A 56,564-nucleotide genomic window follows, 5' to 3' on the forward strand; every position below is an offset into this window, starting at 1 on the left:
GGTCAGTGGACTATATAAAATAGAATGTTACATCTTCAAAGGAATTAATCGCTACTTTGATCAAAAAACATTAAACATCTTTTTCAGCAATATTACCCATATCGGTGGTGCAAGTTTTTCCATTGCACTTACCCTATTCTTTTTAATTTTCGCAACAGGGAATTTGCATCAAGCTGCAATTGCAACTGCTATTTCTTTGACAATTAGCCATATTCCTGTGCAAATATTAAAAAGATGGTATCCACGAAAACGCCCTTATTTAACAATTCAGGATGCGAAATATCCAGTTCATCCATTAAAAGATCATTCTTTTCCATCCGGACATACAACGGCTGTTTTCTCTGTCCTCATTCCATTTATTTGCTATAATCCAAACTTACTTGCTTTTCTATTACCGTTAGCATTATGCGTCGGTATTTCCCGTATTTATTTAGGGCTTCATTATCCGTCAGATGTATTTGTAGGCATGTGCCTTGGCACTTGCTCTGGCATCATCTCTTTTTATCAACTCATTCCACTCATGTAAAGGAGCGATATGATGAGAGTCGCCATATTTACCGATACATTTACACCACAAGTCAACGGTGTGGCGAAAACTTTGGAACGTTTAACTAAATATTTTCAAAAAGAAAACATCGCCTATTCTGTTTTCGCCCCTCAGCATACGGCAGAAGATAATTTCGTAGCGAATGTGAACAAAATGAGAAGTATCCCGTTAACAATATTATATCCAGAATGTCGCTTTGCCTTTCCTACTCCGCGCATTAAGCGGGAACTTCTTGCCTTTAAACCTGATATCATTCACATCGCCACGCCTTTCAATATGGGACTTTGTGGGTTATATTATGCCAAAAAGTTAAATATCCCAGTTGTCGGTTCTTATCATACTGATTTTGACGCCTATTTACGCTATTACAAAATCGAATTTCTCTCCAATATGCTATGGAACTATTTAAGGTGGTTTCATAGTCATATGCAAAAAAACTTTGTTCCTTCTCCTGAAACATTACATCAATTAAAGAAAAAAGGATTTCAACAGCTCTATATTTGGGGACGTGGTGTAGATTGTACTCTCTTTCATCCAACTTACAATAAAGACCTATTCCGAAAAAAATATAATATTACAGCGAAATATATTCTTTCCTACGTAGGGCGCCTTGCTCCTGAAAAAGATATCGATACTCTTCAAACACTTATTCAAACGACAAACAAAGAACGTGACGATATTCATTGGCTCATCGCTGGAGATGGTCCTCTCGCAAAGGACCTGCATGAAAATGTTCCAAAAACAAATGTGACTTTTACTGGATATTTACAGGGCGCGGATTTAGCTGAAGTCTACGCTTCCTCCGATCTAATGGTATTTCCATCTACTACTGAAACATTTGGGAACGTCGTACTGGAGTCACTCGCATGCGGTACACCTGTCATCGGAGCAAATAGTGGCGGGGTTAAAAATATTATTACAGATGGAAAAACGGGAATTCTTTGTCCACCAAAAGATACAGATTCCTTTCTATCCTCCATCAATTCTTTATTGCAAAATGAAGATCAACTTATGCAAATGGGTATAGCTGCTTCGTCTTATGCTAAATCAAAAAGCTGGGATGAGATCTTTCGTTGCTTACTTGACCAATATGAAGAAGTCCTTCAGCACACTGCATCAGAATTACTCGCTTAAACAGAAAAACTCCCTTCCAAAAAACGAAGGGAGTTTATTACACAGTTATAAATTTTAGTTTAATAAATGATACATAAGGTGAAATATCATTTTATTCCTATATTCATTATAACAAAAAGATACATAACTAAACAGACTTGTAATAAAAACCCATAAAAATTAATATATGGTTATACAGTATTTTTACTGTATGATGATTTTAAGAAATTCCCCTTAAAATCAACTTACTCACATACCTTTATACAGTAATTGTTCCCCAATTTCTGTATATCAAAAAAACCTTTCATTCATTTGAAAGGTCTTTTTGAGCCTGTGCATATTCTTCTTTCGTATTCACATTTATAAACCAATCCACATTCGCTTGTACATCTTCACCAGCAATATATTTCACATTACATTGTGATAAAAGCTGGCCCATACTTCTTTTTTCTTCCTGAAGCAAAGCATAAATCTTTTCTTTCACACGGTTATTATACGCTGCAAGTAACGGTTGTTTCCTTCCATTAATAATAGGGACAACTGCATCATATTCATTACTCGTTTGCTCTAGTAAAATGGTAAACCATTCATGCGAAACATTTGGCGCATCGCAAGGCATAATAGCGTACCAATCTGCTTCTACATATTCCATTCCTGATACAATTCCAGCAAGTGGTCCATTTCCTTTATAATGCGGAATATCTTCTATAACAGGAACTTGTACGAGTTTCTCTACTCGCTCTTTTATATCAGAATGACTAATGACTACAACTTCTTGCAAATTACTTGTCATCACTTTCACAATATGCTCAACAAAAGTAGTTCCCTTCCAAATCACTAATGCTTTCGGTTCTCCAAAACGACTAGACTGTCCGCCGGCTAATACAATTCCTGCAATTTTCATTGGCGATGTAGCTCAAATGTAATATGACCTAATTCCGGTAAAATTAATTTATTCATTGCAAGGCGAACTGCTCCGCTAGATCCTGGCATCGAAAAGACAACTTTCCTTCCAATAGTACCGCCAATTGCTCGACTTAACATCGCAGCGCTTCCGATATCTTCTAAATAACTAATCATACGGAACAACTCACCAAATCCAACAATTTCTTTATCTAATAACACTGATACTGCCTCAATCGTTACATCACGTTTCGTAATACCAGTTCCGCCATTCGTTAACACGACATCAACATCTTCCCTATGATAACCAGCTAACACAGCCTGCTGAATACTCTCTTTATCATCTTTCACAATTTCATAAGAGGTCACTTTATGTCCTGCTTCTATTAATAATTCATGTAATAGTTGTCCGCTCTTATCCGTCTCTTCCGTACGTGTATCGGAAATCGTCACGATCTTGCAACGCACTTCTTTTGGAGCTTGTTTTTTATGTTCAGTTACACTCATTTTTCATCTTTCCTTTCCTAAAGACTTTTCTTCATTTTATCATACATATCTTTACACAATTATGTATGAAGCCAATGATGCACCGTGATACAATATAAGTATATACGACCACAAAAAGGAAAATATACTTTCTTATACGCCTGGACTACACACCATTAACTCTTTAAATCCCCTTATATTTTCTACATAGTAGATTTCATTTTAAATTACAAAATAATTTGGAGGTTCACTCACTATGGAACTATACAAAAAATTAACAACAACATTCATTCTCTTATTTGTTGCTTCCATCACTGTCGGCTTTTCCTTAAAAGGCGCGATTCCATACGCTACATTAGTGAGTATTCTATTCGCAACGCTATTTTTACTGAGCAGTGCTTTTTGCGCAGGAAAAGCACGCCAACTGAAAGGGTGACCGTCTATGTTCCGTAAGAAACCAATCCTTTGTAAATCATGTGAAAAGGAAATACAAACGTATGAAAAAGCGTGGATTCATATGCCATTTCCGGCAAGTGGTATGACAAATATGAAGAAGTATATTGAGCTAGACGGGGAAGTTTATTGTAGTTCTTGCATTCAAGTAGTAAATAAAGTGAAACTTTAATCAGTGGGGATTTTGTTCTTCCCCACTGATTATTAGTTGAACCAATCGGGCTTTTACGAGCAGTTAGCCTCCTACCTAACTTTTTTGCTTTACAGCCGAATTTTGAGGTGGGAGGCTTACTGCCCGTTAATGCGGGATAAAACCAAATAAAAAAAGCTTTGCGACACGCGCAAAGCTTTTTTTTCATATATTATAGACCAGCTTGCTCTTTTAAAGTAGCTGCTTTGTCTGTACGTTCCCATGTAAGATCTACATCAGTACGTCCGAAGTGGCCGTAAGCTGCTGTTTGTTTGTAAATTGGGCGACGTAAGTCTAGCATTTTAATAATACCAGCTGGGCGAAGATCGAAGTTGTTACGAACTAGTTCTACTAGTACGTCTTCAGATGCTTTACCAGTGCCAAATGTATCAACTGAAATTGATACTGGTTGCGCTACGCCGATTGCGTATGCAAGTTGTACTTCTGCTTTGTCAGCAAGACCAGCTGCTACGATATTTTTCGCAACATAACGAGCTGCATATGCTGCAGAGCGGTCAACTTTTGTTGCATCTTTACCAGAGAATGCACCACCGCCATGGCGAGCGTATCCACCGTAAGTATCAACGATAATTTTACGTCCTGTTAAACCAGCATCACCTTGTGGTCCACCAATTACGAAGCGGCCAGTTGGGTTAATGAAGAATTTCGTTTCTCCATCCATTAATTCTGCTGGAACTACAGCTTTAATTACATGCTCTTTTAAATCGCGATCGATTTCTTCCCACGTAACATCTGGATGATGCTGTGTAGAAATTACGATTGTATCTACACGTACAGGTTTACCATTTTCATCATACTCAACTGTAACTTGCGTTTTTCCATCCGGACGTAAGTATGATAATGTGTCATCTTTACGTACTTCAGTTAAACGGCGAGCTAATTTGTGAGCAAGCGAGATTGGAAGTGGCATTAATTCTTGTGTTTCATTACATGCGAAGCCAAACATTAAACCTTGGTCTCCCGCACCAATTGCCTCAATCTCAGCGTCAGTCATTAGACCTTCGCGTGCTTCTAGTGCTTGGTCAACACCCATAGCGATGTCAGCAGATTGCTCATCGATAGATGTTAAAACTGCACAAGTTTCTGCATCGAATCCGTATTTTGCGCGTGTGTAACCAATGCCTTGAATTGTTTCACGAACGATTTTTGGAATATCTACGTAAGTAGAAGTCGTAATTTCCCCCGCTACCAATACTAAACCAGTTGTTACAGTTGTTTCACAAGCTACACGTGCATTTGCGTCCTTTGCTAAGATCGCATCTAAAATTGAATCAGAAATTTGGTCACAAATTTTATCTGGATGTCCTTCAGTTACAGACTCAGATGTGAACAGATGACGTTTTTTTGTCATGTGGTAAACCTCCCTACAGTAATTGTATATATTGTACGGAACTCATCCTTAATTTGCCACAAACTGCGACATACATTTATTCTCCCACACAAGCATACAGAAAAACCTTTCCTACTTAACATAGAGGAAAGGTTTAATTTGCTACTTGCATACTGCTTTTTGCCCTTTGCTCTTATCGTTCGAGACCGTTAGCCTCGCACAGGTTTTAGCACCTATTCACCTGTATTTACCACTACAAGTGAGGTTGCTGGGCTTCATCGGGCCTGTCCCTCCGCCAGCTCGGGATAAGAGAGTATCCGTCCCAACCTATACTAAAGAAATGATATTCATTTGTCAATTAATATTCACATTTTCCTGAAAGTTTTTCTCAATACCCATAGAATGAAATATTAATAGGGAAATGATACATTCACACAAACAAAAATAAATAAATAGTATACATTATTTATATAATTGTGTTATACTATTGATGGGGATTACGAGAAATATTTCATTAAATGAAAAGGATGGTATATAAATATGAGTACTGTGAATGTCCAAATTGGTTTACATGAATTATTGAACGGAAGCAATGCACAGATTCAATTAAGTGTTCCGCAATTAGTGGAAAAAGTATTAATGCGAAACGAAGGGAAATTAACTTCTACTGGTGCCGTTTCTGCTTCAACAGGAAAATACACAGGACGTTCTCCTAAAGATAAATTTATTGTGAAGGAAGCATCGGTTGCTGACAAAATTGCTTGGGGAGCCGTGAACCAACCGATCTCTGAAGAACATTTTAATAAATTATATATAAAAGTTTTAGAATACTTAAAAGAAAAAGAAGAGTTATTCATCTTCAAAGGATTTGCTGGCGCTGATCGCAACTATCGCCTACCAATTCAAGTTGTTAACGAATATGCATGGCATAATTTGTTCGTACATCAATTGTTTATTCGTCCAAATGAAGAAGAATTAGCAACTCACGAATCAGAGTTCACAATTGTTTCTGCACCAAACTTCAAAGCAGATCCAGCAATTGACGGTACAAATTCTGAAGCATTCATTATGGTTTCATTCGAAAAACGTATCGTACTAATCGGTGGTACAGAATATGCTGGAGAAATGAAAAAATCAATCTTCTCTATTATGAACTTCTTACTACCTGAACAAGACATTCTTTCTATGCACTGCTCTTCAAACGTAGGCGAAGAAGGCGACGTAGCACTATTCTTCGGTTTATCTGGAACAGGCAAAACAACATTATCTGCTGATCCAAACCGTAAATTAATCGGTGACGATGAGCACGGTTGGTCTGATAACGGCGTATTCAATATTGAAGGCGGTTGCTATGCAAAATGTGTAAACCTTTCTCATGAGAAAGAACCACAAATCTTCGATGCAATCAAATTTGGTTCAGTTTTAGAAAACGTTGTCATTGATGGTCAAACACGCATCGCTGACTATAACGATACTACTTTAACAGAAAATACACGTGCTGCATACCCTATGCATGCGATTGACAATATCGTACTGCCAAGTGTTGCAGGACATCCAAATACAATTATTTTCTTAACTGCTGATGCATCTGGCGTATTGCCTCCAATCAGTAAGTTATCAAAAGAGCAAGCTATGTACCATTTCTTAAGCGGTTACACTAGTAAGCTAGCAGGAACAGAGCGCGGTGTTACATCTCCGCAAGCTACATTCTCTACTTGCTTCGGTTCACCGTTCTTACCGCTTGATGCATCTCGTTATGCTGAAATGCTTGGTGAAAAAATCGAGAAACATGATGCGAAAGTATTCTTAGTAAACACTGGCTGGACTGGTGGCGAATACGGCGTTGGTAAACGTATGAACTTAGGTTACACTCGTGCAATGATTCAAGCAGCACTAAGCGGTGAACTTGCTAAAGCTGAAACTGCAAAACACGACATCTTTGGCCTTGAAGTACCTCGTCATGTTCCAGGTGTACCTGATGAAGTATTAATGCCTGAACAAACTTGGGCTGATAAAGATGCTTACAAAGCGAAAGCAATTGAGCTTGCAAACGAATTTAAAGAAAACTTCAAAAAATTCGATAGCGTTTCTGAAAATATTATTAACTTAGGCGGTCCAATCGCTTAATTACAAATTTTCTGTTGAAATAACCCTTTTACTCATATGAATAAGTGTCGTGTAACCGTAAAGTTCCGCGTACTCACCGACAAAACCCACTGCGGCTTAACGGTTACACACACTTACATAAAAAAGAAGCTTACGTTAAAAACGTAAGCTTCTTTCTATATCTTATATAAAGTGAAACTTTAATCTCTTCATCTATTGCATATCAACACTCATAAATTTACAGAAAATTCATTTTATAATCATTCATTTGTAGTTTCCTATGTTATATTTTACATATAAAGGAAAGGGTGAGGCCCATGAAAAATTTTTCTCGTACAGGAAAAGTTTTATTCAGTTATGGAGCGATTCAAATGTTTTGGGGACTTGTGATGCTTAACGTTAATTTATTTGAGCATACAAGTGAAACGATAAAATACATTATTCTAATTACCGGAATAGTTTGTTGTATTGTATCCAACTTTTTTAAAGAACCTAAGAGTCATACTACTAAGTGATTTCATATTAACTTATTGGAAGTGGAAACCTATATTTTATACAAAGTTACGCTTCCTGTTGTACTATCCACCGCCGGATCCCTTATTCCAGAGTAAGCCAATTTTCAATTTAAGTAACCAGATTTTCATTTATACAAATCACGGCTTCGAACATATAAACTATTATCCCACTCACTACATCCTTCTGGTTTCACACCGCATGGAAACAAAAAAGGCCCTAACCGCTTCTATCCACCGCTGGATCCTCTGTTCCAACTTAAAACTTCCCAAGCCCAATTTTCAATTTACATACATACAAACCATGGCTTCGAACACACAAACTATTTCCCCACTCACTACATCCTTCTGGTTTCACACCGCATGGGACTAAAAAAGGATCTGACCGCTTCTATCCATCGCCAGATCCTCTGTTCCATCTAAAAAAACTCCAAACCTAATTTTCAATTGATATACTCGGATTTTCACACATACAAATCAAGGCTTTGAAAATATAAAGAGATCTCTCGCTCACTTGCTCCTTCTGGTTTCACACCGCATGTGGCTAAAAAAGGCCCTAACCGCTTCTATCCGTCGCTGGATCCTCTATTCCATCTAAAAAGAGGCTCTTTTAGCTCTTTTAACCCTTTGTTAATTCTTCTTCATCCTTCATACTATAATAACCTAAATTAATAACGATTAAGAAATAACCACCCAGAATACCTACTGCAAATGCCCACATTACCATATGATGCTCAATTTCGTACATAATAATAGCACCCAAAATTGCAGCTGCAAAGCGATTAAACATACCAAGCGTCGGCGCTTTCGTCTTCTTTACTATACTATCTCCAAGCTTTTCGATACGCCTTCCTAAAATCCAAACACAATACATGCTTACAATAAGTCCAATTCCTGCACCTAGAAAATGTGCTGAAAACGGTGTTAACATCCAGCCTAATAACAGAATACCTAGTAGATAATACGATTGAATTTTAAACGACCTTAATGACATACTAATCATATTGTACTCCCCTTCAATAGTTTTTATCTATCTAACCAAAGCTATATAACTCATTTCTTCCGAGTCCATACTACTAAAAATTCATTTCACTCAAATTTTAAAAACATAAACAGTATGTTTATGTTTTTAAAATGCTTTTAGGAAATAATATTATACAAGATTTCTAATATAGAATCCCTCATAAATGTGACGTTTTTCAAAACATTTTCGTCCAATTATGAAAAAATTGATATCAATCTATGAACATACGGATATGATGTAATAAGCACATAAATAAAGGGGGCGTCTAATGATTTATTTTTTAATGGCTCTCATTCATCTCATTGTTCCTGCACTTATTGGACTTTCATTATATTGGTACATGAAAAAACATAGTATTTTCTATGCTGTCCTCGGTGTTCTTCTTCCAGGTATTATTCTTATTACACTCTTCCGTATTCCTTTTCTTAATTTAATCCCACTTATTACTGCCATTTTATTCCTCGTATTTTTACCAAAAATAAAAAAATAGGAAAGCAGATCATAGGTGATCTGTTTTCCTATTTTGATATAGGTTCTTGCACGATAGAATTAGCTTCTACTTTCTCAGATTTCACAAACCATAAACCGAAGAAAATGATGATTCCACCGATTATTTGTTGAAACGATACATATTCATTTGCCCATACAGCTGCAAATAAAACAGCTACAAGCGGCGTAATATACATATATACCATCGTATGTGACGCACCAATTTTTTGAACACCAACATACCACATGACTAAACCGAATACTGTTACAAAGAAAACAGAATATAGTAAAGCAAATAGTGTCATTCCGTGTGTAATGTGAAATGGCATGACAAATACATGTGGACCACTTAACAATAAAAGCGGAATCGCTCCAACTAATGTCGACCATGCAGTAACACGTAATGCTGAGTATTTTTTAATAAGCGGCCCTGCTAAAACGGGATAAAGTCCCCAACATATTGATGTAATAAGTCCAATCCCATTTCCGTAGAAAGAACTAGCGAGTGAATGCCCCGCTACTAAAACTAATGTAGCACCAATAAAGGCAATCATGGAACCAACTAACTTTCGAGAGGAGAATTTTTCTTGTTTCAAGAAAATCGCAAATAAAGTTGTAAAAATAGGTGAAATAGATATGAGTAAAGAAGCATTTGTAGCGGATGTGTATTTTACAGTTTCCATAAATAACGTTTGATACAGTACAATACCTACAACGCTAACGATGATTAATCTTGGTATATCTTTTCGCTCCATATAAAGTGACTTTTCGATAAAGAACGTAAGTAATAACAGTAGTGGTGCTGCTGTCATCATTCGAACTGCAGTAAACTCAATTGCTGTAAATTCTAAAAGTCCATATTTCGCAATCGTATAGTTAATCCCCCAAATAATAACGACACTTAAAATTAATAACTCAATTCCCCATCTTTTCATGCGCAACCCCCTCCGCAAAGAGAATTATACAGAAAATTCAACTATATGTACATTTCATTATGTGAAAAAATCCATAAGAAAAAGGAGCATATTATATACTCCTTCTCTCTTCATTATACTCGAACATGTAACTTCATATTCGGATTATAAAACTGGCTTGGGCTCTTCAGCTGGAAAGTCCCTCCAACTTCATGCCAATCAACTGTTAATTTATCATCCATAAATACAAGCTTTGTGCGATCTGCAATAAAGTTTAGTACGCTTGATTCGATATCTACATCGCGCTCATCTTTCTCTGAAACGGCTACTAAATCAATAATCCCGCTCATAACACAACCGCAACCTTCATTATCATAAAATAACTTTATATATTTCGTTTCACTTGGAATCGTATCCATAATCTTTTTATATGCTGCTTCTGTTACAGTAACGTACATGTGTTAACCTACATCCTCTCTTCTCGTATCATTTATATATTGTACCACCATTTTTCTTGAATCTTATATGCAGAAAATTAAGACTACTATAAAATATATGTGATAAAGTGAAACTTTAATCAGGGAGGTATCCATCCCCCTCTGATTATTAGCCCTCGCCAATCAGGATTTTACGGGCAGTTACTGCGTGATAAAGGAGGTTGTATCACTGATGTTCAAACTACAGCGATATCTCATTTTCTTATGTCTATTAGGTAGCTTTTTTATTTCTAGCGGAATGATATTACAACATATACTTCCCTATTCTCCTTCTATTGGCTGGATTCTAGGTTTTATTTGTTTCCTATCCGCTTCTTATTTTTCCATAAAAAAACAAAAACAACTAACAAAGTAAGAACTATCTTAAGGAGGATTACCAAATATGCGAGCCTTAAAAGAAATAGAACAATAACTTAATCATTTATTACAGGAGAAATCCATTGCCATATCGACAATGATTATGGTAGGCATAAATACTCACTCATTATGGATTATGCGAAAGAAACAAATATGTCACTCATCGGTGTGTCACACTCTGCCTCTGAATATTTAGTGAAAGAGACATTGATGTATGATTGGTTTAAAGAGAATTTTGATGTAGATGTTACTTTGATTCCGCAGGAGACCTGGTGGTTATAAAACTAATAACACCTCCCCTATTTTTAAAATCTATATACACAATACGATCGACCACACAAAAATATAGAATCTACAATATATATATAGTAGTTCTACTTTTAAAACTATATTTTCAAAAATATAGAAAGGAGATAATATATGTACCAACGCAATTGCTTTAGTTGTGACGGTAGACGCAACAGCGGTTCTATCGGCAGTACTGGACCTACTGGCGCTACTGGACCCACTGGTGCTACTGGTGCTACTGGACCTACTGGCAATGCCGGGTCCGGTTTGCAAAGTACTACCGCTTTTAGTCTAGCAGCCGCTCCTAACTATAAAACGGGACAAGTTGTCACTTACACGAGTAGCGGCTATGTTGTAAAAAAAGATGCACCTCAAGGATTTCCGAATGTGTCTCAAGATTATATCTTATTGGTAGAAGGTGGTCCTACCGGATCTACTGGTCCTACCGGGGCTACTGGCTCTACCGGGGCTACTGGGTCTACCGGGGCTACCGGACCTACCGGGGCTACTGGCTCTACCGGGGCTACTGGCTCTACTGGTTCTACTGGTTCTACTGGTTCTACTGGTTCTACTGGTTCTACTGGTTCTACTGGTTCTACTGGTTCTACTGGTTCTACTGGTTCTACTGGTCCTACTGGTCCTACTGGGTCTACCGGAAACACCGGGCCTACTGGCAGCATTGGACCCACTGGTATTACTGGACCTACCGGAATCACCGGGCACACCGGTAGCAGTTCAGCAAAAAGCATCCTTTTCCAAGGAACTAACGCTGAGTTTCAACGTATAGCAGGTGCTCCAGCAGTTGATTCCAATATTATTCCTTATGTAATTGCTGGATCTGGAAATATAGCTGGTTTTTCTGCATCTATAAATGTAAATAATTTACCTATAGAAGTTTATACAATTCAAATCTGCACTAATGTCCCAACAAACCTTTCCGCCCCTACCTCTGATCACGTTATATCTACTATTACTTTTACCACTACGGCTAAAATCACTGGAACAATCACATTTACTATTACTCCTTCAGACGTTGGATCACAGCTAGTTCAAGTGTATGACCCTACCCCTTTACCAGGACCTGCCACTGTTATTTGGACTAGTACAACAACTGGAAATCCGGTTTCAAGAGGAGACGCATTATGCCTTTATATTAGCCCTGGGATTACTGACAGTGCTATATACTCTATTTTTCTAATTACCTCTATTTAAACTGTACTCTATAGAAAAAGCTTTAATCAGTAGGGGGATCCCTTCCCTACTGATTATTGGTTGAACCAATTGGATCTTAACGCAAGATAAATTAAAAAACATCACTTTTGATTAAGTGATGTTTTCTATTTATCTCTTACACTATCATTAAATCGGCAACATAATCTCAACAGTCGTTCCAACTCCAACTTCACTTTCAAAGTTCAATTTACCGTGGTGATCTTTAATAATTTTTTCCGTAACTACTAATCCTAAGCCTGTTCCAGTTTCTTTCGTTGTGTAAAAGGCTTCATTTAGCTTCGGAATTTTATCTTTCGGAATGCCGCATCCCTCATCTATAATTTGAACAATGATCACATCTTCCACTATAACTTTTACAGTAATAGTTCCGCCAACTGACATTGCTTCAATCGCATTTTTTATTAAATTAAAAAATACTTGTTTCAATCGTTTTTCATCACATGTAATTGAAGGTATATCTTTACTATAAATAGCATGCATTTTTATCCCTTGTTCTAAAGCTGGCTTTTCCATAACCCTGATAACATAAGAGATGATTTCTTTAATATTATGCGTTTCAGATTCTACCGATTTAGATTTCTCAAACCCATTTAGTTCTGTAGCAATTGTATGAATTCGCTCTACTTCCTGTCTCATAATTTCACTATAAATTTTATCTTCTGGATATTTTTTCGCTTGCTTATTCACAAGTTTTTTCAATTTTTCTAACGGTCTTCTAATCTTATCGCCAATTACTGTCGCCATTTTCCCAACCATTGCTAATTTTTCTACATTTCGTATTTCTTTATCCATCATTTCAAGTGTACGAACGTAAGATTGGAATCTTAAAAATATAATCCAACATATAATAACAAACACGCTATATAATGCTATTGGGATAAGAACGATAAAGGATTGAACAACGAATCCCATAAGTGCATATTTCCCAACAATAGTTCCGGCAACTAACCAAAAGTACCTCTTATTCACAAATATCGGTGCAAATAAAATAAAGAATCCTTCTACTATATTCCCGCCATCAAATTCCGCATCACTTCCGTAATAAATAATGAAGTTATTAATAAAATCCAATATATTATAGCCAATTAAAATAATATACTTCACAATATACGGATTTTTCCATTTCATAAAATAAAGTCCTATAAAGAATAATCCAACCATCAAACTATATAGCCATAAACCCAATCCTTCTCCAAAAGCATCTGCTAGTTTTTGATTTTTATCTGATAAAAGGACAATAGCTTTTTCAGCAAAATCATACGCAAAAAATATAACGAAGAATAAGCTTAAAAATATTATTAATGCCTTTATCTCTTCTTTTTCAAATATATTGCCTTTTTCCATATGATAACTCCTTTAACAACACCTCTTAATCTTGTGTCACATTGCGCTCACATTTTTTCGGGAGCAGTATTTCTACTCTCGTTCCTTTCTTTACTTCACTAGAAATGTGTAATTCTCCAAGATGCTCTGTCACAATTCGCTCTACTACCGTAAGACCTAATCCAATTCTATCTTGCTTCGTTGTATAAAAAGCATCCTTAACTCGTCCTAAATTATCCTTTTTTATCCCAAAACCACTATCTACTATACTTACTATTACATAATCTCTTTTTTTATTTTCAACTTGTATTTTTAATGTTCCGCCATGTTCCATTGCCTCTAAAGCATTTTTAATAACATACAAAAATACTCCTTTTAATTTGCGTTTATCACATTCAATTTCACTTCTATTTTGCTCTTCATTAAAGGTGCAATTTATATTTAACTCGTTCATTTTTCCGCGCATGTTTTCTACCGCTTGTACTAAAACATCACTTACAATGTGTTTTTCATAAACAGAAGGTTTACATGTAGCAACCTCCATTAATTCACTAATCATATTATTCATATTTTCGATTTCAAGAATCATTTGTTCATATGTTGCATCTTTTTCGTGTTTCTCTTTTTGTAATTGCGTAAACCCTTTTAATGAAGCAAGTGGGTTTTTAATTTCATGTCCGACTGTCGCTGCCATTTTTCCGATAACCGCCAATTTTTGTGACTGACTTGCCTCTGCAATACGTCCCTTTACTGCTGAAAGATATTGTAAAAATCGATTTAAAATAATAAATGACACGAAAAGTAACACCATATTTATAACAAGAGACATAAACAGGTTAAGTTCTCCAAATACAAATAGGTATATCATATATTTCCCTATAAGGAATGGCGCTAGGACAAATAAATATCTTTTACTCAAAAAGATCGGTACGAAGAAAATGAAAATATATTCAATTACATTCCCTTCATCAAATGCTATTGTATTATGAAAAGCATACCATCCAATATTAAAAGTCTCTGCGATCATGTATGCAAATAAATATGTATATTTAACTAAATATGCTTTTTCTCTCTCAAATAAGTAAACACTAATACCTAATATAGCCATAATATATGCAAGCTTCCATATCCCTTTATGCCAATTTCCTAAAGGCATTGTATCTTCTAATATAATCGCGTATGCAACCTCGTATACAATTAAAATAACATGTATTACCCATAAGAAAATCTTAGCGTTTTTCTTTTCTTCTTTAGCTGATAGAAAACTCTCTTCCACTTCAACACCCCTTCAAAAGAATACCATTTATTATAATAAATGATTTTCATAGACAAACAAAGATAAATTGAACAAATGAGGAAAATCAATCCATAGATAATATACTTCCCCACACCATATGTAAGCATAAAAACCATGAACAATAATACGTATAATATGGGAGGTGCTTTATATGGACGGTCGTGAAAATAAGAAGATAGAACAGTTACAATCCTTTACGAAAAACAATGAAGGAAAAGAGATGACAACGAATACGGGTGTCAAAATTTCAAATGATGAAAACTCTTTAACCGCCGGCGATCGTGGTCCTACACTTTTAGAAGATTTCCTGATGCGAGAAAAACTCGCTCATTTTGACCGTGAACGAATTCCTGAAAGAGTCGTTCATGCCCGCGGTTACGGAGCACATGGTGTTTTTGAGCTATATGATTCTTTAGAAGACTTAACAATGGCTCATTTTTTACAAGACCCATCTAAAAAGACACCTATTTTTATTCGTTTTTCTGAAGTTGCTGGATCAAAAGGTGCAAATGAAACGAACCGAGATGTACGAGGATTCGCTGTTAAGTTTTATACAGAGGAAGGAAATTTCGATTTAGTGGGTAATAACATTCCGATTTTCTTCATTCAAGATGGTATTAAATTTCCGGATCTTATTCATGCCCTTAAACCAGAGCCACATAATGAGATTCCCCAAGGACAAACAGCACACGATACTTTTTGGGACTTTATCGCCAATAATCAAGAATCAGCTGCGATGATGATGTGGATTATGTCGGATCGCGCAATTCCGAGAAGTTTTCGAATGATGCAAGGGTTCGGCGTTCATACATTTCGTTTAGTTAATAAACACGGAAAGTCACGATTCGTAAAATTCCACTGGAAGCCAAAGCTTGGCGTTCACTCGTTAATTTGGGATGAAGCTCAAAAACTAGGCGGCGCTGATCCAGATTATCATCGCCGTGATTTATGGGAAAATATTAATGCTGGAAACTACCCTGAGTACGAACTTGGCGTTCAAATTTTAGAAGAAGAGGACGAATTTAAATACGATTTCGATATATTAGATGCAACGAAAATTTGGCCGGAAGAAGACTTCCCTGTTAAAATCATCGGAAAAATGACGTTAAATCGGAACGTTGATAACGTATTTGCGGAAACAGAACAAGTCGCACTGCACCCTGGAAGCATCGTCCGCGGTATCGATTTTACAAATGATCCTCTCTTACAAGGTAGACTATTTTCTTATACAGATACACAATTAGCACGCGTCGGTACAAACTATCAAGAGTTACCGATTAATCGTCCAGTATGTCCTTTTCATAACAATCAAAGAGATGGTGCGTCTAAATATATAATTGATAAAGGAAAAGTCGCTTACCATAATAACTCTTTAGCTAATAACTCTCCCTTTACTGTACCTGGTACGAAAGGCGGTTTCGTTACATATCCTTCTACTGTTTCTGGACATAAAACAAGAGAAACAGCCGCTAGTTTTAAAGACCATTTCTCACAAGCCCGTTTATTTTGGAATAGTATGAGCCACGTCGAAAAAATCCATATTATGCAGGCCTTTTCCTTTGAATTAGGAAAAGTAAAAAGTAAATCAGTTCGCCAACAAGTCGTAGGTATGATTGGTCATATAAGTACAGAATTAGCTACTTTAGTAGCTGAAGCAGTCGGGGCAACAGTGCCAAATGTTCAAGAATCAAATGTTACAAAATCCTCACCAGCACTAAGTATGAAACATACAACATTCAGCCCAAATACATTACGAGTAGGCGTCATTGTCGCAAACGGATATGACGGTCAAAACGCACAATATATTATAAATCAATTCAAACAAGCCGGTCTTCAGCCCGTTATTATTTCCGAACGATTAGGTTTTGTGCAAGGCTCTCAAAATGGACAGTGGGAAGTGAATGATACTTTCTTAACAGGGTCACCACTTCTTTATGATGGGCTACTTCTTATTGGCGGAAATATTAATGATCATTTTCTTAACAAGGCAAGTTCATTCGTCGTAGAATCGTATAATCACTTTAAGCCAATTGGCGCTTTCCAAAATGGAACTACTATTGTTCAATCTTTAAACATCGAAGGAAAACCTGGCGTTATAACAGAACAAAACCCTACCTTACTTGCAAATGAATTTATTCAGGCCATGACAAAACAGCGATTTTGGGAAAGAGCCTATTAAAATGCATGAGGAGGATACATCATGTTCGTTACAGTTGAAAAAGATGTACACATTTTTGTTGAGGATATTAACCCAGGCCCTGGAAGTAAACCTGTCTTCTTCATTCATGGCTGGCCTTTAAATCATCAAATGTACCAATATCAATTTAATATCTTACCACAACATGGTTTCCGCTGCATCGCCATGGATATACGAGGAAACGGACAGTCTGATAAACCATGGACTGGTTACACTTATGATCGTTTAGCTGATGATATCGCAATTGTATTAGAAGCACTTCAAATAGAAAATGCTACGTTAGTCGGCTTCTCAGTCGGTGGCGCTCTCTCTATTCGGTATATGTCACGATATGATGGGCGTCGTATTTCCAAACTTGCATTAGTGGATGCTGTCTCTCCTTCTTTCGTGAAAAACCAAGAATCCCCTTACGGCGTACCGAAAGAACAAGCAGATGCTCTTATTAATCAAATGTATGTAAATTTACCTAAGTTTCTAAGTGATGTATCTTTATCATTTTTTAATAGAAACTTAGGAGCGGCTACACTAGAATGGTTTTCTTATCTCGGTATGCAGTCCGCTTCTTATGCTCTCATCAAAATTTTGCAAGCAGCCGCGACCGAAGACGTAACGAAAGACTTAAGTAAAATTAACGTTCCAACAAAAATATTCCACGGTGTTCACGACCAACTCATCCCTTATAAAAGTGCTGAGCTAACAAAAGAGCGAATTAAAAATTCTGAACTATATCCTCTTACAAATAGTGGCCACGGCTCTCCAATCGATCAAGCGGATGAGTTAAATAAAGAACTGATAAAATTTTTAAATTCATAGTTCCTTTACGGCAAATTCTTTTTTCTTAACTACCTTTTGCACGAGCAAATTCCACATATGGCTTATTCTTCTCTTCCATTAAAAATAAAACGATAATGCGGAAAAAATGAAGAGTTGGAACAATCGTCATACAAAGAATCGGTAAGACATATGCACGTTCATCATTAAACGCATAAATGGTAACGAAGCGATATCCTGTCTGTTTATAAATCCATACAACAAATAATTGCAAACTAAAAATTAATAACAAATCTGGAACTGATTCTATTAAAATTAAACAAATTGTCCAATTATATACTAGATGAAAAATTCACACACTTCTCACAAATCAATTATTAAAACGACTCTATTTTAATTTATACTAAATGTACAAGTAATACTCCCTAAACCTAGCTTGTCTGGTTATCCCGTTAAATACTATGAAAAAAGAACTTGTATCGTATACAAGTTCTTTTTTGTCGCCTATTTAAATAATATATCCTTACTATATTGCTTTCCGATGAGTAAGTCATATTGAATAAACTCATATTGCTTTAACATTTCTTTTTGTTTTTCTGTTAAACTTTTTATTGCTTCTCCGTCTTTTCCTATCTTCAATTCATCACGAAGTACGGGAATTTCTCCATATAACTTCGATAAAAATTGATAGAACGGTACCTTATTTAATCCAGCATAATCAAAGACAAGATTTGAAAAATAGATTGGACTTACTAAACCTAAATTGTCATTTGGCATATCAAAATTTGCATACATTAATAACGGCGTTTGCGCCATCGCTAATCGTTCACTTGGTGTTTTTTCATTCGTTATATAACCAGTCTCTTTATAAAGAGATTTATTCGTTCCTAGTGATGGGAGATGGTCCCCAAAGAATACTAATAATGTAGGTCTATCTAAATTATCTAGCTCCTCTATTAAATATTGAAGAGCTTCATCTGAACGTCTTAAACCTTCTGTATAAGTCTCTAATTCAGCCTTCGATTCTTCATTCTCTAAACCACTAATCTCTATTTGATTTTCGCCAAATCTTCCTTCTGTAAATGGAAAATGATTTTGCATTGTAACCGCATGAATAAAAGTAGGTTTCTTTTGCTTCTCTAATTCAGCTATTATCTCTTTACTCATAGATAAATCGCTAATATAATCTCCATCAACTTCTACATTTTCCATCGTATCTTGTGCATTAAACTTATCAAACCCTAACACTTTATATACGTCATCCCGTTTAAAGAATGAGCGACCGAACGAATGAATTGCACTTGTATAATACCCTTCTTTTTTCAAAGCTCGAGGAATTGATGGAATTTCTTTCTTATTTGTAACAACTTGCTGATACGGTATAGATCCTGGTTTTAACAAACTCATTGAATAACTCGTTAATACCTCAAATTCAACGTTCGCAGTATTTCCTCCAAATGCAGGAGAAATAGTTTGTCCACCAGGAAAACTTTCTATATAATGATGCAAATTAGGTAAAGGATCTTCACTAAAGGACAGGTTCGTTAACTTCGTTGGATCCCAAAACGATTCACTCATTACAAAAATAATATTCGGTTTCTCTTTTTGCTTCTGTGTCCCTATATTGCTACTATATTGTTTCTTTATATCGTTTGCTATTTGAAGCATATTTTCTTTTGAATACTCTTTCGGCTTTTCAATAACTGTTGTATCTAGATTACTTATAAAGCCTAACACAAAACCGTTCGAAGCATAATTTTCATTTTGATTCCACAAAACGAACTCTATACCTGACTTTTGAAACCATTTATTCATAAACGTATTCGTAAAATTACCATACACATATAAAATAAAAACGGATCCTATTATAAATAGTACTCGTACGCCTGCATGAACTTTTACATTTTGAATATACTTCCTCACATACATACCCGCCAAAATACAGACAATAACACTTACAATAACGAGAAGAATATAACCCCAACTAAAATAATCCATCACCATTGGTATAACAGATTGCATATGTCCAATCTGTGTAAAATCAGAAGGATATAGTGGATCTCCCCTAAAAACAATTTTGAAGTGATTTACAATAGCCAAAATGATTAGCAAAATGCTTGTCAAAATAGTACTCAAAAAAACTTTCCCAAGTACGTTATACACTAAAACATATATCGCATAAATTACAATTAAACTAAATATAAACTGTGCGTTATAATTGTAAATCCAATTCAGTGTATTTACGAGATTCATATTATTTTGTGTGAAAATAAAAAGCAAAGTAACCACATGCGCTACTAAAAACATTCTAATATAAATCCTAATAATCCGTTTAAATTTATTAACAATATCTTTATTCAAATGCGCAACATACAATAGTACAATCCACATCAAAATTGTCATTATACTTAAGACAATTTTTTGATTTAACATATCTTTCATCGTATCTAAACTAAAATATTTTAAAATCAAGAAAAGTGTGGGTATTACATATAGGGTTACTAGGCCACTTAACATCGCTGAAATTAATATACTTCTTCTTGGCTGATGAAATGAAAAATTACACCTCAATTCATTCCCTCTTTTCTGTTTATTAATTTCACCCCGCACCGTAATAAAATATTACTTATATAAACATAACATATTATGTACACAACGTCTTCTCATGTACACCCTCCGTATAATGTCATCTGTTACCTCTTGTACATACCGAATAGAAAAGAACCTGTCATGTGACAGGTTCTTCTCGTTATTTATTAGGATACGATGATTAGCATGTTTACTATACAAGAGGAAGCATCCATATTTTCCATATGATACTTACGATTACTATAAGTACAAAATCAAACAAATCTAATCTCGGACCCTTTTTCATAGTCATGTCTAGCCACATATGAATCCATTTCATTTCCTTATATTTATGAATATTTTTCTTTGCGAATCGGTAAGTGAGCACTTGCATGATGTAAATTCCAATTACGCAAATAAGCAATAAGATGAGAAATTCAAACACAAAATTCCTCCCTATTTTTGAAGCGTTCTTTCTACTATATGGTTCTTCAAAATCCATTCCTCAAACTGAGCACTTCCAAACTCCCAGCTCAAATCACGAGCATGTACAGAAAAAACGTAATAACCAGCATATTCGTCCATAAACCGACCTGTCTCTATCTCCTCTTTCTGAAGACCGTATACTCCAAAATTAAAATACACATCCCACACGTCTTCATGCTTCCTCTTATAAGCAATCGATTCCATATCACATTCAGTTCCGAAATAATCAAGATGTAAATGTACGCTATCATCGTATTCGTAATCCATTTTATCACCCCTTATATTTGTACTTCTTTACTACCCAAAAAATTCCTGCTATATATACTCACATATGGGCACTTACCTACATATTATGCTTGTAGATTGACTTCTAGGAGGTGTCATATAGTGAAAAAATTAATAACCGTTTTTTGCATCATGTTACTAGCTGTTTTCACATTCGCTGCTTGTAGTAGTACAAAGGAAAGTACGAAAGAACAAGCTCAAAAAATTCGCGTTGGCGAAGTTACACACTCTCTTTTCTACGCACCATTATATGTTGGAATGGAAAAAGGATTTTTTAAAGATGAAGGCTTAAATATTGACTTACAAACAACAGCTGGCGGAGATAAAACGATGACCACCCTTTTATCTGGCGGAATTGATATTGCTCTCGTTGGTTCAGAAACGTCTATTTATGTTCATCAACAAGGAGCAAAAGATCCTGTCATTAATTTTGCGCAGCTTACACAAACAGATGGCACATTTTTAGTTTCCCGTAAAAAATTAGACTCTTTTAATTGGAACGACGTAAAAGGCGTTACGTTTTTAGGACAGCGTAAAGGCGGCATGCCGCAAATGGTTGGTGAATACGTTTTAAAGAAAAATGGTATTGACCCTCGCAAAGATACGAACTTAATTCAAAATATCGAGTTTGCTAATATTGCAAATGCCTTTGCATCTGGTACGGGAGAATTTGTACAGCTCTTTGAACCGACTGCAAGTATACTTGAAAAAGAAGGAAAAGGTTATATCGTCGCGTCTTTCGGGGCTGAATCTGGTACTGTCCCTTATACAACGTTTATGGCAAAAGAAAGTTTCTTAAAGAAAGATAAAGCTGCTGCAGAAAAATTCACGCGCGCACTATATAAAGCGCAGCAATGGGTTGATACACATAGTCCAGAAGAGATTGCCGATGCCGTTTCACCACTATTTAAAGACACTTCAAAAGACATTTCAGTAAAAGTAATTGAGCGCTACAAAAAACAACATTCTTATGCGACAAATCCATTATTAGATGATGCAGAATGGAAACAACTCCAAACGATTATGAAAGAATCTGGTGAATTACAAAAAGAAGTTCCACATGAAGCGCTCGTCAATACAAAAATTGCCGAAAGCGTTATTAAGAAATAGAGGCGAAGTGTATGAGCTTTTTACAAATACGTAACGTTTCTCACTGCTTTTTTGCAAAAGAAAATGCCAAACTTATTCTTGAAGATATGAGTTTGCAAGTAGACGAAGGCGAATTTATTTCAATCCTTGGTCCAAGTGGTTGCGGAAAAACAACGCTCCTCTCCATCATCGCAGGTCTACTCGATCCAATTGAAGGTATCGTATTTTTAGATGGTGAACCGATTACAACTAAGACCCCCTCTATGGGCTATATGCTCCAGCAAGATTACTTGTTTCCGTGGAAAACAATTGAAGAAAATATTATGCTCGGACTTCATATTCGGAAGGTTTATGATGAAAATACGAAAGAACATACATTAAAGCTTTTAAAACAAGTCGGCCTATATGATATAGAACAGCAATACCCTCGTGAACTATCCGGTGGTATGCGCCAACGTGCTGCACTCGTTCGAACATTAGCGACCGACCCAAAAATTTTATTGTTAGATGAACCATTTTCCGCTCTTGATTATCAAACAAAATTAAAACTAGAAGATCTCGTCTTCACATTACTACGTAACTATAAGAAAACATCCCTACTTGTGACACATGATATTGAAGAAGCAATTGCGATGAGTGATCGTATTTATTTGCTGCAGGCGAACCCTGGAAAAATTGCAAAAACATTCATCGTCCCAGAAAGTATCCGTTCCTTATCGCCGTTAGAAGCACGCCACCACCATGACTTCCCATCCCTCTTCCAAGAAATATGGAAGGAGCTGGAACGACTTGGATAATATAAAACAACTACATGAACAGTTTCGAAAAAAAGAAAGACAACATGCATGGTTAGCTCGCTCTTTACAACTTGTACTTCTTGTTCTTTTCTTTGCACTATGGGAAATAGCTAGTAAAAAAGAATGGATTGATCCTTTACTCTTTAGCTCTCCTTCAAGTATTTGGGATCTCTTTTTAACGAAATGGATTGACGGTTCACTTTGGGTCCACATATGGACGACATTACTTGAAACAGGAGTAGGCTTCATTCTCGGAACTATACTCGGAGCTATTATTGCTACTCTCCTTTGGTGGATGCCACTTTTGGCCCGCGTACTTGATCCTTATCTCGTCGTCCTAAATGCAATGCCAAAAGTTGCACTCGGTCCAATCATCATTGTTATTTTCGGTCCAAATATTTCATCCTCTATCGCAATGGGGGTAATCATCTCCATCATCATTACCATTCTCGTTATTTACAGCGCATTTCAAGAAGTCGATTCCAACTATATTAAGGTCATGGACACATTTGGCGCAAATAAATGGCAATGCTATAAGCACGTTATTCTCCCTTCATCTTTCCCTGCAATTATTTCAACGTTAAAAGTGAATGTTGGCTTATCATGGGTCGGTGTTATTTTCGGGGAACTCCTCGTTTCTAAACAAGGGCTTGGCTATTTAATTAGCTACGGATTCCAAGTCTTTAACTTCACACTCGTCTTACTCAGTGTATTGCTCACTTGTGTCCTCGCAACTCTTATGTATGTATTTGTCGAGGCATTTGAAAAACTCCTTATTGGAAAACGAAAAAAAAGCTGACTTAGAGCGATACGCTAGAGTCAGCTTCTTTCTTCTACCTTTTATCACACATTTTCGAATCATCTGTAACATTCCCATTAGCAACCGTAACTGTATGGAAACAATCTTTCACACGCACCGTAACGACATTATCTTTTCGATCAATAATATGATAATCATTAAACTCTTTATTTAATGCACTACGAATTTGCTCCCCTTCAAAAATCGGAAAACCGTGAGACATTACCCAAATGAGACCAGCAACAGCAAGAATCGTTTTCATACGTTTCATTACCTCCTCGAGAGTAAACTTATAGCCCCTATACTATGCGCATTATAATTGTGTCTAATTTGTGACGTTTTTATACTAATTCTATTTTAATGATTCAGTTCCTTCTTCTTTTTTAAAAAAGACAGAATTTTCAATTTTATCAACATAAAGAAACGCAAAGAACTACAATTCTTCACGTTTTCCCTTGGCTAAAATATATCGAACACATAATTCGCATTAATGTCCACTTGGTTTTTCTATCGTTTTCGAAACATCATATAATCCCGCTAACACTTCTGCTCTCATTTTTACAAGCTCGGAGAATTGATAGAAGAAGGCAATTTTTTTATATTTTAATTCTGTTCCTTCTTTCACCTTTTTTGAATCTTGTAAAATAAACGCTGTAAATGTATCTGCGATATCTTCCGCTACATTTGTCGTTCCATACAGTGAAACAAACTCACCATGCTTTTCCTTAAAAAATTCAATTTGAGCTTCTTCGCTTTCTTCCACTTTCTTTTCTGTCCACTCCTGGTCAATTGGTTTCCAGAAAGAATTATAAAATTGATTTATATAAGAGCTCTCCTTCGCACATCCTTCTTGTAAGAAAAGAGATTTACATTTATTTTGGTATGATGAAATATCTTTATCTTCTTCAAAAGCCTTTAAGTACTTTTCATTTACTGGTATTTGTTTATGTCCCAGTGTCAATACGTGAGCCGTCTCATGTATTAATGTTTTCATCACTTGATCGATATTTACTGCAGAATCAAGCGTATCTAAACTAATAGTCCACTCTTTCGGATACTCCATACTCGGCATAACATGAGCCACAATTCCATCGTATCCATCTGTTACCATATCAAACTCTTTTATGTCAGTGCGATACTTAGCAGGAATAAGCGTGCTATACATCTCCCATAACGATTCATGATAATCCCTATCTTGACGTTGCTTTAATACTTCTTCTTTCGCGTCCTTATCCTCCGCAAAAGCCTTATTCAATCGTTTGCGATCTAGTTTATCAAAATAAGGATCTACAATTTCATCACCATCAATATAATAAGAAGCTAAAAAGAAATAATTTTCATCATCCTTTTTTTTCATTTCTGCTTCTTTCATATCGTTACTTGAATGTCCTTCTAAATCATAATCCTCTAGTACTTCAAGTTCTGAAAGTCCATCTATCTTTTTATATACTTTTTGAAGTGTTTTATCACCTATTTGTGTGCATTCTTCTGTCGTTTCGCACACATCTTTTTTCTCTCTTTTCGAAGTTTGCTCCGACATATCACATCCAGCTACTAAGCCCGTTGAAATCATAAAACACACTAACTTGCCATAAAGTTTCTTCATACGCACCTCCATTATTCCATTCTACAAAAATATCATAATCATTTTTTAACGAATATGCGATAATTAATTATAAAAACTGTATGGAGGTTTCCCATGATTCGAGCAATCTTATTTGACTTAGATGGAACACTATTAGATCGTCGTCAATCTTTAGAGCAATTTATTCGTGATCAATATAATCGCTTCGCCTTTCATTTGATAAACATAGAAAAATTCGAGTATTGCTCTCGTTTTCTCGAACTCGACAATAATGGTTACACATGGAAAGATAAGGTATATTCCACTCTCCTTTGCGAATACAACATTACCACTTTAACGCAAGAGCAACTGCTGCACGACTACATTACAAACTTCCAACATCATTGTATTCCTTTCCCAAACATGCATGAATTACTTCAACAACTAACTCAGCAAAACATTAAAATCGGTATTATTACAAACGGCTTTACTGATTTTCAAATGAACAACCTTCGAGCACTAAACATACATACGTATACAAACACGATTCTTGTTTCAGAAGCGGAAGGAATTAAAAAGCCTCACCCTGAGATTTTCGAACGTGCTTTACAAAAGCTAAACGTAAAAGCAGAAGAATGCCTTTACGTTGGAGACCATCCAGAAAATGATGTGCTTGGTTCTGAACAAGTAGGGATTCTTGGCGTTTGGAAGAGAGATTTATTTTGGGGTGACTTTGAACATTCACGTGTGGTGGATGATTTGTTAGAAGTGCTTTCGTTTTTAGAGGTGGAAATAAAAAAAACATAAAGCAGTCCAAAGAACCACTCTACGGAAGAGAGGTTCTTTGGACTGCTTTACTCATAAACTGTAAACTGCGGTTTACTCGGATGATCTTTAACTAGCGCATCATCTGGAAACTTTGAAACTTTTTTATATAAAGCAATGTCACCGATACAACCTGCTGTTAGTAGAATCCCTAAAAATGAGAGTGGCTCCAGATTCATAGCTAATCCCAATACAATTGGTAAAATTCCAGTTGGTAAAAACGGAAGCATTAACACTGTCTTCATTTGCTTTACTGTAATCACCTGTTTAGAATGAGCATATGCAGCACCTAATTTCCAATTGACGCCCCATTTTAGTTCACTCCACGGAACACCTCCGATATAGCGAAATCCAATTAAATGTATTGCCTCATGAATACAAACGAGAATAATCATTCCAATAATCAAAAGAAACATAATCGGCAATGTAATTTCAATTTGAAACTCGCCTGAAAAAAGCGCATGTAAAAAACTAATTCCAAATGCCAAAACAAATATTATAAGAAATGCATAGAAATTTAATTTAACCATCGAAACCGCAACAGTCGTTTCTTTTCTTTTATCCATCTTTTCCCCTCCTAAAACGTAAATACACCTTTACAAAATTGTATAATATACCCAAAATAAATGTAAAGATATATTTACATTTATTTTGAACACAAAAAAAGAAACCGGCCACTTTACTTCGTAAAACAGCCGATTTCTTCTATATGTTTCATCGTACGCGCTAATACATCATCGCGCATAATAAAGCTAAATTTTCTATCAGTTTTAATATTATCAGGAATGTCTTTTAATAACACAGACCCTTTCGTTTCTTCGTAATGCGTATGTTGCTCTACCGCACTAATTGTTGCAAAATAAATGTTTTTAATGATTATTTTGTCTTTTCCGGATACTTTGTATTGCCCTAAGTAAGTTAAATCAGAAACTATGCCGCCGGTTTCCTCATGAACTTCTCGAACTGCCGCTTCTTCCGGTGTTTCCCCGAGTTCTACTTTACCACCTGGAAATTCAAGACCACGGCGTAAATGATGCGTTAATAACCATTGATCCCCGTACCGGCATACAACCCAAACATGCTTTGGCTCAGGAGAAAATGGGTAACGTTCAAACGATAATTGTACAGTGTTGTGGTAATAATCTTTAAATTTGTACATGCCATTACTCCCCTATTGATGATTACAAGTTTTTCCTACCACAAATTGTAGCATATTCTCGCTTTTCTGCATAATATTATCCAATTACAATCCATTGATTATTCCCATTTGTGCGACTAATCCTTTCGTTTCATGATTCCCTAGATCATAAATCATTTTATATGCTTTTTGTAGTTGTTCATCATATCGATCATTATTCGAATCGTGATGATACTCAACGAATGGAACGTGGGAGCGTACATACGAACCTAAGTCCTCTTCATACGCTTGATCAAAATACTCTCTTAACTCCGTAATCTCTTCGTCATTTGCATAAATTTCAAAATTATACGTATCCGCCGTCTTCACTTGCGAAATTTGACCATTTCCAACTGATATATAATATGTTTTTTTATTCTCCATGTAACACCCTTCTTTCATCCTTTTAATTTCTATTGTTTTCATCAATTACAAAATTATGTAAAATAAAGAAAAGGAGGGATTTCATGCTCAAAATATTAATTATCGGCATTATAGTACTGATCGTATTAGTACTCTCCGTCATGACGATTAATAAAGGCTATGCATATAAAGTGAAACTATAATCAGTGGGGGTTTTGTTCATCCCCCACTGATTATTAGCCTTCACCAATCGGGCGTTTACGGGCAGTTGATCTCCCACCTAACTTCTTTGCTCCATCCGAATTTTGAGGTGGGAGTTTTACTGCCCGTTAATGCGGGATAAACATTCTGTTGATAAGCCCCAAGATAACCCTTATCCGAAAAATAATAAGGAGGAATCATAGTATGCTTCGTATACTTCGCATCGCAATCGCACTCACTGTGATAATTATGTCGGCAATTGGGCTCTATACAGGTCAAAATAACTTTCTACCACTTTCACAATTTCTATTAGGAGCTTTAATGTTTCTCATCGCAATTGAGCAAATAAAAAAGAAGGATTCAGGAACCGGATTTATTTGCATTGTTGCTGGAGCTTTCATTTGGATTGTTCTTATCATTACCTACATAAAGTAGAAGGAGGGTCCTTGATGTTAAAAGGAGTTCGAATTACTTTTTCACTTATCGCTTTATTTATAGCAATCTATGGTTTTATCAGCGGCAACAGAGACATTATGCCTTACATGTTCATTTCCTTAGGCTTGATGGCTTTCACTATGGGTCTAGAAGAAATAAAGAAACAGAGACAATCTAGTGGCACACTTGCTTTCATAGCTGGCGCTGCTGCTTTATTTCTTGGCTTCTCAGAAACATTTCGTTAAATAGTCTCTTTAAAGGAGGAATTCGATGCTAACTGGAATACGCTATTTTTTCATGCTTCTCACAATCTCTCTTTGCACTTATTCTCTTGCTACCGATAATTTCACACTTCTCCCATACATGCAATTTGCTCTCAGTTGTTTCTTTATTCTTCTAGGAATTAATGAACTGAAATCCGGAAGAAAATCAATGGGTATCTCGCATTTTTTCGTTTCTATTCTTATGCTCTTCATTGTAATATCGAACTACCTTCGTTACATGTAGAATGAAACTTTAAATACCAACTACGAACTGTTATTACATTGAAGACTAATTTAAAACTACAAGAAGATAGGTGGTAGTATGCTAAAAACATTTCGCATCATATCCGCTCTTATTGTCATCTCTCTCGCTCTATATGGAATATCTACAAACCCGCTTGTTACGATGCCCTATATGCTTATTGCCTTATCTATTATGACTTTCATCATGAGCGCAGAAGAAAAACAGAAAGGAAAGAAAGTACATAGTACACTCTCCTTCTTTTCTGGCGTATTTACTTTAATCGTCGCTATTATAATTATTATCTCCAGGTAACTAACTCTTTCTACTTAAAAGGGGCTAAAATGCACATAAAACAAATACAACTAATCATCGTTTTTATTACTTTGATTCTATGTTTATACAGTACATTTACAATGAACTTTCAAATCTTTTCACCTACCATTTGTATGGCATTTTAGTAGGAATTGAGATGATTCAAAAGCAGTAAAAGCAAATTGGAGCTATTAGCATCGGTTTAAGTATGTTTACCATTATTTTTGTCATTCCATTTATACTGTTCTTCTAAAGGAGGATTTCATGTTAAAAAACATTCGAATTATAATAGCGACTATCGCTCTTATTCTCGCCCTATTTAGCCTCTTTTCAAACTTCTCTATGCTTTTACCATTCGTATTTATCCTTTTAAGTATTATGTTTATCCTTTTTGGAATTGATGAAATAAAAGAGCAGCAAAAAGCAAAAGCATTTGTTTATTTTCTCGGTTCTGCCTTTATTTTATATGTTGGGGTGTCTAGTCTACTTTCATAAAAAAGAAGAGCAGATTTTGCTCTTCTTTAACTCACCACTTTCAATCCAATAATCGTCCCCATAATTCCAACGATACAAATAATCCGAAAAGCATTTTTCGGCTCTTTAAAAAATAAAATACCGACAACCGCTGCACCGAGCGTCCCAATTCCAGTCCAAACTGCATATGCAATTGATAACTGAATTTCTTGGAGCGCCATCGTTAAAAATTGAAAACTAATAATAAATCCACCTATTAAAATAATATTATTCGTCCAATTATTATCTTTTGCTACTTTCTTTATCCCAATTACACCGACAATTTCAAAAAGCCCAGCTATAATTAAATACATCCACGCCATTTTATTTCACCTCTTCCTTGTCGCCACTAAATTTCAATCCGATAATAAATAGTGCTAATAAACAAACAAGGAAAATTTTAATAAACGAAAATGGCTCTTTAAAATATAAAATATCTACTACTATCGTTCCCACTGTCCCAATTCCAGTAAATACTGCATATGCCGTTCCAATTGGGATTCTTTTAGTTGCTTCAATTAATAGATGAAAACTAACTAAAATTGCAATAAGTGTCAAAATACTCATCGAATTTGTTTTTAATCCTGTTGCCCAATATATTTCAATTAAGCCTCCAAATACTAAATACAGCCACGCCCTATTTGTACTAATCTCCTTTTTCTTTTTCACTTCTTCTTTTACCTCTTGTCGTGTTTCTTGCTTTAGCGAACTACGTTTCTTTTTCGGAAAAAAGATATACGACATCGCCCAAATAAAATGAATAATGAGCACCGATGTCCAAACACTGATAATGGTATTAACAGTTGTATTTTTATAAAAGCCTATTTGTTTATTCAAAATCCATTCTTTCATATGAAGAATATAAGATCCACTTGGTAACTCTTGAGCTGGTACAAGCCCTATTACAAAAATAAATAAAAGCTGCGCAAGAATGAAAATGCCCACATGTTTATAAAAGTATTGCCGCTCTAATCGTGCGTGCTCCTTTCCATATAGCTTCTCTTTTTGCATAGCTGTCATTTATCTTCCTCCTTTTTCAAATAATACTCTACCATTTCATCTATATACTTCATTGTTTCCGAATCAAGTCCATATACTTTTGCAATCTCCCCCTCTTCAGGTCTAATTAATTCCCAATACTTATTTATTAATTGTTCATCTTCTTGAAATATATGCATGGAAAAAGCCACTACTTTCTCCGCCAATTGTTGAACTTCTGGTGAATCTACTGGTTCATTTATACGCTCGCGAATTTCTCTTAATACTTGCAGCCACTCTTTCGTTCTTTTATCGTTTTCTTCAAATGTTGGTAAGCCCTGAATAATCTGCTGCTCTTCCTCATTAAAATATCTTTTCCAAAATTTCTCCCTCTGATCAATTCCCTGTACTGATTTTATAAATAACATTAAATCTTTTGTTCTAAGCTCTCCTGTTAATTCAATGGAATGAAATGTTGTATATAGTAGCTTTTCTAAATCCTGTAATCTTTTTACTTCCCCTTGTATTGTTTGAATTTCATTTTGAATCGCATTTTTCCATCTTCCTTCTTCTGAAATCCCCTCTTCTTCTTTTAATACTTCTTTTATTTCTGAAAGCTTAAAACCAAGCTTTTTAAAAGTTGTGATTTGCTGCAATGTAATTACATCATCTTTTGAATAGTAACGATATCCTGAATCAGCAACATAAGACGGTCTTAACAATCCAATTTCCTCATAATATCTAAGTGTTCTCGTCGTTACATTCGTTTCTTTTGAAATTTCGCCAATGCTATACTTATCCATCAGTTCCTCCCTTTACTTACTTTATTTATCCCTACTATAAACTTTGACGTATACGTTAAAGTCAATACTCTTCATAACATACATTTCTACAAATAAAAAAACTGCCCTTTCACAGGCAGTTTTTTTATTTGTAGGCAATAAGACTCTCACCCACTGATTAAAGTATCACTTTATCCAAACACTTTCTCAAGTTCATCTTTATCTTGGCTTAACCAGAAGTTCATTAAGCGTTGTGCTCCTTCTAAGTCGTGAAGCTTCGCTTGGCCACATTGTGTTTCATTTGCAGCTGGAATTTCTGTAATTTGAACCGCATCTTTTAATGTTAGTTCTAATAAATCAATGATTTCTCGAACCGTCGGTGTTCCGCTTACTACAAGATAATATCCTGTTTGGCAACCCATTGGTGAAATATCGATAATATCAAAATGCGGATAACGATCAATATATTTACGTAAATTAAATGCTAATAAATGCTCTAACGTATGAATAACATCTGGTTTCATTGCTTGTTTATTTGGTTGGCAAAAACGAATATCAAATTTATTTACAATACCGTCACTACCTACATTGTGGACTCCGCAATGTCTTACATAAGGCGCCTTTACAATTGTATGATCTAATTCAAAGCTTTCTACTGATGGCATATAACATCTCTCCCGCTTTTAATTTAATTCCGTTATATCCAATATGATATAACGGAAATCGACATTAGTAAAGAATTATGTACGGTCGTGCTATAATACTTTAAGACTATGCTGAAAAGGAGACCATTATGAAACAGATTTTTATCGGTATTATACGCTTTTATCAAAAGTTCATTTCTCCGATGACACCGCCAACGTGCCGCTTTCATCCAACTTGCTCTCATTATGGATTAGAAGCGTTTCAAAAACACGGTGCCTTCAAAGGATTTTGGCTTACATGTAAGCGTATATTAAAATGTCACCCTTTCCATCCAGGAGGATTTGATCCTGTCCCAGATAAAAAGGATGACAAAGTAAATTCTTAATTTTCGTAACCATTTACAACTAAATCTAATTTTCCTGTGTCAGGATCTATAACAAGACCGTGAACAGGTACTTCTTCCGGAAGTAACGGATGGTTGCGAAGTATTGACACACTATGTTCTACACTTTCTTCTACACTAGAGAACCCTTGTAGGAATCTTTCTAAATCGATTCCAGAATAACGAAGTGTATCTAATTTCTCTTCTGTTACGCCGCGCTCTTTCATTTTCTCAATTGTACTGCTTGCTTGAATTTTTGCCATACCACAATCATGATGACCGACAACACATACTTCGTCAGCTCCAAGCTCATATACAGCGACTAAAATACTACGCATAATACTTCCAAACGGATGTGAAATAACAGCGCCTGCTACTTTAATAATTTTCACATCACCGTTACGCATATTCATTGCTTTCGGTAATAATTCAACAAGACGAGTATCCATACAAGAGATAATTACCATCTTTTTGTTTGGAAATTTCCCTGTTTCATACTCTTCGTATTTTTTCTCTTCAACAAATTTTTCATTGTATTGTAAAATCTCTTCTAATGACTTCATAGTAAAGAACCCTCTTTTCTCTCATTTACACTACATATATAGTGTACCAAAATTTGAAAAACTCAAAAAGGATATTGCTTTATAGTAAAAATAGGATATTTTCAGATAATCGACATAATTCTTTCAAAATATACACACACCTTTGTAACAAGTCTCACATACTTTAAACGTTTTTTCACTATAAACTGATTGTAGATAATGTAAAAAAGGAGTGAATATTTATTATGTCCGACGTTCTGTTACTAAGTCGTTTTCAATTTGCAATTACTATTTTTTATCACTTTTTATTTGTACCTTTGACAATCGGACTTGTTATTTTAGTAGCATGTATGGAAACTCAATACGCCCGCACATTGAATCCAACATACCGTAAAATGGCAAATTTCTGGGGAAAACTTTTTACAATTAACTTCGTAATGGGGATTATAACCGGAATTACGATGGAATTCCAATTTGGAACAAACTGGTCTGAGTACTCCAAATATATGGGGGATATTTTCGGATCACCTCTCGCAATCGAAGCACTCGTTGCCTTCTTCTTAGAATCTACTTTCATGGGAATATGGTTATTCGGTAAAGACAAAATCTCACCAAAGTTCCGTGCTTTCTGTATGTGGATGGTTGCACTTGGAACAAATATTTCTGCCCTTTGGATTATTACAGCAAACGGCTTTATGCAAAACCCCGTTGGCTATGTAGTACGTAATGGCCGCGCTGAATTAAATGACTTCTGGGCTCTTGTTACAAATCCATATGCATGGAATATGTTCTTCCATACTGTAATTGGTTGTTATATTGTCGGTGCTTTCTTCGTTATGGCAATTAGTGCATATCACTTACTACGTAAAAACGAAGTGGAATTCTTCAAAAAATCATTTAAATTTGGTTTAATGTTAGGTTTATTCGCCGCAACAATTACACCATTTATGGGCCATCAATCCGGTGTATCAGCTGCTAAATATCAACCAGCAAAAGGAGCTGCGATGGAAGCTGTTTGGGAAACTGGAAAAGGACAAGGCTTCTCAATCATTCAAATTCCTGATGTGAAAAATGAAAAGAACTTTGAATTCCTTACTATTCCCAAACTCGGAAGTTTCTTCTATACAAACTCATTTGATGGAGAAATTGTTGGTTTAAAAGATATTCCGAAAGAAGATCGTCCAAACGTTAACCTCGTGTACTATAGCTTCCGCTTAATGGTTGCACTTGGTATGTTCTTTATGGCATTAACTTGGTATGGATTCTATTTAAACCGAAAAGGAAAACTAGAAAACTCAAAACGTTATTTAAAAATTACAATGTGGTCTGTCTTACTTCCATACATTGCGATTAATGCTGGCTGGATTGTTGCTGAAGTAGGTCGTCAACCGTGGACAGTTTATAAACTAATGCGTACAGCAGAATCCGTGTCACCTATATCAGTTCCACAAATTTGGTTCTCATTAATTAGTTTAATATTGTTCTACACTTTACTCTTAATTGCAGATGTATACTTAATGCTGAAGTTCGCGAAAAAAGGACCCGCTGCATTAGAAGAACCTGCTACTGAAGGAGGTACAGCTCATGTCTCATGATATGCTTGCAATTATCTGGTTCGGTTTATGGGGCGTAATTTGGACAGTTTACTTCATTCTTGATGGCTACGCACTCGGTAACGGGATGATTTTCCCATTCGTTGCGAAAGACCGACAAGAACGAAATCAATTACAAGAAGCAATTGGTCCATTCTGGGGTGGTAATGAAGTATGGTTAATTACAGCTGGTGGTGCAACATTTGCTGCCTTCCCAATCACATATGCAAATATGTTTAGTTACCTATATACACCACTGTTTTTAGTATTACTTGCACTATTTGCTCGTGCCGCTGGACTTGAATTTATGCATAAAGACGATTCACCAATTTGGCAAAAAACTTGTAAATGGGCATTTACAATTGGTAGTTTCCTAATCGCCTTCTTATTCGGTGTTACATTCGCTAACCTGTATTACGGGCTGCAAATCGGAAAAAATGGTTATGAAGGAACTTTACTTAGCTTATTAAACCATTATGGTATTTTAGGTGGTCTTTTCTTCACTGCTATATTCGTCGTATCTGGTGCCCTTTGGATTATGATTAAAACAACTGGCGAAGTATCTGATCGTGCTTATAAAATCGCAAGACCATTTTCAATGGCAGCTGCTATCATTTTAGCTATTTTCTATGTCGCAACTGCAAATCGTACAAATTTATTCCAAAACTTCACGGAATATCCTGTACTATTCATTCTTCCAGTACTTGCAATGTTAATGAGTGTACTCACACTTATTATGGTGTACAAACATAAAATCGGCCTTGCATTCACATTCGTTTGCTTAACAATCGCAATGTTTATGACAACTGGTTTTGCAGGTATGTTCCCAAGAATGTTACCATCTCGTATTAACGACGCTTATAGTACAACGTTATACAACGCAGCTGGTAGTCAATTAAACTTAAAAATTATGTTCTTCGTTGCAATCGTCATGGTACCAATCGTTATTGGATATCAGCTTTGGAGCTACAGCATATTTAAAAATAAAATTCATAAAGACTCTGCTAAAGGATATCACTAAAATAAAAAAGACACTTCGAGCGAAGTGTCTTTTTTATTTTACGTATGATTTTCGATAAGATGTTACATTTCTAATCTAACAACTATGATAAAGAAGAATCACTAACAGCTCACAACTAAATTGTATCACAGGGCAAGCACATCATTTTATGCAATTTTACATATAAAAATTATAACGTAGATTGAATTACTTGGTCATACACATCGTTATCCGTTACATCTGCCGTACTAATACCACTGAATGTCCTCACATTTAATCCGGTATTTGAAGATCCCGATCCATTATAAGCTTTCGTTTTTTCAATCGGATGCACATTATATTTATCACCTAAATTAATTGTTCCGTTACAGTTTTCAATAATAACACCTTCAACGACTGCCGGCATTTTTTCACCTACTTTCATTTCGTTACTTTTATTTTATGAACATCGCCTAAAAAAATAGCATGTTTGAATAAGAAAAAGCACTCAAATTGAGTGCTTTTTCTCTAAGCATTAATGGCAAGTTTGGAGACAGTTGACTTCTTCAAAATTTTATTAGGGGTAATATTTTGAAAAAGAAAGCCTTTCATATGTAGCTTAACACCACTGGAATATATAGTAAATTGATAATGTTTATACGGAAGATTGCTAATGTTTAGTATAGATAGTTTGCACTACGTTAATAGTGGAAATTATCTATACTAAGAAACAAAAAGACGCCTTTCAAGAAGACGTCCTTTCCCCTGTTTATATATACCCCATCCCGCTTTTTGTAAACACACACTAGAAAACAGAATCATGAATTGTTACAAGATTGTTAGGTACAAAAAGAGTAGAGATAAATATTAATATAAAATTCTGCTTTATAGCGTGTATCCACAACTTATATTTTAATCCTCTTCCCTTGAAAATAAACATAATATGCATAATTACATACCAAAAAGAAAAAGACACTCCACAGAGTGCCTCTTCAACCATTTTACTTTTAATATATCGCTTTGAATACATTTTACCATATTTAACTATATCGTTTGTTGAGAAAATTCGAAATCGTTATTTTTTTATCAACATCTTCAAAATCATGTAATATTAAGGATGCAATAAAACATTATACAAATTGAGGTGTACTATATTTATGTATTTCGGAATTATTCCTCTTATATTGTTTATTACTTTTCTTATTTCTTACTTAAAAGATCCACGGAAAATAATAAACGGTTTTTTATTCAATGCCTTTTTCTGTTCTTTCCTTATTTTTTGTACTATTACATCCTATGATTCAGGCAATACTACCCTGCATTCAATTATATTGCTACCTATTTTAGCACTTATCATTATGATTCCTTTTGGTATTATCGCTTTAATGTTTGGGTTATTTCTGAATGCTAGAATTTTAATGAAACGAGAAGGAAGACGTTTCACTAACTGTTTAACACTCATTGCTGCTTTAGGTATTTTATTCTTTATGTTACTCCCTATTATAAATCCAGCAAGTTTGTTCTCATCACATTTCCAGCCTATTTTCGCTGGTATTTCTCTTATAACTGTATATTTCTTTATACACTTATCTAACTTCTTAACTGCTTATTTTTTATACCAATTCAACAGACCAAAGCGTAATCAAGATTTCATCATCGTTCTTGGTAGTGGCTTAATTAATGACAAAGTGCCACCTTTACTTGCAAGTCGTATTAATAAAGCGATCGACTTCTATTGGAAACAAGCCGCTGTGAATACACCACCAACAATCATTTTCTCTGGTGGACAAGGTCCAGATGAAGGGCTTCCGGAAGCAGAAGCGATGCAAAATTACGCTGTTGAAAAAGGAATTTCTCTTGAACATACAGTGCAAGAAAATCGCTCTGTAAACACATATCAAAATATGTCGTTCTCTAAAGAAATTATGGATTCTTTAAAGCCTGAAGGTAAATATAGAAGTATTTTTACAACGAACAATTTTCACCTTTTCCGCGCTGGCATATATGCAAGACAAGCTGGCCTTAATAGCCAAGGAATCGGATCAAAAACAGCCTTTTATTACTGGCCTAATGCAATGATTCGCGAATATGTCGCAATTGTCGTTATGGGGCGTAAGCGCCATATGAAAATATGTGGAACTATTTTAGGTTTCGCTTTATTCCTAACAGTCGTTAGTTTTATACTTTCTTAACAACATCCCATCCTTTAAAAGGATGGGATTTCTTATACGAATTTCAAAAATATTTTAATGGTAATATGGTGATAATATCCCCTGCATACATCCATTAAAGGAGAATTTTTTCAAATTAAATGTTAAAATGGAGTTTAGGTGTGAATTACGTAACAAATAAGAAACTAGTTTGAAACGAGGAAATTATATGAAAAAAATGATCAAGAGTAAGCCCAATAAGCTAAAAATTGCTTCAAAAGCTTTAATGATTATTATTGGGGCATTTATCACAGCATACGGATTAGAAGCGGTATTAATTCCAAATAACGTATCAGACGGTGGTGTGACTGGTTTAAGTATCGTTAGTTCAAGATTATTTGGATTGCCATTAGGAGCTCTAATCGCAGTTATTAACATTCCTTTCGTTTGGTTAGGATATAAACAAATCGGTAAAAGCTTTGCAATTTATTCCATCATCGGGATTGCTTCATTAGCAATAGGTACCGTTGTCATGCACGGAATCCCAACAATTATTGAAGGCGACACGCTTTTAATTACTGTTGTTGGTGGTATTATTATCGGTTTCGGTATGGGACTAGCACTACGTAACGGCGGCGCATTAGATGGAATCGATATGCTAGCTGTATTACTTTCTCGTAAGTTACCTTTTGGAACAAGTGACCTTATTTTATTCTTAAATATGTTTGTCTTTATTTTTGTTTCAACAGTATTTGGTCTTCAAGGGGCTATCCTTTCGGCAATTGCTTACTTTATCGCTTCGAAAGTGATTCATATCGTTGAAGTTGGTTTAAGTGGTTCGAAAACATTTAAAATCATCACGAAAGAGCCTGAATTAATGGTAGAAACAATTCGCGATCGTTTAGGCCGAAGCGCAACATACAATGAAGTTTATGGTGGTTATTCAAGAGAGAAATTTAAAGAAATATCTTGTGTAATTAACCGTTTAGAAGAAAGTAAAATGAAGGACCTGATTAATGAAATCGATCCTAATGCCTTTATTACAGTTTATGACGTAGCTGAAGTAAAAGGCGGTAGCTTTAAGAAACGTGATATTCATTAATCATTATGAAAAAAGAGGGTGTGCCAAAATATTGGCACACCCTCTTTTTATTATGAAGTTGGTAAATCAATATTCCTTTTCGAATCGTTGATATATTTTGAGTTACGATAGATATAATCGAAAAACCGTTGATATATTTTACTCCCCCCATCTTCCTCCGCTTTTAATCCAATCGACGTACTTTTGAAAGGCGTTCACTTCATGTTGAAAGCGAAGCGGAATATATAGAAAGAGAGTACATGTACATAGTATCCATAGAATGCCAACTACAAAGTGAAATTTCATCGTTGTACTAATAAACAAACTGAGGAATAATACGAGGAACATGATTAAACTAAATCTTTTATACATAGTCATAATATTCCCTCCTTATTCATTAATTGTACCAGCTACAAGGAATTAATTCCCATAATAAAAAGACCGAAAAGCAAATTCCACTTTTCGGTCTCTATACTATCTTCTCTTCATAATTTTCCCTGAACCGCCAACCCTTGTTTTCGGGGGAGACGTATTCTTTGGTGGGGTTTTAATGGATGATTTCGGCTTCACATCAGATCCGCTCGAGCCACCTGGGTTTTTCGTGATTTTCCCTTTGCTTCCGGTAGAAGGCGGTGGCGTCTTGTCACTTCCTTTTTCCGTAATACTTCCTTTATCACCTACAGATGATTTCGGATCTACATTATCGCCTCGCTTAATAATAGATCCTTTCCCTTCCTTCGTAATTGGAGGCGGGGTTTTCTTTTCTTCTTTCGTAGGTGGTCTTTCCGGGATAACCGGTTTATGATTTTGTCTGTCATTATATCCGCGATAATCACCGTATGATGATTTTCGTGAACCGAATATATCGTTTAATATACTCCCCATAATATATCCTTGTAAGAAGGATGGTTGGTAATTCTGACGGACAAATTCTTCATTACTTATTTCAATTAACGTATCAGATGGTTTCTCTTTATCCTTTTGTAAATTATACATTTTATCAGAATAAACGAGGAACATTTGATTTTCGTCTTCTTTAGATGCTTGCTTCGGTTTCCTTTCGGCTATAAGCTCCTTTGCAACTTCAGGAACTGACCGATTGGCGGCCCTATACACGTAAGATTCTTGTTTACCATCCTTTGCGACAGACTCTAGTGGGTAACGGTCCTGAATTGACTTCGCCTGACCACTTTGACAGCCCGATAAAGCATAACCGGCAATAACAAGTAATGTAACGATAGCAAGTATAGGGATCACGAACGATTTAATCATGGTAAACAATCGGTTTGACATGATTACGCCCCCCTTATGTTGCTCTTATGATTTGTACATCAGCAGGAATAATTACTTCTCCCTCATACATCATTGTGCGACCATTTTGCCATTCAACACGTAATAATTTGCGGTTGTCCGACTGGAATTCCCATACGTACTGTTCTTCTGAAGCAGCGAATGGTGTTTTCCCCATAACAACAACACGTCCATTATATTGTTCTTCCATATGATACTCTATATCATCCATTTCAATCGTCGTCGGAATTTCATCGATTGAATCTAAACGACCATCAATCGGTGTATACAATTTGTAATACGTATTTTCACGGTCTTCAATTTTCAAATAACGAATATCTTTCCCGTCCTGCAAAGTTAAAACAATCTCTTTGCGAGAATGCATGCTCGTTTTCCCAGTTAATTCGTACATGACTAACGAGACTTCAATCATATCGCCAGGAGCCAACGTTAAAAGACTCTTTTCTGGCTTCGGCGGCTCCGGACTCTTCATTATATTTTTAATACGTTTAAATAAACTCACAATCTACCCCTCCTTTTCTCTTTATAAACAAGCACCTAAAATAAGTGCACCAACGATATGTAATGAACCAGCTAACAACGCATGTGCTACGCTGCCTTCTTTCGTTCCTTCTTCTAAATCTAAACCAGACATTTTCTTTAACACAAACTCAATGAACATTTCTACAATTAATAAAATAACGAATGAAACTGCTGAGGCAAGAAGCGCTTGCCATAAATCATTCGCTTTCGTAATCGATTGGGATAAAATATAACCTTGCGCAAATAATTTCATAACGAAACGAGTTGTTACAGCTGTATTCCCGTTTTTTATTTCTTTTAAATCATTGTATTTTGTAAAAATCGAATCAACCCACATAATTGCAAATAAAAGTACCGCACTCGCTCCAGTCCATACAAGCATGGCTAAAACATTCGTCCACGTCATTGCAAAACCTCCTCTAAAAGGTAATAGAAAACCGACATGAATTCTCTTCAGACATGTCGGTTTCTTTGTCTATTCTATATTATTTCTCATACTGCTTCATAATACGAGCTAATTCATCGTCAACAACAGAATTTTTGTTTAAGCTTGCGAATTCATCATCTAACGACTTTTCTTTCTTGTAAATTTCACCGCTTGCTTCTGCTTCAGCCTCTAATTGAAGTGCTTTCTCTTCCATACGGCTTAAACCAGCTTTTGCTGAATTTGAATCAAATCCAGACATCGCCTGATTAATATTCTTTTGTGCTTTCGCTGCATTTACACGTGCAACAAGTGTTTCACGTTTATTTTTCAGCTCTGTTAATTGCTTACGCATTTCTTCTAGCTTAAGACGAAGGTTATCAGCAGCTGCTTTGTTTTGCTCATAGCTCGCTTTATACTCATTCATCTTTTGCTCTGCATTTTGTTTTTCTTCTAAAGCACGGCGCGCAAGATCTAAGTTGCTAGCTTGAACAGCCATATGAGCTTGCTCTTCACGTTTTTTCACAAGTGCTTCTTGCTCTTCAAATAATATTTTGAATTTCTTCTCAAGTGCGATTTGAGCTGCTACACTTTTCTCAGCTTCTTGTACATCCGCTTGCATATCGCGTAAATATTGATCCGTCATCTTAACTGGATCTTCAGCTTTTTCAATTAATGAATACACATTCGACATTGTTAAATCTCTTAATCGTTTAAATACAGACATCCAAATTCCTCCTATGATATACCTCATATTTCAAATTCACTACTTGGAAAATTAAAAATCTCCCTTTTCAGTAAGAATATTCATTTTTACAACCTATGTGTTTATTATAACAAAACTAAGATGTCCTTACATGTTATTTCCAAAATACAGCCAATATAATATGACATTCCAGATATAATATTGTATTCCTACTATATCCTTATTATTTCTGCCTCCAAAATTAACTTATTTTTGCGCGATTTCACTAAATTACATAATTGTAATGTTACTGTAAGCTAACTCGATAGTTACATCTCCATATTTCTTATACACTAATACCAGAAGCAACGGAATAACAAAAAAGCTTCTCATAATTTCAGGACTAATACAAAAACTGTATTTACTATAAAACATATAAAAAGGAGAAATCATCATGAAAAAATTAGTAGGAATCGGGTTAGCAGCAGCAATTTCATTCGGAGCATTATCAGGTTGTTCTTTATTAGGAGAAAAGGCGAACGGCTTAGTATTATACGGAACGGAAGATCAAGTTCAGCAAATCGCAGATAAAAACAAAAAAGATGTAAAAGAAAAAGATGTATATAAAATGAAAGTTGCAACACTTGAAGGTAAAAAAGTACTTGTAATGGATAAGAAAACTGGTGAAGAACTCGTTAAGAAAGAACTACTTAAAAAAGTCGATAAAAATGATGACACAAAAGCAATTGATAAGTTACCAGCTGTAACAGCAGAGCAAGGTGTATTATTTGCAAAAGAGAAAGTTGAAAATGCTACACTTGATGGAGCGAAATTAAAATATGAAGGTAACACAATTATCGGTGACGGCCGTTCTTATGGAGATATGTTTGCCATCGTTGATGACGCAGCATATGGAAATGTAAAAGGTGAAGAAAAATCTGTAGGTATTCTAAAATTTGATAAAGACCCTAGCAAAGAATTACCTGGAGCAAATGGAGTAGAAGCATCACAACTTGTAAAAATTAAAAAGTAAACAAAAAAGCTTTGCGAATTTCGCAAAGCTTTTTTCTATTTCTGAGCAATTTGCTCCATATCTGGACTACAAGTTTGCGATTGACATGACTTACTTAAAGAGCATGCTGCGCATTTGCCTTTTTTACTTCTCTTTACAAAATTAACTAACGTATATGCTGCATAACCAAAAATGATAGCTCCAATTATAATATTGACCATCACCGCGATACATCTCCTTCTAGAATCCGAGTAAGGACCCAACTTGGTATATAATGAGCGTTAATACATAAGCAATAACGAGCGGATAAACGACAGAGAAAACTGTCCATTTCATCGATCCAGTTTCACGTTTAATAACAGCTACTGTCGCTAAGCACGGAACATATAATAAAATAAAGAACATAAATGCATAGGCTGATAGCGCAGTATAATGTGCTCCCATTACATTTCCTAGCACATCTTCTTTAACCGCATAAATAATTGCCATCGTAGAAACGACAACTTCTTTCGCTAAAAATCCTGTTAAAAGGGATGCCGCAGCTTGCCACGTTCCAAAACCGAGCGGTGCAAAAAGTGGTGCGATAAATCCACCAATCATCGCTAAGAAACTGTCTCCCATATCAACACCAAATCCTGATGGACCTGCATAGTTTAATAACCAAATGACAACAGAACCACCGAAGATGAATGTACCCGCTTTACGAACAAATCCTTTACCTTTCTCCCACGTGCTGAGCCATAACGTTTTCGCTTGCGGCACACGGTAAGGTGGTAGTTCAATTACAAAAATAGATTTTTCTGTTTTTAAAATAGTAAGAGACATAATCTTTGTAACGAGTAATGCAAGAACAATCCCTGCGATATATAAAGAGAACACAACAGTCGCCTGACTATTAGGGAAGAAAACTCCCGCAAATAGTGCATATACAGGTAAACGTGCCGAACAAGACATAAACGGTGTTACAAGAACTGTAAGTAACCTTTCTTTTTCTTGTTCAATCGTTCTCGCTGCCATAATACCTGGAACGTTACATCCAAAGCCGATAATCATCGGAATAAATGCTTTTCCGTTTAAACCGAAAAACTCCATAATTCTATCCATAACAACTGCAATTCGTGCCATATATCCCGAGTCTTCTAATAATGAAATGAAGAAGAATAGTGCAAAGATTTGTGGAACGAATACTAATACCGCACCAACACCAGCAATAATACCTTCTGTAACGAGTGCTTGAATAAAGTCAGAAGCCCCAACACTTGTGAGCCCAGCTGTAACCCAATCAGTAAGTTGTCCGCCAAAAAATCCATCAAGTATATCAGATAAAGGTGTACCAATCCACGTAAACGTAACCTGAAAAATAAAAAACATAACTGCTAAAAAGATTGGAAGTCCTAAAATTTTATGTGTAATTAACCTATCAATTTTTTCTGAAAAAGGAATTTTCCCTTCTTTCTCATGTTGCATAACATTTGTTTTTAACTTTTCAATATACGCTTCACGAGTCTTGTAAATGTGCTCTTCCAACGTACAATCAAGTTTTCCATCTAAACGAGATCGAATGGCTATAAGTTCCTTATAAATTGGTAATGCTTTCATTTCTTTTTCTACTACTTCGTTATTGCTTAAAAATTGAAGGGCTAACCATCTCGGATGCTCATAATTCGCTGTCTCTAAAAGAGCGATTACCTCTCCAATCCCTTCATCCATTTGTACACCATATGAAATAATGAATGGCTTTTTCTCTTTTTGTTTCTCTTCATGAAGAGTAGTAAGTAATTCTTCACAGCCTTTTCCGGTTCTTGCGATGACAGGAACGACTGTTACACCTAATATTTCTGATAGCCGTTTTACATTAATAACAATTCCTCTTTGCTTTGCCACATCAATCATATTTAAACCAATTGAAACGGGCTTACCAAATTCAAGTAATTGCAATGTTAAATGCATATTTCGCTCAAATTGAGAAGAATCCACTATATTTAACATATGATGAAATTCATCTGTTAGTAGAAAATTCGTAACGACACCTTCATCACGTGAAACTGGATTCAAATCATAAACGCCTGGTAAATCAATTAATGTTCCTTGCTTATCTTTTAATTTACCAACCTTCTTTTCTACTGTTACACCGCTCCAGTTTCCTACATATTCATAAGAACCAGTAAGTGCATTAAATAATGATGTTTTCCCTGTATTCGGATTCCCTAGCAAAGCAACCTTATTCACGCTAATTCCACCTTTATCATTTTCGCGTCACAATGACGAATACTAATTAACTGCCCACGACACTCCAATGTACAAGGACCTTTAAACATCGCTTTCTGTTTCAAGCGAAGCTCGCTTCCTTCCGCCAGACCAAAAGCAGCTAATCTACGCTTTAATAACTGATCTAACGACTGAATACTTTTTACTAACACTTTCTCACCAATTTTAATATCTACTAAGCTCATAACCTTCCCCCTCAGAAGAGAATGATAATTATTTTCAAAAAAATTATATCATACTCTATTTCACTTGGACTATATCTTTTTGCTTCATATTTATTAACATTTCAATACAATTATATTTCAATAATTGTCATACAAAGTATATTTGCCATTCTCATCCATTTCACTTACAATAAACAATAACAAAAGAATCTCGTTATCACAGGGGGAGCCTTACCGCTGAGAGGGAACAATTCGTTCCGACCCTTTGAACCTGTTAGTTAATGCTAACGCAGGAATTGTGCAAACGTCCGAAATACACACCTCTTTTTTTATTTACGTATTTCGTATCCTCCTATGATAATGTTCTTTTTTGTGAAACTTGGATTTAGGGGGAGACAACATGCGTAACACCAATTTACAAGCGATGATCGAATCTGCTATTCTTGCAGCCTTCGCCTTGGTCATCGACATTTTACCACTTTCAATCAAAATATCAGCAACAGGCGGTTCCATCTCATTTGCTATGATTCCTATTTTTATTATCGCATACCGCTGGGGCTTCAAAATGGCTTTCTTAGGAGGCTTAATTTGGGGATTATTACAAATTGTCGTAGGCGATGCCATTATCGTCACACCAATTCAAGTAATCATTGAATATTTCGTTGCTTTCGCATTCATTGGATTTGCTGGTTTATTCTATCGTCCAATTCAAAAAGCACTTCTAGCATCTAATAAGAATGGAAACGAACAATCAAACTTAAGTAGCCGTAAAGATAAGCCTTCATCAAAACAAAAACAAGGAAAGCAAGTAATTGGATACATTATCATTGCTACATTTATTGGTAGCTTTGCTCGCTATTTCTGTCACTTTATCGCCGGTATTATTTTCTGGGGACAATATGCACCAAAAGGTCAATCAGCTTTCCTATATTCTTTAATATTTAACGGTAGTACCATGATTGGTTCATATATTATATGTACAATTTTACTTATATTTTTATTTACAACTTCACCAAGATTATTCAAAAGCATGAATGCTTATCAAATGAATACACAAAAAAAGGGCGCTTAATTAGCGCTCTTTTTTTCATATCGTAATATCAATTAAAAATACAATAAATGCACAAAAGAAAATAAATACCATCACACCTAGTAAATTGCTATTCACGGCTAATCTACTCCTTACATAACCTCATTTTCTATCCAAATTATACTGCTCCAAAATAAAGATTAGGTAAAGATAATATGAAAATAAATTAAAAAAGCGTAGCATGCATCATCTACGCTTTTTTCGGTAAGTAAAAGTAAAATAATACACCGTCTTCTGTATTCTTTACTCCATATTCAGAATCGTGTAGTTCTAAAATATTTTTAGAAATAGCTAGCCCAAGCCCCGTTCCACCTTGTGAACGTTGACGAGATGCATCCACGCGATAAAAACGATCCCAAATTTTATCTAATTGTTCTTCTTCAATGTGAGCACCTTTATTTTCAATACATACTTTTATATGATCCTTCCCGTCTATTGTGGAAATAATAATATCTTCTTTTTCTGGTGTATAACGTATTGCATTCGTAATAAAATTCACAATTACTTGTTCAATTCTATTTTGATTCCCAATCACTTCTGCTGGACATATATGTTTGTGCACACTCAGTTCTTTTTTCTCTATCTCTGATGAAAGCTGTTCACATATTTCTTCAATCACTCCATCTATATAGAAAGAATCCATCTTCATGTTATATGTACCAGACTCAAATTTAGCTAATTCAAGCATATCCAAAATTAGTATATCCATCTTGTCTACTTCTTTTTCCATCGCCTGAAAATAGTAGTCTTTCTTATGTTCAGCTACCCCATCTTTTAAAATGGAAATACAGCTTTTCATAATACTCAGCGGCGTTTTTAGTTCATGCGATACACCCGCAATAAATTCTTTCCTTGTGTTTTCTAACTTTCTTTCTTTTTCAATATCTTGTTCTAACTGTCCAATATGTGAATGTAGTTTATTAGATAATGTATTAATATTTTGCGATAAATCACCAATTTCATCTTTTGAAGTAATCGGAATTTTTTCTGTGAAATCTAAATGAGCTATTTTCTTCGTTGTATCATTTATTTTTAGTAACGGTTTTGCAATTTGTTTTGAGTAATAAAACGAAGCTAGAAAAATTAGAACGACTACAAATGCTACAATATAGATGTAATAATCTTGCACCATTTGTACAGCCTCATCTACAGGCTGTAAAGAAGCCATCGCATATATATATGTGACTGATCCTGATCCGCCTTTTTCTTTTATCGGTTTGATTAATAATTTATATTTTATATCATTCTTTTCATAGTCCGTTATTTGTGTTGAATACTGTATATGATTACTCTCTTTTAATAATAAATCAGTTTGAAATTCCTTTATTCTATCTAAGAATAAACTATTTTTATAAATTGGATTCACAGGACCTTTTACATCGGGGAACTGTACTTTCGTAACACGTCCTCCTATGTAAGCACCTAATTCCTGAGTAGCTTGTTCCTGAACGACTGGCTTCTTTTCCTTAACAATTGACTCTTGATCAGCTTTCTTTTTTTCCTCATCTGATTTAATCATTTTCTCCTGAAACGCTTTTTCTAACGGTTTATTAGATCCACTTAAATTCTGCTTAGCTAAAGAAAAAGAGAACGGAATAAAACTATCTTCTTTTCTCACTCCAGAAAAATAAATTTCTTGCCCTAAAAACTGCTCTGATAATTTATTATCAATCTCCTCTATATTGACGAGATTACCTAAGGGAATCTTGAATATTTGTTGTCCAAAACTCTTCTGTTGCTTACGGTCAATCGTTACCTCAAAATAAAAATCATCCGCATGTTTTAAATTCCCATACTGGTCTAAAGTCGTAATCCACGTATTATTTTCTCTTAAAAAATCTTGCTCCAGCTTCTGAATTCCTTCTGCATTTCCTACATAATTCAAATAATTCTTCTCAAAGGAATTTAAATTCACTTTAATATCTTCTACTTTTCGGTTCGCATAATATTGTTTGAAAAATATCGTTTGACCAATAAATATCGTCGCTAAAATCAACATACATAGAGCTGTTGTAAGGGTAAATAATTTAAGTACAATCCCTTTTCTCATATGTTCCCCTCGAATTTATAACCGGTTCGCACTACAGTTGTAATGTGCTTTGATTTCTCTCCTAATTTATTTCGCAAATTACGAATATGGCTATTAACCGTTCGATCATCGCCAGCAAATTCGTACCCCCAAATTCTTGAAATTAACTGTTCTCTCGTTAAAACAATCCCTTGATTTTTCATGAAGTAAGCTAATATTTCAAATTCTGTATGTGTTAAAGTAATGTCTGCCTCATCAACAGTAACAGTACGTGACGGAAAATGGACATGAATGCCATGAATTGATAACGTATCATCTTCATTTTCTAAAGGTTTCTTTGTTGCTTTTCTACTTTCCAACAACCTTTTCGCTCTCGCTAATAAAATAGGCGGACTATATGGTTTCGCAACATAATCATCTGCCCCAAGCTCAAACCCAAGTAACGTATCATCTTCATCAACACGTGCCGTCAACATAATGATAGGAACCCCGGATGTCTTACGAATTCTTCGGCAAACAGACCATCCATCTAGTTCTGGTAACATAATATCAAGTATAACTAAATCGACCTCTTCTTCTTCAAATAAGACTAAAGCTTCTTTTCCATCTCTCGCTTCAAGCACTTTATATTGTTCACTCAAAAAGTAATCCTTTAATATTTCGCGTAAAATATCTTCATCTTCAACAATTAAAATGGTTTTTGACATAATCTATGTCTCCCCCTCTCATTTTAAGTAGCTAGCATTTTGTACTTGATAATTTTATTTTGAATTACTCGTAATTAACTTTGCCTCGATAATATATCGATCCGGTGCATCCCCTATATAATCAAATGGATAGCAAGTCGTCAGTGTTAATGTCGGTTCTTCTTTTTTTACAATAACAGTGCGATCATCCGCATGTGTAATCCATGTCTTTTGAATTTCGTATGTGTAAATTTTATTATCATACTCCAAAATAAGGTTATCCTTTTCTTTTAACTCTCCTAAATCTGTAAATACAGTATCTCGATGCCCACTCAGTACAGTATGTCCCCCTCCAGATGGTGTTGTCGTTAAATCACTAACAAACATACCGACTCCTTTTTTCAATGTTGCATCATTTGCTCCCCAATATATAGAAAACTTCTTCTTTATTTTCGGTATATTTAACATTGCTACCTTTTCTCCTTCTTTATGCTCGGTTTGAGAAGAAGGTACTTGGGAAGTTACATGTGTTTCATGTGAAAGTTGATTATCTTGTATATTTTTAAGGCTCTTTATTTCTTCTTTCGTTAATTCTTGAGCAGAGCTTTTTCCTTTATACCATTCCACAGCGTAATACGATCCCATGAATAGCCCTATGGCCATCAATATGATACCGATATAATTGAGTAACTTCATGTTCCATCCCTCCATGCAAAAAATGGTAGGAATAACCTACCATTTTTAATATATGAAATTATCCCATTCTTTATAGAAAAACATTTTATTTACGCCTTAACTTTATTACGACGCTTCAAACCAAATAATGTCCCTATCCCTACAAGACATGCGCTTAGTGCCATCATTGCTACATTATTTGATGCCGTGTTTGGTAATTTTTCACCTTGTACAGCTGGCTTTGCTACTTCCTTTTTCGCTGCATCATTCTTTTGCCCGGCCTTAATTGCTTCTTCTTTTTTTGCAAGAGCTTCCTTTTCTTGAACTTGTGGTGTTACTTCTTTTTTCGCTGTATCATTCTTTTGCCCTGCTTTTATTGCTTCCTCTTTTTTAGCCATATCACTTTTTTCTTGTACTTGTGCCGCTTGCTTTTTCTCTACATCATTTTTTTGCTGTACCTTAATTGCTGCTTCTTTTTTAGTTGCATCTTGCTGCACTTGCGCCGCTTCTTCCTTTGTTAATGTTCCAGTATCCGCACTCGCTACTGAAGAATATCCTACTGTTAAAAGTGCCATCGCACAAATTGGTAATAGTTTTTTTTTCATTTTATTTCTCCCCTTTGTACTTTATTCACATCACATCGCACCGGATGTAATACTAGAATAAACAATAGATATAAATATAAGATGCAGATGAAATGGAATTCTGTTAAAGATTTCATTATAAAAAAAGGTTATCCAAAAATAATCTTTTGGATAACCTTTTTTATTTAATCTACACTTAAAGCTTTCTTCCCCATTTGGTTATAAATACTTGCAAACCAACTCTTACTCACTTTCACATTTTTCGTTCCATAAAATGGATCATTATAATACACGTAATTATCATCGACACCTGTTAAAACGACCGCATGAGTATTCATTCGTCCATAAATTGTTTTTCCGCCTGGTGTTTTCCACGTTGTAATTGGTCTTGGATTATTTAGTGCTACAGTTACCCAAGTAACAACTGGTTTCCCATTTCGTACATAATCTTCTAGGACTGAGAAATCATTTCCTGTTAAATTCGTTCCTCTTGCATATTTATCTAACAATCTTTTTAATGGCTCTGGATTAATAGAATATCCTGGCGTATTTCCTGTCACATCACCTACAAACCCTACATCTGGATCTCCCCAAATTTGTGATGATGTTTTATAGTTCTTTAATTTTGTTTGATCAAAAGGCATTTCAAACGCAAATGCTACTTTATTTAATGAACGACCAATTTGATGTTCCACAAGCATTTGTAAAGAAACTACTTCACAGCCATTGTGTAATTCTGGGAATTGGTAAATTGATGGTACGTTCAATATCACTTGACTACGATTAACATTGCCTTCATTCACCCATTTCAAACCATTATTAGTTTGTATTTGAATCCAACCGCCTGCTCTTTCGCCATACACTTCTACTGTTTGCGGAGAATATTTCCCTGATACGCGCGATACAAAACTAGGGCTGTCATATGCGAAAAATACTTTAGATAAATACTTTGTCTCCTTTTTCGTGTCCAACCATTGGTATCCTGCATATGTACTTATACGAAGCCACGTTCCTCTTTCTTCTACAACAGTTACTGTTTGTGGCCCATAATACGCTAAAACATTCGCAGACCGTGACGGAGCATCATAAGTAGTAAAGTCTCTATCAATCTGTACTTTCTTTTCAGTTAGACATACCCACTTATAGCCTACACTAGTATGAATTTTAATCCAATCGCCTTCTCTTTCTTCAACAACCGTCACTTCTTGCGGAGTATACTCGCCTGAAATACCAGATGATAATGACGATTCATAATATGTAACGAAGTTTTTCGTTATATTTACTTTCTTCTCAGTTAAGTACACCCACTTAAAACCCAAATCCGTATTAATTTTTATCCATCCACCATCTCTTTCTTCATATACCCTTACTTCTTGTGATGCATATTCATTTGAAATACCTGATGATAATGATGGACTATTATAAGTAAAGAAATTTTTCGTTATATTTACCTTTTTCACTTTTACTTCGCTATCTTTAGATTGATCTGTCACCGCAACAAGTCGAGCTGCCTCAGCACGTGATATCGATTTATCAGGTTGCCACTGTGTTCCATCAATACCACTTGATATACCTAATTCTACTAAAATATTAATGAATTTCTCGCCCCAATGATCTTTCACATCATTAAATAATGTCGGTAATTCTCCATTAACTTTCGAATCTAATTGATATGCTTGTACAAGCATTGTTGCCATTGCCGCTCTTGTCATTTGACCGTACGGATTAAATTTCCCGTTTCCTTCACCTTTAATAACGCCTGCTTTTTCCACCGCTGCAATGTAAGAAGATGCCCAATTATCTTTCGAATCTATAAAGGTCGGCTTGTCCCCTTCTTTAACTTCTAATCCTAAAACTTTAGCCATAATTGTAGCCGATTCAGCCCTACTTAATACGCTATGTGGTGAAAATGTTCCATCCGGCATTCCTGTAATTACTTTTTTATTCACTAAATAAGTAACAGACTCTTCCGCCCACCCTGGAACATCAGGGAATGATTGTGGTGCTGCTTGTAAATTACTTACTGCCCTCTTTAATTCTACTTCTCTTTTTTCCTGTTCTTCCTTTTGTTTTAATTCAAGCTCTTGTTTTTCTTGCTCTTCTTTTTGCTTTAATTCAAGTTCTTGTTTTGTTTGTTCTTCTTTTTGCTTTAATTCAATTTCTTGTTTTGTTTGTTCTTCTTTTTGCTTTAATTCAATTTCTTGTTTTGTTTGTTCTTCTTTTTGCTTTAATTCAATTTCTTGTTTTTCCTGCTCTTCTTTCTGCTTTAACTCTATTTGCTGCTTCTCCAATTGTTGCTGCTTTATTCGTAATTCTTCTTGCTGTTTCTTTAATTCTTCTCTCTTTTGCTTCTCTTTTAATTCATGATTTGTCCCTTCTTGTTTATTCTTTTCGTCTACTTCTAATCGATCCTTCTCTTCAAGCTCTTCCTTCTTTTTTTGTTCCTCTAATTCATTCGAGTTTGTTTCTTCTTGGTTATTCTTTTCATCAATCTTCTTTTCTTTTAGTTCTAACGGATTCTTCTTTTCAAGTTTTTCTTGTTGTTTCTTTAATTCATCTAATTTTTGCTGAACTTCTTCTAATTGTCCTTTATCTTCGCTACCTTGTTTTAGTAACTCTTCTTTTTTCTGTTTTAATTCGTCAACCTTAATAAATAGCTCTGCCTGCTGTTTCAAAATATCTTTTCTTTTTTCTAATTCCATTTGTTGCTCTTGTATAACTTCCAATTGTTTTTGCAATTCACTTTGTCTATCACTATGTATACTCTGTAAAGCTTCTATATTATTTCTTGTTTTATTTTCAATTTCCGCTAGCGAACTAGAAGGAAATGTTAATAGATTTGTTGCCAATAAACTCGCTACTGCAATTACACTATATTTTTTCATCATACACACCTTTTCTAATTTTACTTCCATCATATTTCCTACCATATGCAAAATGTAAGATTCCTTTATAATCATAACAAATCTTTCATACACTAAGGGACTTTTTATGGACAGGACAGGAAAGAAGCACCGTATAAATACGATGCTTCTTTCGATGTGTCTCGATATTTATTTGTTACTTTCGCGTGATTGAGAAGTAGGAAGGGCCGGAGTGATAACTAATTGTCTCGGCTCAGTTTTCTTGAAGTGATTTTTGACGTTACACTTACGACATTGAACGACCCATGCTTTAATAGGATTTGTTAAAATAATTTTTTGCCTTTCGTTAGGGGCCTCTTCTTCCAATTTACAACTATCGCTCCACTTACTCCATTTCATTGTAAATTTAGAAGAAGAATGATCGTCTTCTCGATTAAACGTATGCAAAAAATCCATTTCTCCAGCTAGCATTACGGTGTTACTAGTTGCTAAAAAAGAAAAGGTCGTCCAATGTTTCTCCATGCCCTCCTACTCCTTTTTCACATATAGAGTGCCTAAAACTTAATTTACCTAAAATATGCTTACCTTTTACCTTACACTTATAGTTTATCCAAAACACTACTATGCAACTATCGATTTGTCTTACAAATCACCTTACATTTTTGTAAGAAACGAAAAACCTTCACTCTATATACGTGAAGGTTTCTCATTTCTTATCTATAGAATCTTTCATATCATCAAGTCCAGCCTCTTGCAGCTGCGACATCATACCGTGGGAAATTGCGCCTAATACTAAAGTCATTCCAATTAGTGAAATGCGAATTGCAGGTACATCAATTATGTAAGCCAACATACCAAGAACAATTGTTAAAAGCAATGCTTTTATAAATGTTACACTTGTATACTGTTTCTTTTTCATCATAATCACCCTTTTTGGAAGCGTTTTCTTAATGTTATCAGTATATCATATCATCTGACTATTTTGTGGGGATTTCTGTAAAAACCTTATATCTTCTTTGACTTTTTTCTTTCTATCCTTTACAGTCGAAATGTTCACAAGTTTTACACTGTAGGAGGATTCAAATGAAAATTGAAATAAAAGACACTTTAATTTCTGAAGAACAATTACAAGAAAAAGTAAAAGAGCTAGCGCTTCAAATCGAACGTGATTTTGAAGGAGAAGAAATCGTTGTAATCGCTGTATTAAAAGGATCTTTCGTATTCGCTGCTGATTTAATTCGTCATATTAAAAACGAAGTAACTATCGACTTTATCTCTGCATCTAGCTACGGAAATCAAACAGAAACAACTGGAAAAGTAAAACTACTAAAAGATATCGATGTAAACATTACTGGAAAAAACGTAATTGTCGTAGAAGACATTATCGATTCTGGTTTAACACTTCACTTCTTAAAAGATCACTTCTTCATGCATAAACCAAAAGCATTGAAATTCTGTACGTTACTTGATAAACCTGAACGCCGTAAAGTGGACTTAAAAGCTGAGTATGTTGGCTTCCAAATTCCAGACGAATTTATCGTTGGCTACGGTATCGACTGCGCAGAAAAATATCGTAACTTACCATTTATCGCTTCAGTTGTAACGGAATAATAAAATGAAACCTTAATCAGTGGGGTTTTTGTCCATTCCCAATGATTATTGGCCCGCGAATAGCGGGATCAAATAAGCTTCCATGCATTATTGGTGGAAGTTTTATTTCTACCGTAATTTATAAAAACAAAGGGAGAGATGAAGAATGACAAAGACAAAATTTAAAAAAGTACTCCTCATCGTAAATCCGAAAGCAGGACAAGGCGATTTACATACGAACTTAACAAAAATCGTACCACCACTTGCCACAGCTTTTCCTGACCTACATATCCTTCATACGAAAAAACAAGGTGATGCAACAAAATATTGTCAGGAGTTTGCTAGTAAAGTAGATTTAATTATCGTCTTTGGTGGTGATGGAACTGTATTTGAATGCACAAACGGCTTAGCCCCTCTTGAAACTAGACCTACACTTGCAATCATTCCAGGCGGAACTTGCAACGACTTCTCTCGCACACTTGGTGTTCCGCAAAATATTGCAGAAGCAGCGAAACTCATTACAAAAGAACATGTAAAACCAATTGATGTCGCAAAAGCAAACGGACAACACTTTTTAAACTTCTGGGGCATTGGACTCGTATCTGAAGTATCAAACAATATTGATGCAGAAGAGAAAGCAAAGCTTGGTAAAATCGGTTACTACTTAAGTACCATTCGAACTGTCAAAAACGCTGAAACATTCCCAGTAAAAATTACTTACGACGGACAAGTATATGAAGACGAAGCTGTCCTTGTTATGGTTGGAAACGGTGAATATCTTGGTGGTATCCCGTCCTTTATTCCGAACGTGAAATGCGATGACGGAACACTTGATATTTTCGTCGTAAAATCCACAGGCATCCAAGCATTTAAAGATTACATCGGAAAGAAATTATTTGAAGACACAAATGAAAATGATATCTTCCACGTAAAAGCAAAATCCATTCATATTGAAACAGAAGAAGAAAAAGAAGTAGATACAGATGGAGAAAGTTCGCTTCATACACCTTGTCATATTGAACTATTACAAGGGCACTTTACGATGATTTATAATCCTGCGGTTGTGTAATGCAAAAAGACGAACTAAAGTTTCAACACTTTGGCTCGTCTTTTTTATTAGCAAGGCATTTTGATCTACTCTTTAATTTTTAATATGAATTTTCGTAATCAAACTCCACCCAATTTTTCCAGTGCGTATTAGCATCCTTATCTACAATAACACTTGGATCTTGCTTCTCTATCGCTGCAGCTACTGATTGGAAGAATTCATTTTCACTTACTTTCTCTTCTTCAACATGTTGCCACTCTTCCGTTTCATAAGCTACTTCCCAATCACCTTTTAAACCCAACTCTTCTAAAATTTCTTCTTTATCCCACCATAATAACTTTCTAGCTTCTTCATTAGTAGCGAGCATACGCAGGAAATATGTTGGATAAGACTCTTTCGTTTTCACTTCTATTCCATTATTCGCATAATCTTCTTCTGTAAATTGATATTCAAAATGATGATCGCGAATTTTTAAACTACCGTTATGAATATCCGGTATAAATTCACCT

Annotated in this window: 67 protein-coding genes, 3 pseudogenes and 2 riboswitches (2 of these 72 running past the window's edge); of the genes and pseudogenes, 31 read left to right on the forward strand and 39 right to left on the reverse strand. The window is 35.3% G+C overall.

The window, feature by feature from the left end:
• Positions 1-526, forward strand: partial view of a phosphatase PAP2 family protein gene (locus MR155_RS16590; protein WP_002034412.1) — the 3' portion only. 5 nt of this gene lie to the left of the window's left edge; only the last 526 of its 531 coding nucleotides appear in the window; its start codon lies off the left edge, out of view; its stop codon occupies positions 524-526.
• Positions 527-538: 12 nt separating this feature from the next.
• Positions 539-1,681, forward strand: a complete 1,143-nt coding sequence (locus tag MR155_RS16595; protein ID WP_242310578.1) for a glycosyltransferase family 4 protein — start codon at positions 539-541, stop codon at positions 1,679-1,681.
• Positions 1,682-1,964: 283 nt separating this feature from the next.
• Here the strand turns inward: MR155_RS16595 and MR155_RS16600 are convergent, their stop codons facing one another.
• Both MR155_RS16600 and MR155_RS16605 read right to left on the reverse strand, forming a co-directional pair.
• On the reverse strand, positions 1,965-2,564 hold the full coding sequence (locus tag MR155_RS16600) for a molybdenum cofactor guanylyltransferase (RefSeq protein WP_242310580.1): 600 nt from the start codon (positions 2,562-2,564) through the stop codon (positions 1,965-1,967).
• Complete coding sequence (locus MR155_RS16605; RefSeq protein ID WP_016092482.1) at positions 2,561-3,070, reverse strand: MogA/MoaB family molybdenum cofactor biosynthesis protein; 510 nt, start codon at positions 3,068-3,070, stop codon at positions 2,561-2,563. Before MR155_RS16605 ends, MR155_RS16600 begins: the two co-directional genes overlap by 4 nt.
• Positions 3,071-3,305: 235 nt before the next feature.
• On the opposite strand from MR155_RS16605, the gene MR155_RS16610 reads away from it, so the two are divergent.
• Together MR155_RS16610 and MR155_RS16615 are read left to right on the forward strand one after the other, a co-directional pair.
• Positions 3,306-3,485 (forward strand): hypothetical protein, encoded by a 180-nt coding sequence (locus MR155_RS16610; RefSeq protein ID WP_219301166.1) that lies wholly within the window; start codon positions 3,306-3,308, stop codon positions 3,483-3,485.
• Positions 3,486-3,491: 6 nt separating this feature from the next.
• Positions 3,492-3,674, forward strand: a complete 183-nt coding sequence (locus MR155_RS16615; protein WP_002067721.1) for a hypothetical protein — start codon at positions 3,492-3,494, stop codon at positions 3,672-3,674.
• A gap of 190 nt (positions 3,675-3,864) precedes the next feature.
• Here the strand turns inward: MR155_RS16615 and metK are convergent, their stop codons facing one another.
• Complete coding sequence (gene metK / locus MR155_RS16620) at positions 3,865-5,064, reverse strand: methionine adenosyltransferase (protein WP_242310582.1); 1,200 nt, start codon at positions 5,062-5,064, stop codon at positions 3,865-3,867.
• Positions 5,065-5,233: 169 nt separating this feature from the next.
• Positions 5,234-5,355, reverse strand: a riboswitch (SAM riboswitch).
• Positions 5,356-5,583: 228 nt separating this feature from the next.
• Here metK and pckA point away from each other — a divergent pair.
• Positions 5,584-7,170 carry a phosphoenolpyruvate carboxykinase (ATP) gene (pckA, locus tag MR155_RS16625; protein WP_242310584.1) on the forward strand — a complete coding sequence of 529 codons (1,587 nt, stop codon included), beginning with the start codon at positions 5,584-5,586 and terminating at the stop codon, positions 7,168-7,170.
• A gap of 296 nt (positions 7,171-7,466) precedes the next feature.
• A complete protein-coding gene (locus tag MR155_RS16630) occupies positions 7,467-7,664 on the forward strand; it encodes a hypothetical protein (protein WP_215600763.1) in 198 nt (65 codons plus the stop codon).
• 616 nt (positions 7,665-8,280) lie between these two features.
• Here MR155_RS16630 and MR155_RS16635 read toward each other — a convergent pair.
• Positions 8,281-8,664 carry an ATP synthase subunit I gene (locus tag MR155_RS16635; RefSeq protein WP_002089121.1) on the reverse strand — a complete coding sequence of 128 codons (384 nt, stop codon included), beginning with the start codon at positions 8,662-8,664 and terminating at the stop codon, positions 8,281-8,283.
• Positions 8,665-8,953: 289 nt separating this feature from the next.
• On the opposite strand from MR155_RS16635, the gene MR155_RS16640 reads away from it, so the two are divergent.
• Positions 8,954-9,175, forward strand: coding sequence for a hypothetical protein (locus MR155_RS16640; RefSeq protein ID WP_002015710.1), 222 nt, complete (start codon positions 8,954-8,956; stop codon positions 9,173-9,175).
• Between the two features lie 28 nt (positions 9,176-9,203).
• Here the strand turns inward: MR155_RS16640 and MR155_RS16645 are convergent, their stop codons facing one another.
• Both MR155_RS16645 and MR155_RS16650 read right to left on the reverse strand, forming a co-directional pair.
• Entirely contained in the window at positions 9,204-10,109 is a 906-nt protein-coding gene (locus MR155_RS16645) for a DMT family transporter (RefSeq protein ID WP_002034445.1), read from the reverse strand.
• Positions 10,110-10,222: 113 nt separating this feature from the next.
• A complete protein-coding gene (locus MR155_RS16650; protein WP_002089124.1) occupies positions 10,223-10,546 on the reverse strand; it encodes an iron-sulfur cluster biosynthesis family protein in 324 nt (107 codons plus the stop codon).
• Positions 10,547-10,757: 211 nt separating this feature from the next.
• Here MR155_RS16650 and MR155_RS16655 point away from each other — a divergent pair, with 211 nt between their 5' ends.
• The 3 genes and pseudogenes from MR155_RS16655 to MR155_RS32450 all read left to right on the forward strand — a co-directional run bounded on the left by MR155_RS16655 (position 10,758) and on the right by MR155_RS32450 (position 12,442).
• A complete protein-coding gene (locus MR155_RS16655; RefSeq protein ID WP_242310586.1) occupies positions 10,758-10,940 on the forward strand; it encodes a hypothetical protein in 183 nt (60 codons plus the stop codon).
• Between the two features lie 62 nt (positions 10,941-11,002).
• Positions 11,003-11,224: pseudogene (locus MR155_RS16660) on the forward strand (Nif3-like dinuclear metal center hexameric protein); the annotation flags it as partial.
• 138 nt (positions 11,225-11,362) lie between these two features.
• Positions 11,363-12,442, forward strand: coding sequence for a collagen-like protein (locus MR155_RS32450; protein WP_472927176.1), 1,080 nt, complete (start codon positions 11,363-11,365; stop codon positions 12,440-12,442).
• Positions 12,443-12,589: 147 nt separating this feature from the next.
• Here the strand turns inward: MR155_RS32450 and MR155_RS16675 are convergent, their stop codons facing one another.
• Positions 12,590-13,807 carry an ATP-binding protein gene (locus tag MR155_RS16675; RefSeq protein WP_219301163.1) on the reverse strand — a complete coding sequence of 406 codons (1,218 nt, stop codon included), beginning with the start codon at positions 13,805-13,807 and terminating at the stop codon, positions 12,590-12,592.
• Positions 13,808-13,832: 25 nt separating this feature from the next.
• Positions 13,833-15,062: an ATP-binding protein gene (locus MR155_RS16680; RefSeq protein ID WP_242310590.1), complete on the reverse strand. Its 1,230-nt coding sequence runs from the start codon at positions 15,060-15,062 to the stop codon at positions 13,833-13,835.
• A gap of 172 nt (positions 15,063-15,234) precedes the next feature.
• Between MR155_RS16680 and MR155_RS16685 the strand changes: the two genes are divergently transcribed.
• The gene (locus tag MR155_RS16685) at positions 15,235-17,262 is read left to right on the forward strand and encodes a catalase (RefSeq protein WP_242310592.1); all 2,028 of its coding nucleotides are present in this window, start codon (positions 15,235-15,237) and stop codon (positions 17,260-17,262) included.
• 21 nt (positions 17,263-17,283) lie between these two features.
• Positions 17,284-18,093: an alpha/beta fold hydrolase gene (locus MR155_RS16690; protein WP_113938157.1), complete on the forward strand. Its 810-nt coding sequence runs from the start codon at positions 17,284-17,286 to the stop codon at positions 18,091-18,093.
• 25 nt (positions 18,094-18,118) lie between these two features.
• Here the strand turns inward: MR155_RS16690 and MR155_RS16695 are convergent, their stop codons facing one another.
• From MR155_RS16695 to MR155_RS16710, 4 genes are all read right to left on the reverse strand, one after another.
• Positions 18,119-18,403 carry an ABC transporter permease subunit gene (locus MR155_RS16695; RefSeq protein ID WP_313897559.1) on the reverse strand — a complete coding sequence of 95 codons (285 nt, stop codon included), beginning with the start codon at positions 18,401-18,403 and terminating at the stop codon, positions 18,119-18,121.
• A gap of 152 nt (positions 18,404-18,555) precedes the next feature.
• The gene (locus tag MR155_RS16700) at positions 18,556-20,622 is read right to left on the reverse strand and encodes an LTA synthase family protein (RefSeq protein WP_242310596.1); all 2,067 of its coding nucleotides are present in this window, start codon (positions 20,620-20,622) and stop codon (positions 18,556-18,558) included.
• Between the two features lie 211 nt (positions 20,623-20,833).
• Positions 20,834-21,064, reverse strand: a complete 231-nt coding sequence (locus MR155_RS16705; RefSeq protein ID WP_002034470.1) for a hypothetical protein — start codon at positions 21,062-21,064, stop codon at positions 20,834-20,836.
• Positions 21,065-21,075: 11 nt separating this feature from the next.
• Positions 21,076-21,372, reverse strand: a complete 297-nt coding sequence (locus tag MR155_RS16710) for a DUF3986 family protein (RefSeq protein ID WP_113938161.1) — start codon at positions 21,370-21,372, stop codon at positions 21,076-21,078.
• A gap of 120 nt (positions 21,373-21,492) precedes the next feature.
• Between MR155_RS16710 and MR155_RS16715 the strand changes: the two genes are divergently transcribed.
• From MR155_RS16715 to MR155_RS16725, 3 genes are read left to right on the forward strand one after another with little or no spacing between them, the layout of a single operon-like run.
• The gene (locus MR155_RS16715) at positions 21,493-22,500 is read left to right on the forward strand and encodes an ABC transporter substrate-binding protein (RefSeq protein WP_219301159.1); all 1,008 of its coding nucleotides are present in this window, start codon (positions 21,493-21,495) and stop codon (positions 22,498-22,500) included.
• Positions 22,501-22,511: 11 nt separating this feature from the next.
• On the forward strand, positions 22,512-23,276 hold the full coding sequence (locus MR155_RS16720; protein ID WP_016102906.1) for an ABC transporter ATP-binding protein: 765 nt from the start codon (positions 22,512-22,514) through the stop codon (positions 23,274-23,276).
• On the forward strand, positions 23,269-24,075 hold the full coding sequence (locus MR155_RS16725) for an ABC transporter permease (RefSeq protein WP_002089141.1): 807 nt from the start codon (positions 23,269-23,271) through the stop codon (positions 24,073-24,075). The genes MR155_RS16720 and MR155_RS16725 overlap by 8 nt, the downstream gene beginning before the upstream one ends.
• A gap of 34 nt (positions 24,076-24,109) precedes the next feature.
• Here MR155_RS16725 and MR155_RS16730 read toward each other — a convergent pair whose 3' ends face one another.
• Both MR155_RS16730 and MR155_RS16735 read right to left on the reverse strand, forming a co-directional pair.
• Positions 24,110-24,337, reverse strand: a complete 228-nt coding sequence (locus MR155_RS16730; RefSeq protein ID WP_002089142.1) for a hypothetical protein — start codon at positions 24,335-24,337, stop codon at positions 24,110-24,112.
• 225 nt (positions 24,338-24,562) lie between these two features.
• Positions 24,563-25,681: a recombinase family protein gene (locus tag MR155_RS16735; RefSeq protein WP_242310597.1), complete on the reverse strand. Its 1,119-nt coding sequence runs from the start codon at positions 25,679-25,681 to the stop codon at positions 24,563-24,565.
• Between the two features lie 93 nt (positions 25,682-25,774).
• Between MR155_RS16735 and MR155_RS16740 the strand changes: the two genes are divergently transcribed.
• Complete coding sequence (locus MR155_RS16740) at positions 25,775-26,446, forward strand: HAD family hydrolase (protein ID WP_242310599.1); 672 nt, start codon at positions 25,775-25,777, stop codon at positions 26,444-26,446.
• 47 nt (positions 26,447-26,493) lie between these two features.
• Here MR155_RS16740 and MR155_RS16745 read toward each other — a convergent pair whose 3' ends face one another.
• The 3 genes from MR155_RS16745 to MR155_RS16755 form a co-directional block, all read right to left on the reverse strand.
• Complete coding sequence (locus tag MR155_RS16745) at positions 26,494-27,030, reverse strand: DUF3267 domain-containing protein (protein ID WP_113938165.1); 537 nt, start codon at positions 27,028-27,030, stop codon at positions 26,494-26,496.
• 113 nt (positions 27,031-27,143) lie between these two features.
• Positions 27,144-27,623 carry an antimutator 8-oxo-(dGTP/GTP)ase gene (gene mutTA / locus MR155_RS16750; RefSeq protein WP_002015736.1) on the reverse strand — a complete coding sequence of 160 codons (480 nt, stop codon included), beginning with the start codon at positions 27,621-27,623 and terminating at the stop codon, positions 27,144-27,146.
• Positions 27,624-27,707: 84 nt separating this feature from the next.
• The gene (locus tag MR155_RS16755) at positions 27,708-28,025 is read right to left on the reverse strand and encodes a hydrolase (protein ID WP_098167633.1); all 318 of its coding nucleotides are present in this window, start codon (positions 28,023-28,025) and stop codon (positions 27,708-27,710) included.
• An 83-nt stretch (positions 28,026-28,108) separates the two neighbouring features.
• Here MR155_RS16755 and ytzI point away from each other — a divergent pair.
• From ytzI to MR155_RS16780, 6 genes and pseudogenes are all read left to right on the forward strand, one after another.
• A pseudogene (gene ytzI / locus MR155_RS32040) lies at positions 28,109-28,195 on the forward strand (YtzI protein); the annotation flags it as partial.
• A 214-nt stretch (positions 28,196-28,409) separates the two neighbouring features.
• Positions 28,410-28,640, forward strand: a complete 231-nt coding sequence (locus MR155_RS16765; RefSeq protein ID WP_016092493.1) for a YczI family protein — start codon at positions 28,410-28,412, stop codon at positions 28,638-28,640.
• Positions 28,641-28,654: 14 nt separating this feature from the next.
• Positions 28,655-28,885: a YczI family protein gene (locus MR155_RS16770; RefSeq protein WP_242310600.1), complete on the forward strand. Its 231-nt coding sequence runs from the start codon at positions 28,655-28,657 to the stop codon at positions 28,883-28,885.
• Positions 28,886-29,225: 340 nt separating this feature from the next.
• Positions 29,226-29,459, forward strand: coding sequence for a hypothetical protein (locus tag MR155_RS16775; protein WP_002129577.1), 234 nt, complete (start codon positions 29,226-29,228; stop codon positions 29,457-29,459).
• Between the two features lie 29 nt (positions 29,460-29,488).
• Positions 29,489-29,712 (forward strand): annotated as a pseudogene (locus MR155_RS32045) (hypothetical protein).
• 11 nt (positions 29,713-29,723) lie between these two features.
• Positions 29,724-29,954 carry a YczI family protein gene (locus tag MR155_RS16780; RefSeq protein ID WP_242310602.1) on the forward strand — a complete coding sequence of 77 codons (231 nt, stop codon included), beginning with the start codon at positions 29,724-29,726 and terminating at the stop codon, positions 29,952-29,954.
• 26 nt (positions 29,955-29,980) lie between these two features.
• Here MR155_RS16780 and MR155_RS16785 read toward each other — a convergent pair whose 3' ends face one another.
• From MR155_RS16785 to luxS, 4 genes are all read right to left on the reverse strand, one after another.
• Positions 29,981-30,295 (reverse strand): DMT family transporter, encoded by a 315-nt coding sequence (locus tag MR155_RS16785; RefSeq protein ID WP_061674613.1) that lies wholly within the window; start codon positions 30,293-30,295, stop codon positions 29,981-29,983.
• A gap of 1 nt (position 30,296) precedes the next feature.
• On the reverse strand, positions 30,297-30,992 hold the full coding sequence (locus MR155_RS31810) for a DMT family transporter (RefSeq protein WP_277958696.1): 696 nt from the start codon (positions 30,990-30,992) through the stop codon (positions 30,297-30,299).
• The gene (locus MR155_RS16795) at positions 30,989-31,753 is read right to left on the reverse strand and encodes a MerR family transcriptional regulator (RefSeq protein ID WP_242310604.1); all 765 of its coding nucleotides are present in this window, start codon (positions 31,751-31,753) and stop codon (positions 30,989-30,991) included. Before MR155_RS16795 ends, MR155_RS31810 begins: the two co-directional genes overlap by 4 nt.
• 170 nt (positions 31,754-31,923) lie before the next feature.
• A complete protein-coding gene (gene luxS, locus MR155_RS16800; RefSeq protein ID WP_001141371.1) occupies positions 31,924-32,397 on the reverse strand; it encodes an S-ribosylhomocysteine lyase LuxS in 474 nt (157 codons plus the stop codon).
• A 128-nt stretch (positions 32,398-32,525) separates the two neighbouring features.
• Between luxS and yidD the strand changes: the two genes are divergently transcribed.
• The gene (gene yidD, locus MR155_RS16805) at positions 32,526-32,762 is read left to right on the forward strand and encodes a membrane protein insertion efficiency factor YidD (protein WP_002112460.1); all 237 of its coding nucleotides are present in this window, start codon (positions 32,526-32,528) and stop codon (positions 32,760-32,762) included.
• Here yidD and MR155_RS16810 read toward each other — a convergent pair.
• Complete coding sequence (locus MR155_RS16810; protein ID WP_002089163.1) at positions 32,759-33,322, reverse strand: beta-class carbonic anhydrase; 564 nt, start codon at positions 33,320-33,322, stop codon at positions 32,759-32,761. The two genes, yidD and MR155_RS16810, sit on opposite strands and share 4 nt — an antisense overlap.
• A 224-nt stretch (positions 33,323-33,546) precedes the next feature.
• Between MR155_RS16810 and cydA the strand changes: the two genes are divergently transcribed.
• Both cydA and cydB read left to right on the forward strand, forming a co-directional pair.
• Positions 33,547-34,896, forward strand: coding sequence for a cytochrome ubiquinol oxidase subunit I (cydA, locus tag MR155_RS16815; RefSeq protein ID WP_060750091.1), 1,350 nt, complete (start codon positions 33,547-33,549; stop codon positions 34,894-34,896).
• Positions 34,886-35,914 carry a cytochrome d ubiquinol oxidase subunit II gene (gene cydB, locus MR155_RS16820; RefSeq protein WP_219301152.1) on the forward strand — a complete coding sequence of 343 codons (1,029 nt, stop codon included), beginning with the start codon at positions 34,886-34,888 and terminating at the stop codon, positions 35,912-35,914. Before cydA ends, cydB begins: the two co-directional genes overlap by 11 nt.
• Before the next feature lie 169 nt (positions 35,915-36,083).
• On the opposite strand, the gene MR155_RS16825 is transcribed toward cydB, so the two are convergent.
• The gene (locus MR155_RS16825) at positions 36,084-36,317 is read right to left on the reverse strand and encodes a spore germination protein (RefSeq protein ID WP_088040298.1); all 234 of its coding nucleotides are present in this window, start codon (positions 36,315-36,317) and stop codon (positions 36,084-36,086) included.
• A 712-nt stretch (positions 36,318-37,029) separates the two neighbouring features.
• On the opposite strand from MR155_RS16825, the gene MR155_RS16830 reads away from it, so the two are divergent.
• Both MR155_RS16830 and MR155_RS16835 read left to right on the forward strand, forming a co-directional pair.
• Complete coding sequence (locus tag MR155_RS16830; RefSeq protein WP_219301151.1) at positions 37,030-38,064, forward strand: YdcF family protein; 1,035 nt, start codon at positions 37,030-37,032, stop codon at positions 38,062-38,064.
• A gap of 187 nt (positions 38,065-38,251) precedes the next feature.
• Complete coding sequence (locus MR155_RS16835) at positions 38,252-39,124, forward strand: YitT family protein (protein WP_219301150.1); 873 nt, start codon at positions 38,252-38,254, stop codon at positions 39,122-39,124.
• Positions 39,125-39,262: 138 nt separating this feature from the next.
• Here MR155_RS16835 and MR155_RS16840 read toward each other — a convergent pair whose 3' ends face one another.
• The 5 genes from MR155_RS16840 to MR155_RS16860 form a co-directional block, all read right to left on the reverse strand.
• The gene (locus tag MR155_RS16840) at positions 39,263-39,481 is read right to left on the reverse strand and encodes a hypothetical protein (protein WP_016095932.1); all 219 of its coding nucleotides are present in this window, start codon (positions 39,479-39,481) and stop codon (positions 39,263-39,265) included.
• Between the two features lie 96 nt (positions 39,482-39,577).
• Positions 39,578-40,396 carry a DUF4247 domain-containing protein gene (locus MR155_RS16845; protein ID WP_219301149.1) on the reverse strand — a complete coding sequence of 273 codons (819 nt, stop codon included), beginning with the start codon at positions 40,394-40,396 and terminating at the stop codon, positions 39,578-39,580.
• Between the two features lie 13 nt (positions 40,397-40,409).
• The gene (locus MR155_RS16850; protein ID WP_016092500.1) at positions 40,410-40,916 is read right to left on the reverse strand and encodes a DUF4178 domain-containing protein; all 507 of its coding nucleotides are present in this window, start codon (positions 40,914-40,916) and stop codon (positions 40,410-40,412) included.
• Positions 40,917-40,937: 21 nt separating this feature from the next.
• Positions 40,938-41,342 (reverse strand): DUF350 domain-containing protein, encoded by a 405-nt coding sequence (locus MR155_RS16855; RefSeq protein ID WP_128856533.1) that lies wholly within the window; start codon positions 41,340-41,342, stop codon positions 40,938-40,940.
• Positions 41,343-41,421: 79 nt separating this feature from the next.
• On the reverse strand, positions 41,422-42,087 hold the full coding sequence (locus tag MR155_RS16860) for a PspA/IM30 family protein (protein WP_002015754.1): 666 nt from the start codon (positions 42,085-42,087) through the stop codon (positions 41,422-41,424).
• 412 nt (positions 42,088-42,499) lie between these two features.
• On the opposite strand from MR155_RS16860, the gene MR155_RS16865 reads away from it, so the two are divergent.
• Complete coding sequence (locus MR155_RS16865) at positions 42,500-43,078, forward strand: lipoprotein BA_5634 family protein (RefSeq protein WP_044443882.1); 579 nt, start codon at positions 42,500-42,502, stop codon at positions 43,076-43,078.
• A gap of 35 nt (positions 43,079-43,113) precedes the next feature.
• On the opposite strand, the gene MR155_RS16870 is transcribed toward MR155_RS16865, so the two are convergent.
• Genes MR155_RS16870 through MR155_RS16880 form a run of 3 tightly spaced genes read right to left on the reverse strand, consistent with a single transcriptional unit; the run spans position 43,114 to position 45,510 of the window.
• On the reverse strand, positions 43,114-43,281 hold the full coding sequence (locus tag MR155_RS16870; protein ID WP_033708410.1) for a FeoB-associated Cys-rich membrane protein: 168 nt from the start codon (positions 43,279-43,281) through the stop codon (positions 43,114-43,116).
• A 16-nt stretch (positions 43,282-43,297) separates the two neighbouring features.
• Entirely contained in the window at positions 43,298-45,286 is a 1,989-nt protein-coding gene (gene feoB, locus MR155_RS16875) for a ferrous iron transport protein B (protein ID WP_242310606.1), read from the reverse strand.
• A complete protein-coding gene (locus MR155_RS16880) occupies positions 45,283-45,510 on the reverse strand; it encodes a FeoA family protein (protein WP_000060512.1) in 228 nt (75 codons plus the stop codon). The genes feoB and MR155_RS16880 overlap by 4 nt, the downstream gene beginning before the upstream one ends.
• A gap of 191 nt (positions 45,511-45,701) precedes the next feature.
• Positions 45,702-45,803: riboswitch (TPP riboswitch) on the forward strand.
• 86 nt (positions 45,804-45,889) lie between these two features.
• On the opposite strand from MR155_RS16880, the gene MR155_RS16885 reads away from it, so the two are divergent.
• Positions 45,890-46,561 (forward strand): energy-coupled thiamine transporter ThiT, encoded by a 672-nt coding sequence (locus MR155_RS16885; protein ID WP_242310608.1) that lies wholly within the window; start codon positions 45,890-45,892, stop codon positions 46,559-46,561.
• Between the two features lie 208 nt (positions 46,562-46,769).
• On the opposite strand, the gene MR155_RS16890 is transcribed toward MR155_RS16885, so the two are convergent.
• The 7 genes from MR155_RS16890 to MR155_RS16920 all read right to left on the reverse strand — a co-directional run bounded on the left by MR155_RS16890 (position 46,770) and on the right by MR155_RS16920 (position 54,339).
• Entirely contained in the window at positions 46,770-48,629 is a 1,860-nt protein-coding gene (locus tag MR155_RS16890; protein ID WP_242310610.1) for a sensor histidine kinase, read from the reverse strand.
• Positions 48,626-49,315: a response regulator transcription factor gene (locus MR155_RS16895; RefSeq protein ID WP_242310611.1), complete on the reverse strand. Its 690-nt coding sequence runs from the start codon at positions 49,313-49,315 to the stop codon at positions 48,626-48,628. The genes MR155_RS16890 and MR155_RS16895 overlap by 4 nt, the downstream gene beginning before the upstream one ends.
• 54 nt (positions 49,316-49,369) lie before the next feature.
• Complete coding sequence (locus MR155_RS16900) at positions 49,370-49,990, reverse strand: class D sortase (RefSeq protein WP_242310613.1); 621 nt, start codon at positions 49,988-49,990, stop codon at positions 49,370-49,372.
• 89 nt (positions 49,991-50,079) lie between these two features.
• Positions 50,080-50,574, reverse strand: a complete 495-nt coding sequence (locus tag MR155_RS16905; RefSeq protein WP_242310615.1) for an LPXTG cell wall anchor domain-containing protein — start codon at positions 50,572-50,574, stop codon at positions 50,080-50,082.
• Positions 50,575-50,738: 164 nt separating this feature from the next.
• Positions 50,739-53,441 carry an S-layer homology domain-containing protein gene (locus tag MR155_RS16910; protein ID WP_242310677.1) on the reverse strand — a complete coding sequence of 901 codons (2,703 nt, stop codon included), beginning with the start codon at positions 53,439-53,441 and terminating at the stop codon, positions 50,739-50,741.
• 165 nt (positions 53,442-53,606) lie between these two features.
• On the reverse strand, positions 53,607-53,939 hold the full coding sequence (locus tag MR155_RS16915) for a hypothetical protein (RefSeq protein WP_242310617.1): 333 nt from the start codon (positions 53,937-53,939) through the stop codon (positions 53,607-53,609).
• Between the two features lie 184 nt (positions 53,940-54,123).
• Positions 54,124-54,339, reverse strand: a complete 216-nt coding sequence (locus MR155_RS16920) for a hypothetical protein (RefSeq protein ID WP_000976189.1) — start codon at positions 54,337-54,339, stop codon at positions 54,124-54,126.
• 161 nt (positions 54,340-54,500) lie between these two features.
• Here MR155_RS16920 and hpt point away from each other — a divergent pair, with 161 nt between their 5' ends.
• Together hpt and MR155_RS16930 are read left to right on the forward strand one after the other, a co-directional pair.
• Positions 54,501-55,028, forward strand: coding sequence for a hypoxanthine phosphoribosyltransferase (gene hpt / locus MR155_RS16925; RefSeq protein ID WP_000687586.1), 528 nt, complete (start codon positions 54,501-54,503; stop codon positions 55,026-55,028).
• 145 nt (positions 55,029-55,173) lie between these two features.
• The gene (locus MR155_RS16930) at positions 55,174-56,076 is read left to right on the forward strand and encodes a diacylglycerol/lipid kinase family protein (RefSeq protein ID WP_242310619.1); all 903 of its coding nucleotides are present in this window, start codon (positions 55,174-55,176) and stop codon (positions 56,074-56,076) included.
• 79 nt (positions 56,077-56,155) lie between these two features.
• On the opposite strand, the gene MR155_RS16935 is transcribed toward MR155_RS16930, so the two are convergent.
• Positions 56,156-56,564: the 3' portion of a DUF7003 family protein gene (locus MR155_RS16935; RefSeq protein ID WP_242310621.1), read on the reverse strand. Its footprint extends 272 nt past the window's final position; 409 of the gene's 681 nt are visible here — the last part of the coding sequence; its start codon lies off the right edge, out of view; it ends in the stop codon at positions 56,156-56,158.

Source organism: Bacillus cereus group sp. BfR-BA-01331 (genome assembly GCF_022663915.1).
In the GTDB taxonomy this organism is placed as follows: domain Bacteria; phylum Bacillota; class Bacilli; order Bacillales; family Bacillaceae_G; genus Bacillus_A; species Bacillus_A mycoides.

Coding starts and splice junctions, on each gene's coding strand:
- MR155_RS16595 (WP_242310578.1), top strand. CDS start 539: ATGAGAGTCGCCATATTTACCGATACATTTACACCACAAGTCAACGGT.
- MR155_RS16600 (WP_242310580.1), bottom strand. CDS start 2,564: ATGAAAATTGCAGGAATTGTATTAGCCGGCGGACAGTCTAGTCGTTTT.
- MR155_RS16605 (WP_016092482.1), bottom strand. CDS start 3,070: ATGAGTGTAACTGAACATAAAAAACAAGCTCCAAAAGAAGTGCGTTGC.
- MR155_RS16610 (WP_219301166.1), top strand. CDS start 3,306: ATGGAACTATACAAAAAATTAACAACAACATTCATTCTCTTATTTGTT.
- MR155_RS16615 (WP_002067721.1), top strand. CDS start 3,492: ATGTTCCGTAAGAAACCAATCCTTTGTAAATCATGTGAAAAGGAAATA.
- metK (WP_242310582.1), bottom strand. CDS start 5,064: ATGACAAAAAAACGTCATCTGTTCACATCTGAGTCTGTAACTGAAGGA.
- pckA (WP_242310584.1), top strand. CDS start 5,584: ATGAGTACTGTGAATGTCCAAATTGGTTTACATGAATTATTGAACGGA.
- MR155_RS16630 (WP_215600763.1), top strand. CDS start 7,467: ATGAAAAATTTTTCTCGTACAGGAAAAGTTTTATTCAGTTATGGAGCG.
- MR155_RS16635 (WP_002089121.1), bottom strand. CDS start 8,664: ATGATTAGTATGTCATTAAGGTCGTTTAAAATTCAATCGTATTATCTA.
- MR155_RS16640 (WP_002015710.1), top strand. CDS start 8,954: ATGATTTATTTTTTAATGGCTCTCATTCATCTCATTGTTCCTGCACTT.
- MR155_RS16645 (WP_002034445.1), bottom strand. CDS start 10,109: ATGAAAAGATGGGGAATTGAGTTATTAATTTTAAGTGTCGTTATTATT.
- MR155_RS16650 (WP_002089124.1), bottom strand. CDS start 10,546: ATGTACGTTACTGTAACAGAAGCAGCATATAAAAAGATTATGGATACG.
- MR155_RS16655 (WP_242310586.1), top strand. CDS start 10,758: ATGTTCAAACTACAGCGATATCTCATTTTCTTATGTCTATTAGGTAGC.
- MR155_RS32450 (WP_472927176.1), top strand. CDS start 11,363: ATGTACCAACGCAATTGCTTTAGTTGTGACGGTAGACGCAACAGCGGT.
- MR155_RS16675 (WP_219301163.1), bottom strand. CDS start 13,807: ATGGAAAAAGGCAATATATTTGAAAAAGAAGAGATAAAGGCATTAATA.
- MR155_RS16685 (WP_242310592.1), top strand. CDS start 15,235: ATGGACGGTCGTGAAAATAAGAAGATAGAACAGTTACAATCCTTTACG.
- MR155_RS16690 (WP_113938157.1), top strand. CDS start 17,284: ATGTTCGTTACAGTTGAAAAAGATGTACACATTTTTGTTGAGGATATT.
- MR155_RS16710 (WP_113938161.1), bottom strand. CDS start 21,372: ATGGATTACGAATACGATGATAGCGTACATTTACATCTTGATTATTTC.
- MR155_RS16720 (WP_016102906.1), top strand. CDS start 22,512: ATGAGCTTTTTACAAATACGTAACGTTTCTCACTGCTTTTTTGCAAAA.
- MR155_RS16730 (WP_002089142.1), bottom strand. CDS start 24,337: ATGAAAACGATTCTTGCTGTTGCTGGTCTCATTTGGGTAATGTCTCAC.
- MR155_RS16735 (WP_242310597.1), bottom strand. CDS start 25,681: ATGAAGAAACTTTATGGCAAGTTAGTGTGTTTTATGATTTCAACGGGC.
- MR155_RS16740 (WP_242310599.1), top strand. CDS start 25,775: ATGATTCGAGCAATCTTATTTGACTTAGATGGAACACTATTAGATCGT.
- MR155_RS16745 (WP_113938165.1), bottom strand. CDS start 27,030: ATGGATAAAAGAAAAGAAACGACTGTTGCGGTTTCGATGGTTAAATTA.
- mutTA (WP_002015736.1), bottom strand. CDS start 27,623: ATGTACAAATTTAAAGATTATTACCACAACACTGTACAATTATCGTTT.
- MR155_RS16755 (WP_098167633.1), bottom strand. CDS start 28,025: ATGGAGAATAAAAAAACATATTATATATCAGTTGGAAATGGTCAAATT.
- MR155_RS16765 (WP_016092493.1), top strand. CDS start 28,410: ATGCTTCGTATACTTCGCATCGCAATCGCACTCACTGTGATAATTATG.
- MR155_RS16770 (WP_242310600.1), top strand. CDS start 28,655: ATGTTAAAAGGAGTTCGAATTACTTTTTCACTTATCGCTTTATTTATA.
- MR155_RS16775 (WP_002129577.1), top strand. CDS start 29,226: ATGCTAAAAACATTTCGCATCATATCCGCTCTTATTGTCATCTCTCTC.
- MR155_RS16780 (WP_242310602.1), top strand. CDS start 29,724: ATGTTAAAAAACATTCGAATTATAATAGCGACTATCGCTCTTATTCTC.
- MR155_RS16785 (WP_061674613.1), bottom strand. CDS start 30,295: ATGGCGTGGATGTATTTAATTATAGCTGGGCTTTTTGAAATTGTCGGT.
- MR155_RS31810 (WP_277958696.1), bottom strand. CDS start 30,992: ATGACAGCTATGCAAAAAGAGAAGCTATATGGAAAGGAGCACGCACGA.
- MR155_RS16795 (WP_242310604.1), bottom strand. CDS start 31,753: ATGGATAAGTATAGCATTGGCGAAATTTCAAAAGAAACGAATGTAACG.
- luxS (WP_001141371.1), bottom strand. CDS start 32,397: ATGCCATCAGTAGAAAGCTTTGAATTAGATCATACAATTGTAAAGGCG.
- yidD (WP_002112460.1), top strand. CDS start 32,526: ATGAAACAGATTTTTATCGGTATTATACGCTTTTATCAAAAGTTCATT.
- MR155_RS16810 (WP_002089163.1), bottom strand. CDS start 33,322: ATGAAGTCATTAGAAGAGATTTTACAATACAATGAAAAATTTGTTGAA.
- cydA (WP_060750091.1), top strand. CDS start 33,547: ATGTCCGACGTTCTGTTACTAAGTCGTTTTCAATTTGCAATTACTATT.
- cydB (WP_219301152.1), top strand. CDS start 34,886: ATGTCTCATGATATGCTTGCAATTATCTGGTTCGGTTTATGGGGCGTA.
- MR155_RS16825 (WP_088040298.1), bottom strand. CDS start 36,317: ATGAAAGTAGGTGAAAAAATGCCGGCAGTCGTTGAAGGTGTTATTATT.
- MR155_RS16830 (WP_219301151.1), top strand. CDS start 37,030: ATGTATTTCGGAATTATTCCTCTTATATTGTTTATTACTTTTCTTATT.
- MR155_RS16835 (WP_219301150.1), top strand. CDS start 38,252: ATGAAAAAAATGATCAAGAGTAAGCCCAATAAGCTAAAAATTGCTTCA.
- MR155_RS16840 (WP_016095932.1), bottom strand. CDS start 39,481: ATGACTATGTATAAAAGATTTAGTTTAATCATGTTCCTCGTATTATTC.
- MR155_RS16845 (WP_219301149.1), bottom strand. CDS start 40,396: ATGTCAAACCGATTGTTTACCATGATTAAATCGTTCGTGATCCCTATA.
- MR155_RS16855 (WP_128856533.1), bottom strand. CDS start 41,342: ATGACGTGGACGAATGTTTTAGCCATGCTTGTATGGACTGGAGCGAGT.
- MR155_RS16860 (WP_002015754.1), bottom strand. CDS start 42,087: ATGTCTGTATTTAAACGATTAAGAGATTTAACAATGTCGAATGTGTAT.
- MR155_RS16865 (WP_044443882.1), top strand. CDS start 42,500: ATGAAAAAATTAGTAGGAATCGGGTTAGCAGCAGCAATTTCATTCGGA.
- MR155_RS16880 (WP_000060512.1), bottom strand. CDS start 45,510: ATGAGCTTAGTAGATATTAAAATTGGTGAGAAAGTGTTAGTAAAAAGT.
- MR155_RS16885 (WP_242310608.1), top strand. CDS start 45,890: ATGCGTAACACCAATTTACAAGCGATGATCGAATCTGCTATTCTTGCA.
- MR155_RS16890 (WP_242310610.1), bottom strand. CDS start 48,629: ATGAGAAAAGGGATTGTACTTAAATTATTTACCCTTACAACAGCTCTA.
- MR155_RS16895 (WP_242310611.1), bottom strand. CDS start 49,315: ATGTCAAAAACCATTTTAATTGTTGAAGATGAAGATATTTTACGCGAA.
- MR155_RS16900 (WP_242310613.1), bottom strand. CDS start 49,990: ATGAAGTTACTCAATTATATCGGTATCATATTGATGGCCATAGGGCTA.
- MR155_RS16905 (WP_242310615.1), bottom strand. CDS start 50,574: ATGAAAAAAAAACTATTACCAATTTGTGCGATGGCACTTTTAACAGTA.
- MR155_RS16910 (WP_242310677.1), bottom strand. CDS start 53,441: ATGATGAAAAAATATAGTGTAATTGCAGTAGCGAGTTTATTGGCAACA.
- MR155_RS16915 (WP_242310617.1), bottom strand. CDS start 53,939: ATGGAGAAACATTGGACGACCTTTTCTTTTTTAGCAACTAGTAACACC.
- MR155_RS16920 (WP_000976189.1), bottom strand. CDS start 54,339: ATGATGAAAAAGAAACAGTATACAAGTGTAACATTTATAAAAGCATTG.
- hpt (WP_000687586.1), top strand. CDS start 54,501: ATGAAAATTGAAATAAAAGACACTTTAATTTCTGAAGAACAATTACAA.
- MR155_RS16930 (WP_242310619.1), top strand. CDS start 55,174: ATGACAAAGACAAAATTTAAAAAAGTACTCCTCATCGTAAATCCGAAA.